This window comes from Anaerosolibacter sp. (assembly GCF_029240175.1).
In the GTDB taxonomy this organism is placed as follows: Bacteria; Bacillota; Clostridia; order Peptostreptococcales; family Thermotaleaceae; genus Anaerosolibacter.
The window spans coordinates 1-57,671 of the sequence record NZ_JARBTM010000005.1; the positions used below are offsets into that span (position 1 = coordinate 1).

Below are 57,671 nucleotides of genomic sequence, written 5' to 3' on the forward strand. Positions count from 1 at the left end.
GTTTTCAAAGTCTAAGAACACATCGGGTTCATCCATAATGATTAAATCTGGACTTTTAAGCATTTCCTTAATGACCTGAATAAGTTTAAATTCCCCACCACTAAGCTCAGTTACCATTTGGTTTTTCTGCTTGGTGAGGTTTGCTAGATATAGTTTCTTATCAATATTGCTTTCGAAATCATTTCCACCAATCGCATCAAATACATCTAAAGCTTGTTGGTACCTTTCTATCAAAGCATCAATATCCGAAGATGTTTCCATTTCAGCACAAATAGATGCTATCTCATTTTGTAGCTTAATAGATTCTTCTCCTATATATTCGAAAACTGTAGTTTCTTTTGTTTTGTCTAGTTGCGGGAACTGACTTACATATCCAATTCTACAATCTGGGTCAATCTTTAATATTCCATCGAACAAATATTTTTCTGGATCCATAATTATATCTACCAGTGTACTTTTTCCACTGCCACTTGATCCTATGAAAGCACAATGCTGTCCATCTTCTAGTGTAAATGAAATCTTATTATATAGATCCTTCTGGGGAAATGAGTAGGACAAATTATCAACTTTTATCATATTATTACCTCGCTATATCACTAAAATCACTAAAAAAGAGCCTATAAGAATAAGCTCTTTAATTTATAATATTCCCATGTAATCAATTATTATTTTGTAAAGACACTTGTTAGAGTTTATCATTGGTAGCATAACACTTTTTACGACTAAGTTCAATCTTATTTGATATTTTTCTGAAAATCAAATTGAGCCTATGTATTGACTGATTATTTTTAGAGGAGTATAATATGGTTGTCTTGACAACTAAAAGGGGTGATAGAAATAGAATTTAAATTAGATGATTCATTAGGATTTATTTTAAATAGAACGAATACAAAATTAAAAAATGAAATGTTTCAACGATTCAAAGAATATGACATTACGCCAGAACAATGGTCTGTACTTAACTGCCTATGGGTACAAGATGGTGCCACTCCAAAAGAGTTGGCAGATAACATCTATAAAGATAAACCAAATACTAACCGCATACTTGAGAAATTGCAAAAGAAAGTATTAATCATTCGAAAACCCCATCCTGTAGATAAAAGAGCTTTTCAAATCTTTTTGACTGATCGTGGCTGGGCATTGAGGGAGGAATTAATTCCTATAGTTATGAAATTACTAGAGGAAGCAACAATAGGAATAGAAAGAAATAAAGTCACAGAAATGAAAAAAATGTTAAATCAAATATTTGATAATCTTAAATAGTATTTTTATCATTGTGGTTGTTTTGACAACTAAATGATAAAATTGAAAGTTATATGATATGCCATATCGCAATAAGAAAAGGAGTGTTAATATGAAAAGTAGAATTGCTGATTCTATCAAGCTGAAAAGTCAGCCGGTTGCCGTATTTCGTTCAAACTCCAAACCCGAGAATGGCTTACACTTTCAAGAAGGAAAATGGGGTTGCGTTATTTCAATGTTAGATGCTGCAGCCAAAGGGCGCGTGGCAGTATTTGATGATAAGACCACCAATTGTCCGGGTGGTAAAGTGGGTCTTGGATTCAACCGCTTTCAATTAGGTTTTATCGAATACTTTTTATCTACTGGTGTTCCCTGCGGTAAGGAAGGAGAATTTTACAAGAAGAATCCTGAGTTAGCAGCGAAATTTGTATCTGAATTACCAGAAGTTACATCTCCAAGGTATATTATTTTTAAACCGCTATCGGAATTGACTGAAGATGAAATACCAGAAATCATCATCTTTCTAGCCAATGCAGACCAACTTTCTGCATTGATGTGGTTCGCCAATTATGACAAATCAACCCAAAACAACGTTAAGATAGATTTTGGTTCGGGTTGTCAGCAGTCTATACTATATGCTTTATCACAAGCTGAGGGGAAGGATCCGAAGTGTATTATCGGACTAACTGACCCTTCTGCAAGAAAGTTTATCAACAAAGATATCCTTTCATTCAGCATTCCCTATAAACGCTTTTTAGAGTTAGAAGAGCAAGTGGAAGAGAGTTTTTTAACTAAAGAAACATGGTTACAAATTGCTGAAAGGATTTAGTTAAAGAAATGAGTTCCTATTTTATCATGTGTTGGATATAAAATAAGTATTAAATCAATCAAGAAGAAGTGAATTAATAGGAGGGCTATGATGAAATTCTGTTGGAGTACGTTAAGCGTAAAGAATATGGAGGAATCACTGAAATTTTATGAAGAGATAGTAGGACTTAAAGTGGATAGAAGATTTATGGCTGGACCAGAAGTTGAAATTGTATTTTTAGGTGACGGAGAAACAAAGGTTGAATTAATATGTAATAAAAATGAAAAAGAAGTAAGCATCGGAAAAGATATTTCATGGGGTTTCGAAGTTAAATCTGTTGATGAGATGATTAGGAGAGTTAAAGAAAAAGGGATAGCCATCGAAGGCGGGCCTTTCCAACCCAATCCACATGTAAAGTTTTTCTATATATTGGATCCAAATGGATTAAAAGTTCAGTTTGTAGAAAATATGTAGGATATTTTAATAACTGTAAAATTCCTATGATAGTCATCTATGATAGGCATAAATACGGGCCCGGATAGGATTATTTACCTACCGGCTTTTATTGTTTCATAAATACCTTTCGACCCACTGTGTGACAGGGAATGGCGCTACTCTGTCGCTTTACTTTTTTTTATACGGATAGTATGGTATGATAAAAAATGTGTAATAAAAGATCAGCGAAAAGCTTGGTCCGAGAAATCTCATATATATCAGAAATCAGAAGGAAAAAATACGTGACAGAGGAGGGTTCTTTGTCACATTTATGTTTCTAAGATTATATATGCCAACTGCAATACACCACACATGAAGAGACAGTTTGTCTTTTTAAGCGAAAATAATCAGTGAAATCAAGGCTTTTGGCCTATAGTATTGTTGAATTTATTGTATGCTTTAAGGCTATGGAAGCTAAATGAATAAATTATTAGTATAATTAGGAAGTGAAGATAAATGAAAACAAGACAAAAAACAATATTTCTCAAAATAATGGTCTTTTTTATGCTTATCATTTCCTTTTTTCTTCCCTCAATTAAATCATTCATAAACCAAACGATGAATAGAGAATTCATGGAAAGGGTTGTCAAATATGCCCTTCCAGCAAATATAAAGATAGTTCAACTAAAATACAGGAACGAAGGAAACAGTAGTTCCACATCAGTATCAGCAGGTGCCAGTGGAGTAATTATCCGTAAGGAAAGTAATAAGTACTATGCGCTTACAGCCAAGCATGTGGTTACAGAAAATGATGATATTGATAAAACTCAAATTGTTGTTATGGGGTATGATGATCTAGACTTTAAAGATTATCTAAGCAGAGGAGGAGCATTTCAGGGAATAGTCAATTATTATCAGCAATTTCCAGAAGCTGTAATCGAATACTCAAATGATAAATATGATTTAGCCTTAATTAGTTTTATTGCTGATGAAGTCTATACAGTTCTACCGGTTGCAGATGAAATACCTGAGTATGGAGATATAGTTGCATCTATGAGTAATCCATACCGTAAAAGAAATATAGTTACAGCTGGAAAAATAAGCAGCAGAAAACCAAGACCCTTTGGTGATGAAGCAGGAAAAATGCAATATCCAATGATTAAGCATACAGCAATATTATCAGAGGGTAGCAGTGGCAGCGCTTTACTGAATGAAAATTTGGAAGTCGTTGGTATAAATTTAGGTGGAAATGAGAATGTATTTCGTAATTTCATTTCAGGAATGGCGATGCCAAGCGACCGAATCCGTGCTTTTTTAGAGGAATGGGAAAATTAAGATGCTAGTATTGCATGAAGATTTGAATTGAGTCTTATGAAGGATTAATTAGAGGAGGTTAGGTTATGAAAATTTCAAAGAAAGATGCATTGATATGGTTTGAATTGTTTTCTATCATGCCTGAGGAAGAGGAAATGAGTACAAAACATGAAGAAATCATTTACGCTACTTTTGCGCAAATAGAGGCAGCGATCGATCATAGAAATGATACGTTAATGTCGGAAATTAGCGGTTTGAAAACCTTGGAGAATAGAACTTTTTTCGTGGGAAATGAAAGCAAATTCCCAAATGGATGTCGTTCTTGTTTGTTGGGCACTGGGTTGAGTGCAATTAGGAAAACGAATAAATGTAACATAGAATGTAAGTTCTGTTATAATTATGGACAACTAGAAGATATTCCGCCAGTTGGTGAAGGTATGTGGGAAATTGGGGGCACTAAATTTTATGAGAAAGATATTGATTTACTTCTTTCCATCCACCAGAAACCCTCTGGCATTTCCTATGTTTATTTAGAGCCATTCATGGAAATTGAAAAATACTATTCGGTGATAAAGAAATTTAGTGATGCGGGGATTCACCAACATCTATATACAAATGGCATTTTAGCTACGGAAGAGACATTAAAAGCATTAGGTGAAGCCGGTCTTAACGAGATACGTTTCAACCTGGGTGCTGCTAAGTGTTCAGACAAAGTTATTAAAAATATTGGCATAGCGAAAAAATATATTAAAAATGTAGGTATTGAAACACCAATGACTCCTGAGTTTTTCGAAGCTTTTTTAAAGAAAAAGCAAGGGATCTTCGAGACAAAACTCGATTTTATCAATTGTGCAGAATTACATTTAAATGAGAATAACATAGACAATTATTATGGGGAAAACATGTATATTTCTAGACATGGCTATATATCTCCGATTTGGAGTAGGGAATTAACACTGAAATTCATGAAAATAGCTGTTGAAGAAAACTGGGATTTAGCAGTTCATGATTGTTCAAACTATACAAAATTTGCCAGAGGTTTAAATTTGAGCAGCAAAGCGGGGATGTGGTTCGGAGCTAGTAATTATGCTTGTGAGTTTTCTAGGATTCCATACGAAGTATTTTTACCAATTCTGCGTGATGACAATTTCAAATTTTTAAGTGAAGAAGAATTACCTGAAGACTACAAACCCGCAGAGATGAATTATTAATTACAGTGGGAATGAAATTAGGTTCTTAACGATTTTATCAAGTATCGAGCAAAATAATTCAGAGACAAGGAGAGGAGAGCCTAACATGGAAAACGTATCAAATGCAAATAAATTGGAATCAATAAAATCCTTCCAATCATCAATCAGTAAATCCGAAAATGCCTTGGCTCAGATGACTCATAAAGGTGCAAATACTACCTTGTTAGAGAAACGACTCAAGGCTCTTTATATTGGCTTAGCCATGTTAGAATACGTTTGGAATCAAAGACTCCACAATTATACCCGGGAAGAATTAGTTGAAGCTCGCCATGTTCTTACTGGTTTACTCCCATCCATTGAGGCTGTTTATGCTAAATCAAAGGCAGGAAGTCCTCAAAGAACGCTTTTAGAAAGAAGAATTAAAGCGTTGGAACTAGCTGTTCAAGCGATCGACGATATTTTCAATGAATAACGTATCTAAACAGATAGAGTATTTCAGAAACTCTCATAGGGTAACCTTATTATATTGATGTTGTAGTATGTATGTGGGTTTTTAAGATTAAGACAGATTGGAGAGATAATCATGGGAAATACCGATATCTTTGAAATGATGGCTAATAGATATGATACTATTGAAAGAATCCAAATTGCTAAGTTGACATCAGATGCCATTCGTGAATATTTAGTCGACGCAAATAATAAGAATGCTATTGATTTTGGGTGTGGAACTGGTCTTGTTGGATTGAACTTATTAAATGAGTTCAATTCTATGCTTTTTCTGGATACCTCGCAAAATATGATTGATAAAATAAAACAAAAAATTACCCACTTAAATATTCCAGATGTAGATACATTATGCTTTGATCTCGAAAAAGAAAGTCTATCGGATTTACATGCTGACTATATTTTTATGGCTCAGGTTTTACTCCACATTAATGATGTAGAGTTAGTTTTATCAAGGCTATATGATGTTCTAAGTACAGGAGGACATTTACTAATCGTAGATTTTAATAAAAATGAAGAAATCGTCTCAGAGATGGTTCATAACGGATTTGAACAAGAAAAGCTTATCGATCTCTTGAACAAAATAGGGTATAAAGAAATTCAATCCAAAACTTTTTATACTGGAAGTAAAATATTCATGGGTCATGACGCTTCTTTATTTATACTTGATTCTCAAAAATAAACTTCAAGACAGATACTTTTAGCGCTGTTGCTATAATTAAGGTGCCAACTACTGCAATTTCGTACAGATTTACAATATGCTAAGAAGAACATACCATCCGTGTTGAGGTAGTTGTGAGAAAAGAGAAAATGAAGTGTGTTTTTGTTCCCTCAAACAGATTAGTTTGGGGGAACTTTGTTTAAGGGCTCAAGCACTGGTCAATATTAAGATGATTTGCTGTAAATAAAAATTATGTTGATAATATTTTTATAATCTACTACCCTTTTAGTATAGCGTTAACAGGGGGAGATGATTTGTATATACAATTTATATGATATGTTTTTTAAACGCAAGTCGTTCAGACGTTTTGATGATACGCTGACGCTTTCTTTAGAGGAATTGCAAAATATTGAACAGCACCTTAATGAGGTTGTTCCATTATTGCATAATATAAAAATTGAGTATAGGCTTGTTAAACGTGAAGAAACAACATGTAAGCGTGGTGAATACTGTCTTTTGGTGTATAGTGAACAAAAAGAAAATTACCTAATAAATGTGGGATATATTCTGGAGCAACTGGATCTCTGGATGGCATTCCATAATATTGGTGCGTGCTGGTATGGCATGGGGAAACCTGATAAGTTAAAGTGTAATGAACTTGACTATGTGATTATGCTGGCTTTCGGGAAAAGTCTGCTGGAAGAATTTAGGAAAGACTACACAAAGGCAAAACGTAAGGATTTAGAGGCAATTTGGAGCGGTGAATACTTACCGAATGTCACAAATGTTGTCAGATTTGCTCCGAGTGCCTGCAATTCTCAGCCTTGGCGTGTAGTTCGCGAGAATAAATATATCCGAATTTTTCGCTCAACAGAAGTACGTTCGATTATACCTAAGGCAAAGCTTCCATTCTATAATTCCATTGATATGGGAGTATTCCTTTGTTTTATGGAAATTGCTTTGAGGCACAGTCAATATGAATTCAAGAGGATGCTCTATGAGAATCAAAAGTCCGATGCAGAGCAAATAAAAATTGCGGAATATACAATGTATTAAGCTTATGTACTTTGGTGTTATATGGTGAGAATCCTTTATTAGCTCTAGACGAAACCCTCAGAAATATTCGAGTGATGGATCGCATTTTAGCGCAGATATATCATTAAACCAGAAAAGATCATGATTATTTAAATAATCGTGATCTTTTCTTGAATGTTTCCTTCTTTGAAAATTAATGCTCTCTACTTTAATTATAACATGTAAAAAAATGTAAATCTAGACTATTTGTTTTCATTCACTATTGCTATAATGAAAAAGCCATTCATACGATTTGTTGGAGAGGTATATAGAATATTTCAAAAAGGTACATTATAGGTAGGCTAGTACAATATCCCAGTAAATCGCGTTAGCCCGAAGAATATCGATAAAATGATCACAGGAGGTAAACATATGAGTTCATATGTGATTGGTTTTCAGGATGTTGATAAAACAAAACTCATGATTGTTGGTGGGAAAGGCGCGAACCTGGGAGAACTTTCCAGGATTGAAGGAATACGCGTACCAGATGGCTTTTGTATTTCCACTGAAGTTTTTAAAAGAGTCATTGGGGAAACGTCGTCGCTTAACGAATTACTTGACCAGTTATCGATTCTAAAGGTGGAAGACCGGGATAAAATCAGTGAAATTAGCAGTAAAATTCGTAGGATTATCGAAGAGATAGCCATTCCTGAAGACATTCAAGAAGAGATCACTCTCATTATCTCCAGACTTGGAGAAGAAGATGCCTATGCAGTACGATCCAGTGCAACGGCAGAGGATTTACCGACGGCCTCCTTTGCAGGACAGCAGGATACGTATTTGAACATTATTGGAAAGAAGGCAATCCTAGAGCACATCAGTAAGTGTTGGGCATCGCTGTTTACCGAGAGGGCAGTAATTTACCGTCTTCAAAACGGCTTTGATCACCGTAAAGTCCACCTGTCTGTGGTTATTCAGAAGATGGTCTTCCCCCAGGCGTCAGGGATTTTGTTTACTGTCGATCCAGTCACTTCTAATAGGAAGGTGTTATCCATTGATGCCAGCTTTGGCCTTGGTGAGGCCTTGGTCTCCGGCCTGGTGAATGCGGATATCTATAAAGTGCGTAGTGGCAAGGTTATCGACAAGAAGATATCCACCAAGAAGCTAGGCTTATATGCCTTAAAAGAAGGCGGTACGAAAGAAAAGGAGATTGAGCCTGAGCAGCAGAATAGGCAAACGCTGACGGATGAGCAGATTTTGCAGCTTGCACACATGGGCAGAAAGATCGAAGAACACTTCGGCTGCCCCCAGGACATCGAATGGTGTTTGGCTGATGATATATTCTACATTGTCCAAAGTCGGCCAATTACAACTTTATACCCCATCCCTGAAGCGAATGATAAAGAAAACCATGTCTATCTATCTGTTGGCCATCAACAAATGATGACCGACCCCTTGAAACCATTGGGGATGTCATTCATGCAGTTAATATCTTTTGGTCGCTGGTTTAAAGCTGGTGGAAGGTTGTTTATTGATGTGGCACAAATGCTGGCTTCACCAGACGGCAGAAAAATGTTATTAAATAACATGAAACAACTCGAACCGCTCACACAAGACGCAATTATGACCATCATAGAGCGAGATTTTATAAAATGTTTACCAAATGATAAGAAAGAGCAGAGTTCCGGTAATAGCGATAAAGTTAAGCCGACTGCAGATCCTCAAGCACAAATCGAAAACAATCCGTCAATCGTTTCTGATTTGATTAGAAAAAGTCAAACCTCCATACAAGCGTTGAAACAAAACATCCAAGGGAAATCAGGAACAGATTTAATTGATTTTATACTAGAAGATATCCAGGAGTTAAAGAGGATCTTATTTGACCCACAAAGTACAGCTGTATTTACGGCTGCCATAAATGCTTCACTTTGGATCAATGAAAAAATGAACGAGTGGTTGGGTGAGAAGAACGCAGCAGACATACTTTCTCAATCTGTACCAAACAATATCACATCGGAAATGGGTCTGGCGTTAATGGATGTGGCAGATGTGATTCGTCCTTACCCAGAAGTCATTGATTATTTACAAAATGTAAAAGATGATAACTTTTTAGATGAACTGGTTAAGTTTGATGGTGGGCAGAAAATCCGAAATGCTATCTATGTTTATCTTAACAAATACGGAATGCGATGTAGCGGAGAAATCGATATTACCAGAACTCGTTGGAGCGAAAAACCAACGATACTTATCCCCATGATTCTCAATAACATCAAAAGCTTTGAGCCTAATGCCAGCCAGCGGAAATTTGAGCAAGGGCTACAGGAAGCTTTGAAAAAAGAACAAGAGTTATTAGATCGATTGAAGCAATTACCGGAGGGTGAACATAAAGCCAAAGAAACAAAACGAATGATCGACCGAATCCGAAATTTCATTGGCTATCGCGAATATCCCAAATACGGCATGGTTAGTCGCTACTTTGTTTATAAGCAGGCTTTACTGAAAGAAGCCGATCGACTCGTACAGACAAATGTTATTCATGAAAAAGAAGATATATATTACCTCACTTTTGAAGAACTTCAGGAAGTCATAGCCACAAATAAACTGGATTTTGATATCATCTGCAAGGGAAAAGAAGAGTACAAATTATTTGAAAAACTAACGCCTCCACGTGTGATCACCTCTGATGGTGAAATCATTGCAGGCGAGTACAAACGAGAAAATCTTCCAGCGGGCGCTATGGCAGGTCTGCCTGTTTCTTCAGGCGTTATAGAGGGAAGAGCACGCGTCATCTTAAACATGGAAGATGCTGATCTAGAAGATGGAGATATATTAGTCACTGCCTTTACGGACCCCAGCTGGACACCATTGTTTGTATCCATAAAAGGACTGGTCACCGAAGTTGGCGGACTGATGACCCATGGAGCAGTTATCGCACGGGAGTATGGCTTACCAGCAGTTGTCGGAGTGGAGAATGCTACCAAGCTGATCAAAGATGGGCAACGAATTCGTGTGCATGGCACAGAAGGGTATATAGAAATTTTATAATGGAGAAGATGTTGTCTTGCTCCTGGGGAGCTAAATAAAAGATGAAAGCTAGGAAGGCGGTCCAATCAGGGTCGCTTTTTCAGAAGGAAAAAAGTAATTACATGAGTCAATTTCAGTTTGTGTTTCAAAGATCATATACATGCTAACTGAAAAACACCATGCATGTGGAGATGGTTGTTGAGATCGTGAAGAGTAGATAATAAAGAATACACTACATTCCCTCAGACTGATCTGGTTTGAGTGAATTTTGTTTTATGGATATTTATGGTACAATTTGATCAGAGAAATTAAGTGAGGGGAAATGATTTATGAAATCCTTGATGGTTTCATTTAAAAGTATGAACTGATAAGAAATATTTTAAAAGCCGAAAGGAGTGAATATCCATGACAGGACCAGATAAGAAAAAACTATATCCAAATGAAAACATTAAAACGGTTTGCTATATAAGTAATTTGCCTAAACGGCCCAATGTAGAGATTGGAGAATATACTTATTATAGTGATAATAAAAAGTCTCCTGAGAAATTTTATGATCATATTGAGCATCATTATGAGTTTCTAGGAGATAAGCTAATAATAGGTAAATTTTGCGCAATTGCAGAGGGCGTTAAATTCATTATGAACGGAGCAAATCATAGGATGGAGGGCATAACAACCTATCCCTTTAATATTTTTGGCGGCGGTTGGGAAAAGGCTACGCCTACAGTAGAACAACTGCCATTTAAAGGGGATACTGTGATTGGCAACGATGTCTGGATAGGTCAAAATGTAACCATTATGCCGGGTGTTAAAATTGGTGACGGTGCGATTATTGCTGCTAACGCAACTGTAGTAAAAGATGTTGAACCATATGCAATATATGGCGGGAATCCAGCAAAACTTGTCAAGAAACGGTTTAACGATGAAAAAATTGAATTATTGTTAGAGCTTAAATGGTGGGATTGGGACGAAGAGAAGATATTTAATAATCTTGAAATGCTAACATCAAGGGATGGGTTAGATCATCTGCTATAACGTATAATCCTTGAATAAACTAAAAGTTGGCGAGAACTATATAGATCTCATTTATAGGAAACACCCTCTAAACCCAAAAGGGGACTATCGGGGGTAGGCTATCATTTTTTTGCGAAGTAGTATCATCTTTTTATAAAAACACATGTTGAGGTAGTTGCCTTGATAGAGAAAGAGTTGAGCAGTATGATGATTAGAAACATCTGATAAAATCGCTGTATTCACTCCAAATCTATCACTTGAAAGAAGGATAAACTTATATATGAAATAGAAATAATATAAGTGATTCAATAAAAAGTCATGAAACCCGGCACATGGGATATTAGTATTTCCTAGTAGGCATGTGCATGTTAACCGCAATATACCATGCATGTAGAGTTTGATGTTGACAAAGAGCGAAATAGATGAAAATTTAGAATAAATTTGAAAGGTAGGGATCGTATGTCATTTAAAAACCCGGATAAATTAAAGAAAGAGAAGAATAAAACTAAGAAATTTATTAAGAAAGCAAAGATTACCACAGAAAAAGTTGTGGCAAAGAAGAACAATGAAAAACAATCATAAAATGTCCCCGAAGCACCTTTAATTTAGCGTGCTATGTTTTATGCAAAAATTAAACAATTATGCTTAATGAATAGAAATCCTATATAATTCATAATTGAATAGATTTAAGATATTTCGATTGAAGCATGTTTTACGTTCCCCGGACTACTGTCTGAGGGAACTTTTTATTTGAAGTTGTTGTACTCTAAGAAAGAATTAAAGCAAATATGCAGAAGAAGAAGGAGTCGTATATATTGATATGGAAATACTTACAAGATAAATTTCCTGTAAAAAAGAGATAAATGTGAAATGAAATGCTGGATATAATTTTTTAAGTGTACAGAAAAATGTCCATATCGAATTTGATCTGAAGATTATTTATATAATGTTATGATAAGGGAGAATATAATGGTTTATTTAAATGTTTTTACATTCCCAAATGAGGACATGGAATTTGACTTTTTCATGAAGATAAAAAGAACGTGCTATGACTCGTTTTATCCATTTAAGATATTATCAAGAAATGGTTTTGAAAGAATTGATTTTGAGCCAGTTACGATTTTCTATGGAGGAAATGGTTCGGGAAAGTCAACGGCATTAAATGTGATCGCAGAAAAAATAGGAATCCATCGCGATTCGATCTATAATAAATCAAACTTCTATTCAGATTATGTAAATATGTGTGAGATGCAGTTTGAAGCTGAGATTCCTGAAAATAGCAGAATTATTACTAGTGATGATGTATTTGACTATATGTTGAATATCCGTAACCTCAATGAAGGCATTGATCAAAAACGGGAGGCTCTGTTTGAAGAATATCTGGATGTGAAATATTCTCACTTTCAGTTGAAATCTATAGCAGATTACGAGCAGCTTAAAAGAGTAAATACTGCTAGAAGTAAAACCCAGTCCCGTTTTGTGAGAAATGAATTGATGGATAATGTGCGAGAATATTCCAATGGAGAAAGTGCATTTCTGTATTTTACTGAAAAAATTGGTGAAAATGGATTGTATATATTGGATGAGCCTGAAAATAGTCTTTCTCCAAAACGGCAGATGGAATTAATGAAATTTATTGAGGATTCTGTCCGATTTTTTGGCTGTCAATTTATTATATCTACACATTCCCCATTTCTGCTTGCCATGGGTGGCGCGAAAATATATGATCTTGATGAAAATCCAGTTCATGTGAAACAGTGGACAGAATTGGAAAATGTCCGTACATATCATGAATTTTTCAAAAGATACGAAAATCAGTTTTGATGTGATGAAGCGTAAAAACCAAAAGTATCAAATGGATTAGATTAGAAAAATGTTATCAGATAGGGAACCGGTGCAAAAATTTCATCGTCTAACTACCATAATAGCTAATGAATTATTTTATTAGAGGAGGAAAAGACATGAAATCAAAATTTGCAAAGGCTGCATCAGTATGTGCAATAGTAGCCATTACAGGCCTATCTACAGTGGGTGCAACTACAGTATACAATAACGTAAGTGCTACCTTGAGGCCGGATATCACGGTGAAGTATAACAATGAAGCGATTGAGTTAAAGGACTCCAATGATGGGTTAATTACGCCAATAATCATAAATGGCAGAACCTACCTACCCATAAGAGCAATAGCAAATCTAACAGGATTAAATATTAATTGGGACAATGAAAGCCAAACAATACTTATTGATAATATAATTGAAGAAAAGGAAGAAATAGGCGTAAGGGGTGTAGTCAAAAATCTGGTTAAGGGTAAGGATGGTGTAACCTTCTTGGTTGAAGGAAAGTTGGAGGAGGACACTATGCTGGATATTGCTTATGTTACCGTCAATATGCAAACAAAAGTAATGAAGGATGGTGTGGAAATAACCAAGGACTTTGCCTATGGGGAAATTAAAGAAGGGGATATTTTAGAGGCAGTCTTTACGGGTCCTATTGCAAAATCCTATCCAGCTCAAGCTGTGGCAAAGAAGATCAATATATTATCCGCGAAAATAAATTCCCCTGTCATCAATGCAAAAGTAAAGGCTCCCGATGTTGTAGGTAAAATAATGGAGATTGAGGAAGGGGGAAAACGTATATTGGTAGATTCTAAGGACACTACCGTGAATGGTCTGATTTGGATAACCATAAATAATGAAACCAACTTCTTTGAAGACATCTCAGAGAATGTAGCCATTGGTTATAGAAATGTAAGTAGAAAATTTGAGGTAGGAAATCTTGTAGAGATAATAACAGACGGAGGGATTATGGAATCGTATCCTATGCAGGCAACCGCTGGTGCAGTGGCGGTAAATGAAAAAAGATAATCGGTTCTAGCAATAGCTGGTGGGATCGGTCCTTGTATATTGTTAGGCAAAGAGAAACGAAATGAGAATAATTTAATCTATATTATGAATTCCCTCAGCCCCCATAGGTCTGAGGGAATTTTATGAAATTTGAAGATTTAAAGATAAAAATCCTAGAGACGAAATCAAATGGGATAGATATCTTAGCTATTTTGATAAAAAGAATTCTGTATGTAAATGGAGGTATTAAGTTATAATGAATATGAACAGCTCTTATTGATGGATTGGATGTAGCGCAAATCATCAAGTTATCCGATGGCTAACAACTCTAAGACTCCAGTTTCTACAAAAGGGAGATAAGAGTTGTACAGCCCCTGGATAACTCGACTTGGCGTTCAGGTGAAGTTACAAACTCCATCTGAACTGAGTCTTAGTTGATTATGAGATTGTTGTAAATGCTTATGAGAAACGGGGAAGATCATAAAATGACAAGAGATATTAAGAAAGCCCTAGGGATGTTTGTTATAACAGTAATTTTGGGTGGCATAGTGTATTACTTTGCATTGCCTTCATTTAGCTTTGAGTCAGTGGGATTTTGGATTTATTTAATAATATTGCTCTCATTATTTGAAGTATCCCTAGTTATAGCCAGTGTAACGAAGGCCAATAAAAATGAACACAAAGCAGGGGTAGTCGCAAAGGCTGGGGGAATAGCCATAGCTTTATTTGTATTGACTTTTATTATCTCCAGTTTTGCAAGCGGCAGGTTATTTAACCCATCGGATTATGCTAATTTGATAAAGGAGGACATAAAAGAAGCAGACTTTTCAACTTATCAGGGAACATTGAACAATGTTCCATTGCTTGATAAAGGTTCAGCTGTCCAGATCAGTAACAGGAAACTGGGTAGTCTAGTAGATGTAGTGTCCCAGTTTGAATTAGGGGAAAATGAGCAGATAACCTTAAACGGAAAATCTGTACGTATATCGCCGCTATATTATGGAAGCTTCTTTAAATGGAATAACAACAAAAATGAAGGAACGCCGGGATATATCAAAATTGATATGATGACCCAGGAAGCAGAGCTGGTGAGACTGGAAAAAGGAATAAAATACAGCCCCAGTGAGTTCTTTGGAAGAGACTTGAAAAGGTATTTAAGAATGAAGTATCCTTTCGCTTTGTTTAGTTCATTTAATTTTGAAGCAGATGAGGACGGAGCGCCATTTTGGATAGTGCCCGTTGAAAAGCATACAATAGGCCTATTTGGCGGCGTTGATGTGGATTATGTTCTAGTAGTAGATGCTGTGACAGGTGACATAAAGAAATATTCTGTTGGAGAGTTACCTGAATGGGTAGATAACGTCTATAATTCGGATTTGATCACTTCACAATATGATGATTATGGAAGTCTGCAAAACGGTTACTGGAACTCTGTGTTTGGACAAAAAGGAGTGAAGGTAACCACTGAGGGTTATAACTATATTCCCCAAGGCAATGACAATTGGATATATACCGGTGTAACTTCTGTGGGTCGAGACGAAAGTAACATAGGTTTCATTCTCTCCAATAAGAGAACCAAGGAAACGATTTATTTTCCAGTTTCAGGAGCGGAAGAATATTCTTCTATGAGCAGTGCAGAAGGGGTGGTCCAGCATTTAGGTTATGAAGCAACATTTCCATTATTATTAAATGTGGAAGGACAGCCTACCTATATCATGGCATTAAAAGATGCCGGCGGTCTGGTTAAGATGTATGGTATGGTTAACGTTGAAAAATATCAGATTGTTGCAACCGGGGAAACTATCCAAGTTACCCAGCAGAAATATAGGGAGCTCTTAAAAAATAATCGTATGACAGTAACAGAAACCGAAACAGAGCACATTTCAGGTGTAATAGAGCACATCAAAACTGCTGCTATAGACGGAACTACCTATTACTATATAAAGCTGGTAGCTGATGACGCATATTATGTGCTAAGTGTGAAAGATAATCAGCTGATTGTTTTAAAAGAAGTTGGTGATGGAATCGCCTTAGATGCCGATAAGAAAAGTACTGGGAAAATCAGAAATGCATTATTGGCAGAATAAGTGAATGTAAAAATCTTTAACCCAAAAGTCATGGTAAACGTATTTGCCATGACTTTTGGGTTTATTAGCATCAAAGTCAATGCCCATAGTTTTAATACGCAATTGGTTGTTGAAACGGTTATATCCTATCAATACTGGGATAAAAGATTATCCTATATGTTTCACAATGTTAGTTTATTTTAGTGTGCATCTTTAGCATGGAGAAGAAGAAATTCAGCCAATAGATATGTTCCCTCCAACTAATGCTAATGAAACTCTACCAAAAGGTCAACCTATTATTCTTAGGACAGAAGGTTTCCTTGTAATTATTTTAGAATATGCTATACTTATTAGGATTATCAACTATATATAAGTAGGAGAATTAAAGAATATGAAAAATCAATCGTTTTACACACAGCTTAGCAAAGATCAAAAATACGTTTTAAATTGTTGCTTTTTCGTGTTTGCAGTCAATGGTTTATACGCTATGATTTTAGGGTCACTACTCCCTTTAATCAGTATGGAATATGGTTTAAGCAATACAGTAAGTGGAGGATTGATTTCTGCCCACCAAGTAGGTAACTTAATTTCTGGATTTATTGCAGGGGTGTTGCCTCTATATTTAGGCAGAAAAAAATCAATTATATTTTTATGTAGCTTTGTTGTCATGGGATTTTTGATCATGATTTTAACAGGTAATCCAGTCCTATTGATTTTAGGATTTTTATTTACAGGATTAAGTAGGGGGAGTATTTCTAATTTTAATAACACCATGGTAAATGAGGTGTCTAATAGTAGTCCAGCAGCCCTTAATGTTTTGCATAGTATTTTTGCGGTGGGTGCTTTAACCTCTCCATTTTTAGTTATTGTATCTACAAATATTTCAGGGGAACTGGGGTGGAAAATAGCTGCCAGCGTTATTATTGTTCTTGCTATTATTTCTATGCTTCTTTTTTCAAGGATGAAAATAGATAACACTGGGAAAAAGATAGAGAAAAAGAAAAAGTCTTATGAATTTTTGAAGAACAGGAGTTTTTGTATTAGTGCTGGGATTATGTTTTTTTATTTGTGTGCGGAAGCAACTATTAACGGATGGATGGTTAAATATTTCATTGACTCAAATATCATGACCATAGAATATGCTCAAATGCTTGCTTCCTTATTGTGGTTAGTTATTCTTGCTGGTAGATTAACCTGCGCATTTTGGGGAGATAAAGTATCAAAGAAAGTACTGCTGTTAACAACTAGCTGTGGAACTGCTGCTTTTTATCTATTGTTACTTTCTACACATAACTTAAAGATTATTACCATTGCTATAATGGGATTAGGATTTTCTATGGCAGGTATTTATCCTACAACAATTTCTACAGTTGGGGATATCATTAAGGAGTATCCTATGGCGATGGGTGTCTTGCTAATGTTAGGAGGAATTGGTGCTATTATCATGCCAATTATAACGGGTGCATTATCGGATGCTTTTGGTATTTTAGCTGGTATGGGTGCTATTGTAGGCGCTATTGTTTTAATGATCATATGTGTGGTTTTAAGCGTGACAAGGAAAAAAGAGCATGTCAACTGCTTTGAAAAATTATAGGTCAACTATGAAAAAGGAGCTTAAACCAGCGTTGATTTAAGCTCCTTTTCAATACGGCAAAACAATAATTTATGATTCATAATGATTGGATTTGTGAGTGGGTTTCTTTTTCCCTATTTTGATAAGGGCACTAAACCCGATGATACTGGCAAATAGAGAGATTCCTATGCCATATAAACCTAGGATTCCAATCATTGCCATAGTCTTGTCCTTTGCTAGAATACACACAGTGCCGACAATGCCTATAAGCAAGATTCCTATTAAGAAGAGCTTAGGATTTAAAAATTTTTCAACGGCATTGTACATCAGGATGAGAGCCACAATAAATAAAAGATCTATATTTAACAGTAGCTTGATGCCAGGTAAGAAAAAAATGAAGCGATTGGATATACCTAATGCATATTTACCATATTCCATGAGTCCAGCTATATTTAATAAAAAAAAAGCAGAGAGACCTGCAAAGCCCATATAATTTACAAAAACGTGGCTGTTTGTTGATAGCTGAAAAAGTTTTCTCATATGTATTTCCTCCTCAAGATCAAATAAGATTACGTCATATGGCATAATCCATATGCATTTGAATCATATATGAATGTTAATATATATTATCTTGTCCATAAAAATATGACAAGAAATAAAAGGCATGATAGAATTGCAGAAATGGTTATGTTTTCAACATGTTTTCGTATGCTAACTACAACACACCATGCACGTTGAGACGGTTTTGAGGATAGAGAGGAAAAAGGTTGGGACAAAGGGTTAGAAGATTTTATCACTATCATGATAATATTTTAAAGTAGTACATATGAATGGAATATGACATTGGTTGATTTTAAAATTATTTGAGGGGATTAAGGGGCAGGTAAAAATGAAAACTTTGTTTGATCTAAGAAAGAAACAAGATGGTGAAATGATCGAGGCCATCCAAAAGCTTTATGATGAACCTTTGAACGTTGTTAGATTAGGAGATCAATCCATAACTGCATGCATTGGCTGTTGGAACTGTTGGATTAAGACCCCTGGCAGATGTGTAATGAAGGATCGAATGGCTGAATTCTATCCTGACTATGTAAACAGTGATACTGTAATTTTGCTAATGAATACAGCCCAAGGCTTTATCAGCCATCAAGCCAAAGCTTTTTTGGACAGGACTATTCCCCACTACCATCCATATATAGAAATTGTAGATGGAGAATGTCATCATGTTGCTAGATATCAGTGCTATCCTGATATGGTATTTTACTATGATACTGAAGGTTTAACAAATCAAGAAGAACAGGTTATTGAGGACTATTTGTATCGTACTGCCTACCATTTTCAGTCTAAAGCTTACCGAATTGTAAAAGATGGCAGTCATCGATTGCACCCCTTGGAATCAAGGAAGGCTAAATGCAATGTTGTAACCTTTGCATCAATTGAACCCATGGAAACACTCGTGATTTACAACGGTTCTCCTAGAAGAAGAGGCAGCAATTCGACACTCATTCTGAAAAAAGCTGTTGAAGCCCTTTGCGATAGAGTTGAGATTCGTGATTTGAAGGAAGAAGATAAATGGGATGAGTGGGCAGAGAATTTCAAAAGCGACAAACATGTTATGTTCTTCATGCCCCTGTATGTCCATGCAATGCCTTCTCACGTCATGGGATTTATCGAGAAACTTCAAGCCTCCAAAGGGAGTATAAGCTTTTTTGTACAATCTGGCTTTCCTGAAAGTAGTCAATCTCACTATCTTGAGGCATACCTTGAACAACTGGCTCTCAGATTGGGAAGAACATATATTGGTACGGCCATTAAGGGCGGGGTGGAAGGTTTGCAGATGAGACCGGCTAAGGCTCAGGAAAAAATTATGGAACCATTGGTTAAGGCCATTGAGAGCTTAGTTTATGAAGGGAAATTCAACCCAACAAATATTTCCCAATTAGCCAGACCAATTCGATTGGGAACGGGCATGAAAATCCTCTTCAAGGTACTTACCAAGATTGGCCTAATAAACTTTTTCTGGAATCAACAACTTAAAGAAAATAATGCATATGAAAAACGTTTTGATCGCCCGTACGTATCTTTAACTTATGAAAACAATGATACGAGATCATTCCATTGCAATGTTAACCAGTGAATGTATTACTATTTCAGATCCTCTCAGTCAAGAACTTGCTAATCATACTTCTTTTCCTTTCTATAGTATCCTTTTAGGTACTATAATACAAAATAGTGCGTACTTGTTATATGTAAACTTATTTTTTATAATAATACCATGCATGATGGAAGATCCCAATTAGGAGGTAAGTATAAATGAATGCGATATTAAACAGAAAAAGTATAAGAAAGTTTAAGGATATAAAGATAAGTGATGAGATCGTAGAAGAATTGTTAAGAGCAGGTATGGCAGCACCTTCTGCTGGAAATGAACAACCTTGGGAATTTATCGTGTTAAGAGATAAAGAGATTATGAAAAAAATCACGGAAGTACATCCCTATTCAAAAATGCTATTAAATGCAGATGTTGCGATTGTAGTTTGTGGAGATGAAGCAAAAGAAGTATATAAAGGATATTGGGTACAGGATTGCTCCGCCGCTACTGAAAATATATTAATAGAAGTCGAAGATAAAGGTTTAGGCGCCGTATGGCTTGGGGTTTACCCAATGGAAGACAGAGTGGAGGCAATAAAACATCTTTTAAATTTACCTGCTAGTGTAATCCCATTATCCATAATACCTGTGGGATACCCAGATGAGCAAAGGAGACCAGTAGATAGATTTAATAAAACAAGAATACATTATGATAGATGGTAGTAAGAGTATGGTCTAGAATTTGGTTTGAAATTTTTGAATTATTATAAATCTAGATAGAGAATGGGTATTAAAAAAGTTGCCTAGATAAATGTTGACATCAACGCATTTTGGTGAGTAATCTGATAAATAGATTGCTATAGCCTATTAAATATGTTATTCTACTAACTACACTCTTATATCTTTTGATATGAGGGTTTTTTATTTGTATAACTTGGGAAAGATAGATTCTAATAATAGGGAGTAGAATAAGTGAATAGTGAGGCAAAATGAAATATATTTTAGATGGAGGTAAAGATGAATATAAGTAAAAGAGTGAATGACCAAATAAACTATAGCAATAGGAAAAAATCAGGTTCAGATTTTGTGAACAAAGACTTAAGAAGAAGTAATTGCTACAACTGTGATTTTTCAAATTCTAACTTTAATCATACAAGTTTTAGAGGTGCACAGTTTAAATCGTGTAACTTTTTTGAATGTACATTTGAATCTGCAGAATTTGTTGCAACTAACCTTAAAAATAGCAAATTTAAGCAAGCTAAATTTGAAAATACAGTATTTGATTCAGCAAATTTAGAGGGTGTGGACTTTGAAGGGGCAGAATTTAAAAACGTTATATTCGTATCTACAGATACAAGTAAAGCTATAAATCTGGAGTTATCAAATAAGGAAATTAAAGTATTTAATGAAATGCCGAGATTAGAAATAAGTGAAAGACTTGAGAGTGCAGCTAAAGCGGCTATGAAAAATGAGTATATTAAATTTGCAAGAGTATTGGATACCAAAAAAGGTGAGATTAGTCCTATTAGTATGATGATATTATTAGCACATTTTGATGAAGAAACTTTAATCAAAGGGTTAGGTATTCTAAAGAGTAAAGTGGATAAAGATTTTGGAACATTAAGTTATATGATTCAAGTATTAAAATCATATCAAGCAAACGGTCTTATTTAAAGAAATTTTGAGGTTTTAAGTAAATCCCTATAGGTCTAGGGGTGTTTACAGAATAAAAGAGGCAAAAATGTGCTGTATGAGGTATGGAAGCACATATAGCATTCTAACCACAGCGCACTTGCACTTGGAGAGAGCCGTGAGGATAGAAGGAAGATATTTCTAAAAATGTATAAAAAGATTATTTTTAAGCCTAAAGGAGTAAATATCTTTGTAAAACCCCTATAGGCTTAATTTTTTTATAAAAATACCAGTAGCCGACAAAACTTTTTAAACTTCCATTTCTATAGTATACATGCACATAAGATATTCGTAATCGGCAGCAGGATTTTCTACGAATATGCTTAAAGAGTAATGAAAATTTATTTTGGCGTAGAGATGCTGTTGACAAGATTAGACAATGTTTATACTATGGATTTGTTAATATGTAAGTGATACCAAAATGATAAGATGTTTGGCGATGAAGACTAATTCTGTATAAACTGAAATCGGTTAAAAAGCTTGAAATTAGGGGGGGCATATGTATTATAGAATAATTCGCAAAGACATTTTAAAGAGTAAAGTGATAACGCTGACAACAATGATATTTATCGCTGCCGCGGCTATGCTTGTCTCGCTCGCGGCGATACTCGTCGTAAATCTTTCGGGTGCTATAGATACGCTTATGACGCAGGCGAAAACTCCGCATTTTATGCAGATGCATTCGGGTGAAATTGATACTGGACGGCTTACGGCTTTTGCAGAGGAGTATGGCAATGTCGATGAATTTCAGGTTCTTGAATTTCTCAACGTTGACGGAGCGCAGATTATATTTGAAGAAAGATCGCTTGCGGATAATGTTCAGGATAACGGGTTATCCAAGCAGGGTGAAAAATTCGATTATCTTCTTGACCTTGATGGAAACGTCATAAACGTATCAGACGGCGAGATTTACGTTCCGATATGCTATATGAGGGACAACACTGCAAAGGTTGGTGGTAAGGCAGTGATATGTGGCAAGGAATTTACTGTTGCGGGATTTCTACGGGATTCTCAGATGAACTCTATGCTCTCCTCCTCAAAGAGATTTCTTGTTAGTGAAAATGATTACATGGAAATAAAAGGCCTCGGAAGTACGGAGTATCTGATTGAGTTCAGATTAAAGGATTTGTCGGCACTCGGCGCATTTGAAACCGCGTACACCTCCGCAGGACTTGAAACGAATGGACCGACGATTACATATCCGCTTTTCAAAATGATTAACGCAATTTCTGACGGGCTGATGATTGCGGTTATACTTCTTGTAAGCGCCCTTGTCGTCGCAATCGCATTTATGTGCATACGTTTTACGCTCCTTGCAAAAATCGAAGACGACTATCGGGAAATAGGCGTTATGAAAGCAATAGGGCTGCGTGTTACCGACATAAAGAAGATTTATCTTGCGAAATACGCTGCGATTGCGATGGTAGGCTGTATCCTCGGATTTGCACTTTCGTTTGTGCTTAGAGGCATACTTCTTGAAAATATACGGCTTTATATGGGTGAAAGCGAAAATTCTTCTTTTGCCTTGCTTTTCGGAATAATCGGCATACTGCTTGTATTCCTTGCAATCATTGCCTATGTAAATGGAGTGCTGAAACGCTTTAGGAAAATATCCGCCGCAGAAGCAATACGCTTTGGCACTTCACAGGAAAAATCTGCGGGCGCAAAGCATTTTTGCCTGAGCAGAAATCGGCTGTTTGACACGAATATTTTTCTTGGCGTCAAAGATGTTCTCGCAAGGAAAAGTATTTACGTTACAATGCTTGCAGTGCTCGTGATTTCGGCATTTATTATTATTGTTCCCCAGAACCTGTACACCACTATTTCCTCAAAAAGCTTCATCACATATATGGGGATAGGAAGCAGCGATATGCGCATTGACATTCAGCAGACCGACAATATTTCTGAAAAATCCGTTGAAATTCTAAAGACGATGAAAGGCGACACTACCATTTCAAAGTATGCCGTGCTTACAACAAAAACATTCAAAGCAAAGACGGAGGACGGCTTGGAGGAAAGTATAAAAATTGAGCTTGGCGATCATTCGATATTTCCTTTAGAATATTCCGAGGGCAGAGCACCTGTCGCAGAAGACGAAATTGCGCTTTCTGTTATAAACGCCAATGAACTGGACAAAAAGGTTGGTGATGTCATTCCGCTGGTGATTGAGGGTAAGGAAAAAAAACTCACGGTTTGCGGAGTTTATTCTGACATTACCAATGGCGGCAAAACCGCGAAGGCTGTTTTCAACGACAATTCGGCAGATATTATGTGGTCCGTTATCTACGCGGAGTTGATGGATAAATCTCTTGTCGGCAGAACGGCTTCGGAATATGCGAATAGGTTTCATTTTGCAAAAATCTCGGGAATTGATGATTATATTTCACAGACATTCGGTCCAACAATAAGTTCTATCAGAAAGGCCTCGTTTGCCGCAATTGCCGTTGCGCTGATTATAACGTTACTGGTTACACTGTTGTTTATGAAAATGCTTGTCGCAAAGGACAGGTATTCCATTGCCGTAATGAAAGCGTTCGGTTTTACAAACTCGGATATTACGGCGCAGTATGTTTCACGTTCCGTATTCGTTCTGATTGTGGGAATTGTTCTTGGCACGCTTCTGGCAAACACTCTCGGGGAGATACTTGCGGGCATTCTTATCTCCTCGTTTGGAGCGTCGTCGTTTAAGTTTGCGGTCAATCCACTTTCGGCGTATCTTCTTAGTCCTTTAATGATGGTATGCTCGGTACTTATTGCAACAACTATCGGCACATCGGGCGTTGGACAAATAAAAATATCCGAAAATATAAAGGAGTAGATCATGAAGAAGATTATTATCGGTGAGAACATAGTAAAATCATTTGGTGAGGGCGATGAAAAGCGTAACGTACTCGATGTTGTTTCCGTTGAAATAAACGAGGGCGAGTTCGTTTCGGTTATGGGTCCTTCGGGCTCGGGAAAATCGACGCTGATGTTTGCCCTGAGCGGAATGGACGGCATTGACGACGGAAAGGTTGTTTTTGACGGCAGGGATTTATCAGCACTCAGGGAAAATGAGCTTGCAGACATACGCAGAACAGAAATGGGATTTGTTTTCCAGCAGCCGACTTTACTAAAGAATTTGAATATCCTTGATAACATCATTATTCCGTCAATGCGTGACAACAGAAAAAACGCCGCAGAGATTACAGAAAAAGCAAGAGCGCTTATGAAAAAGGTGAGCATTGAGGAACTGGAAAAGCGTGATATTACACAGGTTTCTGGAGGACAGCTTCAGCGCGCGGGAATATGCCGCGCACTTATGAGCAATCCGAAAATTATTTTCGGTGACGAGCCGACAGGCGCGCTTAACTCAAAATCTGCCCAGGAGATTATGAACATCTTTTCCGAGATCAACGCGAACGGTACTGCGGTTATGCTTGTAACTCACGATGCAACGGTGGCGGCGCGGACGGAGCGGATTATGTTTATGCGCGACGGAAAAATCGTGAGTGAAATGCGGCTTCCCAAATTTATCGGCACAGATATTAACGACAGGATGGAAAAAGTCACGGCGAAAATGCGGGAAATAGGAATATAATTTGTTGTTTCACTATCACGATTTTTACTGATGGCAAAATTTTAAAAATAGATGAAGGTTGGATTGCACTGGTAAATAATATTCCCAATCTAAAGATTTCATTAAGTGATATAATAAGAGATGTTAGATTCAAGGATGGCAATTTATAAAATGCTATCCTTTCTTCGTAATGGGATATGATTCAGTGAAGAGTAGAAGAGAAGGATATTGAGCAAGATACCATAAGAAAATAAAAATACAGTGGAGGTATGAAATGATTACAGCTTACATGGTGGGAATTTCAGGGTATTATGAGGGAGAGGATATAGAGATTAGATACCGTATCTATGACAATGAAGAGCTGGTGTGCGAAAAATCTATGTTGAAGGAATATAAGAAACCGGCGATTGTAAATTTATTTTCATTAATAACGTTATTAAATGAATTAGAAAAATATTCGGATAGGGAGATCGTCATCGTGGTGAATGATGCGGCTTTAATTGAACAAATCAGAGGAACCTCAACATCGAAGAATAAAGATGTTTTAAAAACAGCAAGTATAGCTAGGGAGCGAATTAAAGAATTTAGAAAACCTATTGTTATCAAAGATATTAGTAATGATAAAGTAGAACTGGCTAAATGGAATGACATATTGAAGCCTTAAGGCATTATAAGAGGCATCTGCTGAGGCAGGTGCCTTTTACAATACCAGAATTGTAAAGGTTAGATGTAATATTTAATCCAAAACTGTTATATTTAACTCAAGGATGATGGAAGTATATCAACATATTACTTTAACAGAGCATAGAAATAAATAACCTTTGGTGATTATCAAGATGAACCAAAGGTATATATAATTTAAATCCATGAAATATGGAGTACTAAGGAGGATAATACTATGCAGAATATAATTCCACATTTATGGTTTGACAAAGAAGCAGTAGAAGCTGCTGAATGGTATGTCAGTTTGTTTCAGAATTCCAGCATCATTGACATTACAACGATTCCAGATACCCCATCAGGTGATACAGTACTTGTTGATTTTCAGCTTGCCAATCTTAGATTTTCAGCAATCAGCGCAGGTCCGTATTTTTCATTCAACCCATCGGTTTCTTTAATGGTAAGTTGTAGTACGAAAGAAGAGGTGGATAGATTACATGATAATCTGTCTGCTAATGGAACAGAACTCATGCCTTTAGGTGATTATCCGTTTAGTAAACGGTATGCGTGGGTACAAGACAGATATGGTCTTAGTTGGCAGATCATGCTGGTTGAAAATATGGAAGAACATCCAAGAATAAGACCGACATTACTATTTACGGGAGACGTATGTGGTAAAGCGGAAGATGCGATTGATTATTATGTTTCAGTTTTTAAGGAAGCAAATAAAGGCTTCATCAACTATTATGAAGCAGGAGAAGCAATGGATGCGAGGGCAAAAATAAACTATGGAGAGGCAAATATCCGAGGAACTCAAATGATCGTTATGGATCATGGCTTTGGTGGCGATTTTACTTTTAATGAAGCATTCTCTTTTATGGTACTTTGCGAAAATCAGGAAGAAATAGATTATTTTTGGGATAAGCTTTCCTTTGTTCCAGAGGCTGAGCAGTGTGGATGGGTCAAAGATCAATTTGGATTATCTTGGCAGATTACGCCTGCTAATATGAACGATATTCTCATGAAGGGGACAAAAGAAGAAGTAAAACGTGTCACAGAGGCATTTCTGAAAATGAAGAAGTTTGATCTGGCTGCCCTTGAAAAGGCGCGGTTAGGATAGATGCTTTAATAGATTAATATAGAAATAGCATTATAATTTAGTGTGCAAGAATCCTAGGGTTCTTGCATTTTTCAACTTATGCAACAGTATTTCTGATTGTCTTTTTGTTTTTTGAACTATAAACTAAAGGAAATAAGTAACATCTGTAGAAAATTATCAGAGTGAGAAGTCAAAGTGAGATTGATGAAGAAGAAATTATGTTAATCAGATTACGATTGTGTGCATCATTGAGAATAATCATTTCGCTAGAAAGTGCATGAAAAATTTATATAAAGATTGGGGATAGTAAAGAATGTATCAAAGCTTAGAAGAATGTATTCTTGATTTAGAGAAAACTGGTCAATTGGTTAGGATACATGAAGAGGTCGATCCTTATCTTGAAATGGCAGCTATACATATGAGAGTTAATGCAGCAGGAGGTCCTGCACTCTTATTTGAAAATGTTAAAGGTTCAAAATTTCGAGCGGTATCTAATTTATTTGGTAATATAGAGAGAAGTAAATTTATTTTTAGGCATACCCTAGATGCGACAAAGGACGTGATTGCTTTACGCAATAACCCAATGGGTGTATTGAACAATCCGATTAGACACTTGAGCACAGGATGGGCTGCTTCAAAGTCACTTCCTTTTAAAAAAGCGAGCAATAAATTGACTGGCTTCAAGGAAATACAAATTTCAGATCTTCCCCTTATTCACCATTGGCCAGATGATGGAGGAGCATTTATCACTTTGCCTCAAGTGTACACTGAAGACCCTGAAAAACCTGGGATTATGAATAGCAATCTTGGAATGTACCGTGTTCAGCTTAGCGGTAACGAGTACAAATTAAATAAAGAAGCTGGTTTGCACTATCAAATTCACAGGGGAATAGGTGTTCACCAAGAGAAAGCAAACAAGCTTGGGGTTCCGTTAAAAGTGAGTATTTTTATTGGAGGTCCTCCTGCGCATACGCTAGCTGCAATCATGCCATTACCTGAAGGGTTAAGTGAAATGACATTTGCAGGTTTGCTTGCTGGTCGTAATTTTCGTTATTGTTATGTGGATGGTTATTGTATTAGTCTAGATGCAGATTTTGTGATTACAGGTGAGGTCCATCCAGGTGAAACAAAGCCAGAGGGCCCTTTTGGCGACCATATTGGATATTACAGTCTTATTCATGATTTTCCTCTATTTAGGGTACATAAAGTGTTTGCTAAGTCCAATGGAATATGGCCGTTTACTGTTGTTGGGCGGCCCCCACAAGAAGATACTGCCTTCGGTGACCTCATTCATGAGTTAACAGGTAATGCTGTAAAACAAGAAATTCCAGGGGTAAAAGAAGTCCATGCTATAGATGCAGCAGGCGTTCATCCGCTGCTATTTGCAATTGGAAGTGAACGGTACACACCGTATCAAAAAGTTAAACAACCAGCTGAACTCCTCACTATTGCAAATCGAATTTTAGGAACAGGACAGGTAAGTCTAGCAAAATATTTATTTATTACAGCCGAAGAGATGCAACCATTAGACACCCATAAAGAAATAGAGTTCTTAACGTATATCCTTGAACGAATTGACCTTCATCGTGATATTCATTTTCAAACAAATACAACGATCGATACCCTTGATTATTCGGGAACTGGCTTAAATACAGGCAGTAAAGTGGTAATTGCAGCCTACGGGGATCAAAAAAGAAACTTGTGTCAAGAAGTCCCTGTTCAGTTGAAGGATTTATTCGAATTTAAAAATCCATTATTAGTGATGCCGGGGATTGTAGCCATCGAAGGACCAGCATTTTCAAGTTACCAACAAGCACATAAACAATTAAATGAGCTATGCACAGCTATTCAGGCAAGAGGCACAATGCCAACATGTCCAATGATTATACTATGTGATGATAGCTCGTTTATAAGTGGCTCCCTCCAAAACTTTTTCTGGGCCACATTTACGAGAAGTAATCCTTCCCATGATATTTATGGCGTGAATAGTTATTATGAAAACAAACATTGGGCTTGCGACAATATGATTATCGATGCCCGTACAAAACCACACCATGCACCACCGCTCATTCCTGAACCAGCAGTTGAGAAGAACATTGAGCGTCTATTTGAAAAGGGAGGGAGCTTAAGCAAAGTAAAAATAACAAAGCCATGATAAGGAATGATTCTTTATCATGGCTTTGTTATACTTGATAAGGATTAAAATTTTACGCTACATACACACCGGTACCATCTTTTATATGATCATAAACCCACTTAGCATCATCTACGCTTAATCGAACACAACCATGGGAAAGAGATTCACCTAGGCGTGAATCAATAATTTTTTCCCCCTTAGCATCAAATAAAATGGAATGAAAATAATAATTTCCAAAAAACCTTACTTTGTATTTTGCTTTTACATCTCCACTATAGGAAGTGAGCCATGGTGCTCTGCCATCAATTTGAAAATTTCCTTTAACAGTGGGTGTAGAAGCCTTTCCATCTGTACAGGCCATCTCTTTTATAAGATTCCAATTTTTGTTTTCGCCTTCAAAAACATAGACAAAGTTCTTATCTGTATCCACCCACATGAAATGCTTGGTTTTACTATCAAAATCTGTTTCATTTATAACTTTTTCTAGTCTTTCTGTTTCAGAAACAGTTTTTTCATATATAATAATTTCTTCTGAATACTCACTGACGTATTTATCAAATTTGTCCCTCACATATACACGGCCCTTATAGACCCCAGGCTCATTCGGTGTATAGTTAATACTATTATTTTCACTGAGTAATCCATCATATGCTACAGTTGAATCCTTGAATATATACCAATGATAAACTAAATTCGCTCCTTCCGCTGAAACGGAAAAGGTCAGGGGTGTACCAACGGGCTGTTCACCATTTTTATCTACCGAAACAGAATGAATTGTTATTGGCTGAATAATATCTATTTTTTCTGATAACTTACTTACAGTATAGCCATTGGAATCTTTAACAGTTACAAGAACTTGGTATGTTCCAAATTCATTCATTGAAAAATCGAAAAAGTTTTCTTTGCTATAATCCTTTTTATAGATTTCATCAAAGTCTTTAAATAACATCCATTTATAGTCTAAATTTTCATGTTTAGAAATAGCCGTAAATCTGACGACTGTTCCTATCATCTCAATAGTACGCTTATCAAATGTTATTGAATCTATTTTTAGGGAGGCTGTATTTGTAACTTCTATATCCTCATTCGTATTCTTAGGTTTAATTTCCTCAATTGTTGATGGACTGTTATCTTCTCCATGTACTTCATTAACCGATAAAACTTGTACTTGAAGCAGCACCAAAATAAAAATTAGTACATAATAAAACAGTTTGTTCCTTTTACTAAGCATAGTCCCCCTCCATAGTCTGATAATTTACCTACAAAGAAAATATATGTGTTTACTATTGGGGGTATGAATGAATTAATTTTCAACTATACGATGATTCATACCAAATAGTGACTTAGGATGGGAGTGGGTTTTGATATACTAAGCTATTACCTTTTTTGGCTGGTGAATATACTATTATATTATGCCATAGCATATAATCTAATAAACCATTCGAAAGGGAATTACAATGATTAAGATTGCTTTGATAGGTTGTGGGAAATGGGGTAAGAACTATCTGAAAACCCTAATTTCAATGGAAGAATGTGAGTTAAAGTGGGTCTGTGATCTTGATCCAAGAAAACTAAAGGAAGCTGGCCTGGATTATCCTCAAATTCAATATACTGAAAATAAAGAGGATATATTAAATGACAGTACAGTACAAGGGGTAGTTATTGCCACCACACCTGAGAGTCACTACATACTAGCTAAGGAATTCATCAACAAAGGAAAAGCAGTGCTTGTAGAAAAACCCGTGACAATAAATCTGAAAGACAGTATGGAGTTAATAAATCTAGCTGCTGCCCAAAGTACCATATTGATGGCCGGGTACACATTGATGTATCACCCAGCAGTTAGAAAGATAAAAATGATATTAAAAGAAAATGATAGCATAGATGATGTATGCTATTTAAACATGTCCAGAACCAATGCTTTGTCCCAGGTCTCTGGGGTAGATGTTCTTTATGATCTGGCAGTTCATGATATATATCTTTCACACCATCTAGTGGGAGAAGAGCCTATTTGGGTAATTGCACAGGGTGGAAGTTACCTTGGAAGTTCCAATAACAATGTTATTTATATTCTCCTTGGTTTTCCAAGTGGTAAAGTCGCTTCAATTTTTGCAAGCTTCATCCACAGTGAAAAAACGAGAAAAATTGCATTAATTACATCAAAGGGAAAATTGGTTTTTGATGATGTACAGCCAGCGGACAAAAAAGTTCAGTTTTTCACCAATGGGGATAACTGTCATGTTTTAGTAGATGAAGGAGATTCAGAGCCCTTAAAGCTTGAGTGTCACCACTTTATTGAATGTATCAGTGAGAATAAGGAACCCCATAGTGGTAAAGAATATATTTATTTTGTGGAAAAGGTTACGGATTGCATTACACAATCACTTGCAAAAGGGGGAGAAAAAGTCATTATCCATTGATGGAATAATAGTCAATCAGAATGGCGAGGGGTATATATTATAGTAAGGGTAAGCGTGATAAGAATGATGTTGGTAGTCAAGAGATATATGGAAGTCTATGAAAATGAATGGAATGATTTTGTTGCTTCTTCTGTGAATGGGACCTTCATGCAGGAGAGAAAGTTTTTGAATTACCATCCTGTGGATAGGTTTACGGACCATTCATTAGTTTTTATGGAAAATAAGCGGATTATTGCTGTTCTTCCTGCAGCTCAAATACAGAAGGAAGATGGAAAACTTGTATTGATATCTCATCCGGGCGCATCCCACGGAGGACTCATTATTCAACCCAGCCTCGGTACTAAAAAATGTCTGGAGCTGGTTGAGGCTTTCATTGAATACTGTAAAAATTCTAGTTTTGAATATATACGACTAAAACCAGTTCCGAGGATTTACCATAGGGAGTTGGCGGATCAACTAGACTTTGCATTAAGATTTACGGGATTTTACATAGAATATACGGAATTGGCTACGGTCCTTGCACTGAATAAAGGGCAGGAACCTTTTTTAAAGCGTGTAATGGGCGCTGCGACTTTTCGAAACTATAAGAAGGCGTTAAAAAGTGGATTATCTGTTGCTGAGGAAGCAGATATCAATGATTATTGGCCTATATTAGAAAAAAAGCTTGAACAGAACCATCATACAAAGCCCACCCACTCACTTGGGGAAATCAAACACCTAAAAAGCCTTTATCCTGATAAAATTAAACTCTTTGCAGCCTATACAGGGGAAATACAAACAGCGGGGGTTTTGGTGTTTTTACTAAACGAAAGAGTAATGAACTGTTTTTATATCGCCCACGACGACAATTATCAGCACATGCGTCCGCTGAATCTGATATTTGGTCATCTCATGGAGTGGGGACGAAAGAACGGTTTTTTTTATTTGGATTGGGGTATTTCCACTGAACAAAAAGGAAGCAGGGTTAATGCCGAGTTATTCCGATTCAAAGAAGGTTTCGGAGGACATGGGGTATTACGAGAGAGTTATGTATATGTTCTATAAAACAAACAATCATTACTTAAGTTATCAACCAATAACATATCTCCAATCTGTCTATAGTAGACATGATATTTAACTGTGGGGTGGATCACACACGAAATCTGCTGTTAAAAGGGAGGAAAATATGCGTAGAATACTGTTTTTTGCCCGCAGTTCCAAATATACCCTCGGTCTTCCACAGGGGTTTAGAGAATTAGGTTGTCCTGTTTATGTTCTAAGGGATTTAGATAAAAATTCTATAAAGGAAGCAGTTGATTACTTTAGGCCGGATCTTTTAATAACAACAGGGTGGGCGTATCGCCGACATAAACGGAAATATATAGATCAGCTCGTTGAGAAAGTGGCTAAGTATAGGATAAAACATGTATATTGGGCAACCGAGGACCCACGATGGACTGAAGCGTGTTCTTTTCAATGTATTGAAATTTTCAAGCCAGATGGAGTTTTAACGATACATCCCGAAAGCATAGGCAAATACCAGAGATTAGGAATCCCTGCAGGACACCTAGATTTTGGATGTAATCCTGAATTTAACAAACTGGAGCCCCTTAGCAGTCATTATGCTTATGATGTGGCATTGGTGGGAAATGGGGGAAAAGAGTGGAATTCATACAGAAAAGACAGTGTTCAAATATTGCTGAAGCCTTTGGTCGAAAGAGGATATAACATAGCAATTTGGGGTAAGCGATGGGAACGCTTTAACGAGGAATTGATGGGATTTAAGATACCAAGGCATATGATTAAGGGTGAGCTGCCCTACGAGGAAACAAACAAGGTTTACAATTCAGCCAAGATCATAATAGGTCTGCAAAATGACCAAGAAATGTTAACCTCACGGACTTTTGAAGTGCTAGGTTCAGGCGGTTTTTTACTGACAGTACCTACCCAGGCGGTCAATAACTTGTTTATCCATAAGGTTCATCTAGTATCTTCATCTTACCCTGAAGATACAGTCAACCTTGCTAATTATTATCTGAAAGATGGCTTTGCACGGCAAGTGGTGGCACAGAATGGCCAAAGGGAGGTTTATGTAAATCACACATATAAAGAACGAGCTAAACAAATTTTAAAATTCGTATACCTTGGTTGACAGAATATTGAATACAAAATGTTGCAACTAGAAAGGAAATGAAATGCATAATCAGAAAACGATACAACAACATGTTTCCTTAACGGGTATTAGTATAACCGGGGAAGCAGATGCAAGGGTTACGTTTTGTCCTGCCCCTCCGAATACGGGTATTGTATTTATCCGTAATGACTTGCCACACCGCCCAAAAGTGAAATGCTTATTGAAAAAGGCAAAAGTTGAATACCGATGGACTTCTCTGGTCCATGGAAATGTCCGCATTGAACATACTGAGCACGCATTGGCGGCCATATCAGGATTGGATTTGGATAATTTGTTTATTGAGCTGGAGCAGCCTAGTTTGCCTGTAATGCCTGACTACAGCAGTAAAGATTTCGCGCAGGCCCTAATAAACGCAGGGGTAGTGCAGCAACCCTTTGATCAGGAGAAGATTAAGATACATAAACCTATTATTGTTTTTAAACGGGGAAGGTTTGGTGATGTGAAAAATGAAAAGCTGCTCATTGTTCTTCCTTACGATGGCTTTAAATTAACATATATGCTTGATTATCCTAATCTGCCCCAGATTTCGCAAGCGGCTGAAATAAATATTACTCCCGACACTTTCATTAAGGAATTGGCTGCTGCCCGTTCTTTTATCATTGAATCGGAAGCTGAAGAAGTTGTAAAATTGACAGGAAAAGCCAGTTCAAATGTTTTGATCGTTAAATCTGGATCTGAACATGGAGAATGGCTTTGGCCAAATGAACTTGCCCGGCATAAAGCATTGGATCTTCTTGGGGATCTCAGCTTGCTTGGAAAAAGAATTATAGGCCATGTGATAGGTATTCGATCTGGACATCAATTAAATCTTGAGCTATGCAAAAAAATTTATAAGGAGTGTAAAAATGATTCCTTTGGTGAAACCCATGCTTGGTATAGAGGAACAAATGCTGGTGAATGAAGTTCTTTTAAGTGGAAAGCTAGCCCAGGGAGAATATGTAGAAAAGTTTGAACAAGATTTTGCCTTATACCAAGGATCTAATTATTGTGTTGCAATCTCTTCTGGAACCGCTGCTCTCCATGCAGCATTGTTGGCATCAGGCATTCAGTCAGGTGAAAAAGTCATAACCACACCGTTTTCATTTATAGCCACAGCAAATGCAATCCTTTATGCACAAGGAGAGCCTGTCTTTAGCGACATAGCGCTGGCAAACTATAATATGTCTCCTCATATCTTACTGGATACGATAAAAAATCATCCCGACACAAAAGCAATCATTGTTGTTCATCTTTACGGTCAACCAGCACCTATGAAAGAAATTATGGAAATTGCTAACAAATATAACTTGATCGTTATAGAAGATTGTGCACAAGCCCATGGGGCTTCAATCAATGGAAAGAAAGTTGGAACTTTCGGGCACTTAGGTGTTTTTAGCTTTTATCCTACAAAAAATATGACCTGCGGCGAGGGTGGCATGCTTACGACTCAGGACAAAGAGATGGCTAAGAAAGTCAGAAGCCTGATAAATCATGGTCAGGCAGCTAAATATCACCATGATTTACTCGGGTATAATTATAGGATGACGAATATTCATGCAGCAATAGGCATAGAGCAACTACGTAAGCTGCCCAGATTTAATGATAGGCGTAAAGAAATTGCGGGACGGTATTCTAGAGACATAACAAATCCTGCGTTTACTAAGCCAATCTGTTTGACAGGGTTTGAACATGTATATCATCAGTACACCCTAGGGGTGAACAACCGAAATCATTTTATAGAATACCTTGAAGTACATGGAATTGGATATGGCATTCATTATCCCAAAGCTATTCCCGACCAGCCCCTATATCAACAAAGAGATAATTTGGGGTCATTCACAAATGCCTGTAAGGCTGCAGAAAGGGTAGTGTCAATACCAGTTCGCCCAGGACTGACAGAGCAGGAGGTTGACTACATCATCACGACCTTACAAAATTATAGAGAAAATGGATAGTCCTATAAGGGTACTCGTTATGAGTGCTGGTTCCGTATACGGGATTGGTATCATCAGAACACTTTCTTTTCCACTTGATCCGCTTAAACAAATTAGAAATGATATGCTATGATTGGGAATGATCTATATATTGAAGAAAAATGTATGGATCATCCCATACCTGATAAAATAAAAATTACTACAGGAAGTGATTCCAGTAGTAATTTCCAAATCAAGGGTATTTTGTCCAATGGAATTTATATAAGCCAATATATATTCTTAAACTTTAAAGCAAATAACTTTTTGCTATTAGCGACCGTGCTCTTGTTCAGCAGCTTCCGCAGCTGCTTTCGTTTCATGAACTGTACCTCGTGGATGCTGTGGCGGCGCATAAATAGAGTATAATTTGATTGGTTTATTCCCTGTATTGATCAAGTTGTGCCATTTACCAGCAGGTATGATGAAGGCAAAATCATCATAGACTTTTTCTTGAAAATCTAGCTTATCTTTTCTATCACCCATTTTAACAACTCCCTGACCGTCTTCGATACGTATAAATTGATCAAGGTGAGGATGAATCTCCAAACCAATATCTTCACCAACATTAATACTCATCAAGGTAAGCTGCAAATGGGTTCCTGTCCATAAAGCGGTACGGAAAGTGTTATTTTGTTTAGTGACCTCCTCGATATTTACTACAAAGGGTTCTGGTCCATAATCTCTAAATTTAGTATAGGGTTGAGGAAAGTCTGAGTTATACATGGGTGTGTTAACCCAGTAAGGATATGGATTATAAACATTATGCATATTGTATGGCTGATGCATTGGTGTATTTACATAATAGGGGCAGGAATATGGGTTATACATAGGATACATATTATTCACGCCTTTCATCTTCTTTTAGAATTAACATATGCCCTATGGCTTGGCAATGTGCTTCGATTTTTAGGAATGGCATATCCCTGGGATAAATAAAAACTATAGTATGATTTTTAATAAGATAGGCACTGTAATTAGAGAAAGTAATGTGGTTACAGATACAACAACAGCAGCGTATTCCTTTTCTTTTTCAAAGTTTTCTGCTAGTATAGCAGTCATGGCAGAGGCGGGCATAGCAGTCATAATAATTACTGTATTTATAGCCTTTGAGGTATCTTTTGCTAACAATGATAGTAGGTACATTACAGCAGGTATAATGATTAATTTAGTTGTTAATCCATAGTAAATTGTCCAATCACTTAGATACTTTTTTATTTTTGTATTTGAAAGTATGACACCAATAATAATCATAGATAATGGGCCAGTAATATTTCCGATACTTCTTATACTGGATAATATTGCACCAGAAAATTGAATATCAAAAATCATGATTAGTATACCAATACACACTGCTAAAATAGATGGATTTAGAAGAATCTTTCTTAGTTCTGCCTTTAATTCATCCTTTTCAAGCTTCCCTTTAAATAGTATAATTCCGTATGTCCACAGAAATATTACGAAAAACATATTAAATATAGATCCGTATACAACACCCTCTGTACCATATATTGAATTCAGTATTGGAAATCCAACATAACCTGTATTCATAAACACATTGGCAAAATGCAATATTGTTTTTTTATCATTTTTTATGGGTAATAAGATCAAGTATGAAAAAATGATCATTATTATATAAGCGATCATTGAATAGTAAAATGTTTTTATTACATTAGATTTAATTGTATTGTCATATGTGTAAATAAAAGAAGAAAGAATCATAAAAGGCAATGCAATCTGAATGAGTATATCTATCAATCCTTTATTTATTTTTTCAGTAATAATATTTTTCTTACTGGCATAGATGCCTACAAGGATGACGATAAATAAAGAAATAACACTTTCTAAAATAACTGACAGTTCCAAGAGAATGCCCCCCTTTTGTTTAGGTATTAATCATTTTATGCAGTAAGTTTTATTGTGTTACGAGAACAATATCTTGTATCTGTATGTTGGCTCTAAGGTTTATATAGGATTTTTTATATAGACAAGGTTTTAGGAAGAGGTATATTGGCATACTAAGGTTAAGTTTTTCATAATTATTCTTAGGGGGTGATGGTGAATTGAAACTTAGAATAAGGAATTGGCATATTGTTGGGACTGTGTTTATTATATTGTTTGGCACAATACTTCATTTCGTGTATGAATGGTCAAATAATAATACCTTTGTTGGAATTTTTGGTGCAGTGAACGAAAGTACATGGGAGCATCTAAAATTACTGTTCTGGCCGGCACTTTTCTTTTCAATTTTTGAATACTTGTTGATTGGAAAATATTTTAATAACTACATCACGGCAAAGGCTATTTCCCTATATGTAGGTTTATTATTGATTATTTCTTTATTCTATACCTATACAGGTATTCTAGGAAGACACTATTTAGCGGTGGATATAGCAATATTTATAATTAGCGTAATGATCAGTCAAAATATTGGATATCGTATTACAACAAGCAATGATAAAGTTAGCAGAATTGGAAACATTATTTCTTTGATAGCAATAATAATTCTCATCATTGCATTTGGTTTGTTTACATTTAATCCGCCACAAATACCACTTTTTAAAGACCCATCCAGTGGAGATTATGGTATATGAGGGAGCGTAATCATAATCTACGATTCAATTAAAAATTGAGTAAGGAATACAGTTGAAGATATATTCCTTGACATCCATTATTTTCAAGTTTTATAATTTGAATGAGATTATAATTGCACCATGATGAATCTATGCTTATGAGTACTCTTGTATTGTTTTTAATGCAAATAATTGTTTTGCACGAACCCTGTATTTATGGTGATATTTATGACCTTTCCGAAGCTGTGTAGTTAGGAAAGGTTTTTGTTTGTCCTATTAGTGTATTAATTAACGAGAGGAGAGTCAAACACTATGATTAACGATTTATTCATAAGCAGTCCCACTGAAACCGATTTAAAGTCAGCCTATCAGGTTTTTGAAACATCTATCCCTGATGCCTTTGAAAAAGAGGGGCTTGGAAGCTTAAAAGAGGATATTCACAGAGAAATCATGCATAAAAAACATTTACTAGATGCTTCCATTGCCTTGCCGCGTTCTGATATATATTTCCTCATTGCCAAACTTGATGGAACTGTTGTGGGTACAATCTCCTTTGGGCCATGTGGTGAGGACATCAAAAAATGCACAGAAAGTCAGCTCCAAAGCATTGGGGAACTAGGCAGTCTTTATATATTGCCTCATTATCAGAACCAAGGTGTGGGATCGGCATTAATCAATGCCATGGTGGCCCATCTATCCAGCCAAGGCATTGAACAGTTCTGTTTAGACAGCGGATATAAGCGTGCGCAGAAAAGATGGGTTAGGAAATTTGGGGTGCCCTATAAAATAGTAGAAGATTATTGGGGGCCAGAGTCCAGTCACATGATTTGGCTTTGTAAGGTAGCTGATTTTATAGCAGAATAAAAGGTAGGCCCGTTAAGGTAGCATACAACTAAAGCAATAAGCTAGAATAACTAAATTCAAATGAGGGTGATATAATGGCATATGAAATTGAATTAATAAGAAAAGAACAGCTTGAAGTAGCAAAATGGACGGGGGGAACTACAACGCAACTGGCTATTTTCCCAAAGGGTGCAGTATATAGTGAACGCAATTTCAAATGGCGCTTAAGTTCGGCAAAGGTGGAGGTTGATGAATCAGTTTTTACATCACTTCCCAATATTCATAGAATTATTATGATTATTGAAGGCGAGCTGATACTAGAGCATGAGGGTCATCATAAAAGCAATTTGAAGCCATTCGATCAGGATCATTTTCATGGGAGCTGGAAAACAAAAAGTTTTGGGAAAGTGACAGATTTTAACTTGATGATGACAGAAGGATGTGAAGGCGAATTAGAAGCTGTACATCTTGAAAAATCACAAAGTAAGAGCATTTCTCTTGATAAGTATAAGGGGTTTTTAGAAAATGCTCAGGCCATATATTGTGTGAATGGACAAGTAAAGATAGAGATTTCGACTGATGATATGATTATACTATATCCAGGAGATATTCTATTGGCAACGTATAAGGATGCTATGACTGATCTTAACTTGAAAATTTCTAATGAAGGAGAAAGCAAGGCGGATTTGATTAGAGCTAGTATACGTTATTAATACTTTTTATACTGATAGTATTTAATGAAAGAGGATGATCATATGAATGGAACGATACGAGATAATATAAAGCAAGGTGTAAGAGTGAGAGTTGTGCAAAAACAAGACCAGCGGTCTGGAAAATTAACAGAGGGTGTGGTTCAAAGAATTCTTACAAACGCATCAAGTCATCCCCATGGGATCAAAGTGATGCTAGAGAGTGGTATTGTAGGTAGAGTGAAAGAAGTATTATAAATTGTCATAATCAGGTCCTAAAAATTGGTATAAAAAGCAATAACTAAATGAAAATCATAGAAGGGTCTATGATTTTTATTTTATATAAAAGAAGAAACTAGTATATAGATAGAAAAGAAAAGAAAAGGAGAAAAAGAGACACCATGACGAAGGAACATGAAATTATTGAAACAGGATGGAATTTAGATAATAGTTATGCTCGTCTGCCTCAAACATTTTTTTCCAGCGTCAAGCCGACGCCAGTATCCTCTCCGAAGTTGGTCATGCTCAATCACCCTTTGGCAACATCCTTAGGATTGAGCAGTCAGGCCCTGCTAAGCAATGACGGTGCAGCGGTGTTTGGCGGCAATCGGATTCCCGAAGGCGCTTCGCCCCTTGCTCAAGCTTATGCTGGCCATCAATTTGGACACTTTACCATGCTAGGAGACGGTCGGGCCATTTTGCTTGGTGAACAGATCACGCCTGTAGGTGAAAGATTTGATATTCAGCTCAAGGGTTCAGGTAGAACACCATATTCCCGCCGAGGTGATGGTAGAGCAGCACTTGGGCCGATGCTCCGGGAATACATCATCAGCGAAGCAATGTATGCCCTTGGTATTCCTACCACCCGTAGTTTGGCAGTGGTAAAAACTGGAGAGGATGTTGTCCGAGAAACAATCCTTCCAGGTGCAATTTTAGCCCGTGTGGCTGCCAGCCATCTTCGTGTTGGTACCTTTCAATACGCTGCAAAATGGGGTACTATTGAGGACCTCCAGGTTTTGGCTGACTATACACTTAAGCGCCATTTTCCAGACGTGTATGCTGGGGAGAAGAAATACCTGTCACTACTTCAGGAAGTAATCAAACGACAGGCCGTGCTGATTGCCAAATGGCAGCTGGTTGGCTTTGTTCATGGGGTGATGAATACCGATAACATGACCATTAGTGGAGAAACCATTGATTATGGCCCTTGTGCCTTCATGAATACGTATGACCCTGCAACGGTGTTCAGCTCTATTGATACCCATGGACGCTATGCCTATGGAAATCAGCCCAGTATTGCTGCATGGAATCTCGCAAGATTTGCTGAAACCCTATTGCCGCTGCTTCATGACGATCAAGAAGAGGCTATCAAAATAGCCCAAGGTGCAATCTCAGATTTCACTGAATTGTACCATACCCATTGGCTCACAGGAATGAGAGCAAAGCTAGGACTATTTAATGAAGAGATAGAGGATGAGTCCCTTATTGAAGGTCTCCTCAATATAATGCAAAAACATCGTGCGGACTATACCAATACCTTCCGCGCATTAACCTTTGGTAAACTGAACGATATGGCTCTGTTTGACACTACAGAATTTGAACAGTGGCATGAGCTTTGGCAGGCGAGGCTAGGCAGGCAGGAGGAACCGGAAGCATCCTCACATCAGTTGATGCGGAATTCAAACCCCGCGGTAATCCCTCGTAACCATCGGGTAGAAGTGGCACTGGAAGCCGCGGTGAAAAATGGAGACTACAGCGTGATGGAACGGCTTGTTGATGTTCTTTCAAGACCTTACGCCCATTCTCCTGAGCAGGATGATTACGCCGCACTTCCTGAGCCATCAACTCGTCCATACAGAACCTTTTGTGGTACCTAAAATAGAAACATATTCAAGGTTTAAGTATTTCTTAATACTGTAATAAACCCATCAAGTATCTGATGACTTATTTTGAATCCTTTACTTTGATAGAATTTTAATGCAGGATCATTACCATTGGACACAAATATAAACAAATCAGTGATTGCGTTAAATGAGTTTAGCCAATCCATGGATTTATCGAACAAAACTGTACCAATGCCAGCATTGCGATAATTGTCTTTTATATAAAACTGGGAAAGACAACCAACATCATCACTTTGAACAGAATCAAAGTCAAAGAAGTCAACAGGGTCAAGGGTAGCAAATCCACCAGAATAAGTATTCTTGGGACAAATATTGCTATAGGCATATCCGATAATTTCATGGGCATCTTTAGCAATGATAATAAAGTTGGCCTTAGCACTTTGGAAGGAAGGAATCATTCTGGTTTCAAAGCACATGTTATCAAACCACTCGGGATGGACTAGGGCTTTGGATTTTTGATATTCCATTAATTCATTGCATAAATCCTTAACACAAATAATGCTATCTGGAGTAATTACTTCATAATGTATGCTCATATTCATCTTCCTTTCGAGAAAAAATTGAAAAGCATATTTGATTAATCAATCTTCTTTGATATGATTATATCAGTTAAAATATTTATAACAAGTATGCAGTTTTTTCTGCTTAAGGAAGTAAAAACTGAGTATTGGAGTGATAGGATGAATAACCAAGGATTGTATAAAAGTCACCTTGACGGCTGTCCGTTAACCTTTGCATTAAATCTGATCGGTGGTAAGTGGAGATTGCCTATCATTTGGGCATTAAATAAAAATGGCACCATGCGGTATAATGAACTACAAAAGAGTATTGAAGGAATTACTAACATGATGCTGACACAAACCCTGAGAGACTTGGAATTGTCTAATATTATAGATAGAAAACAGTTTATGGAAGTACCTCCGAGGGTGGAGTATTCTCTGACTGACAACGGAGAAAATCTAATACCAGCTCTTAAAGCGTTAGCTACTTGGGGAGATCGGATGAAGGGTAATGATAATTCAAATTAGTATAGCATAAAAATTATATGAGATTGGTGATTGCCAATCTTTTTTCTTTTTTCTTGTCTTTTTTGTCTTTTTCCTCAATTGCATATGGAAAATATATATGAATAAATGTAAAATATAATTTACACAAAGAAGAATATATGATACTATTAATCTAAACACAAGGTTAATCTAAACACAATAGAGAGGATTGTAGGTGAGAGATTGGGTAAAAATTTAAAACTAAAGTCAGCTCGGGCTGCAAAAGACATGTCACAAAAAGATATCGCTGATGCAGTAGGTGTTACTAGACAAACCATTAATGCCATAGAGAGCGGAGATTATAATCCAACTATCAATTTATGTATTGCCATATGTAAAGTACTGGACAAAACACTTAATGATATTTTTTGGGAGGATGATCGGAATGAGTAAAAAAGGTTTAGATGAAATGCAGCTCCAAAGAAAAAATAAAGTTGGAAATCAATCATTCCTAATCTTAATGTATTTACTTATGCTAGACGCTGGACTTTATGGTTTTGGTTTTCGGTGGGTGAGTTATCCTGCGAATATAATGATTATTTTAAACATTTGTTCAGCTGTTTACGTTGTTCGTTTAATTAAAGGGAATGCCTATGTAGGCCCATCATATGAAAAAGAAAAGCCTATTTTGAGGGTTGTTATTAATAGTGTGGTTGCAATTTTATTTGCCACAGCTATCATATTATTTTTAAAAAATACTCGTTTCAATAATGTTAATCAGATCGATAGCATGGCAGCACCGATTTTATTTATAACTTCAATCACTGCCATCATCATCGTGACATTAACGGGTATTATCAGAAAAATACAAAATAAAGATGATAAAGAATAACGTGAACATTGTTAGATGATGTTTTGTCTGGTATAAATTTTTAACATGACATGATGCTGTCATATATATTTAATATAATAGATAGGGGATATGTAATAAGAATGATGGAGAAATGTATTAATACATCACTTTGAATGATTTGGAGGAGTGAGAATGGATATTATAAGTGTTAATAACAGCAATATCGATACTGAACACATTTGCTGTGCGATCACTGACAAAAAAGGGGAAAATTGTGTTTCTTCAAAAAAAGCTTGGATGAAAGAACAGTTTGAAGATGGACTTGTCTTTAAAAAGCTTGATGCTCGAGGAAAGGTCTTTATAGAATACATGCCTGCTGAAAATGCTTGGAGTCCAATAATAGCTGACGGCTATATGTTTATAAACTGTTTTTGGGTTTCGGGGCAATTTAAAGGGCAGGGTTATTCAACTAAACTGCTAGATGCGTGTATTAGTGATGCAAAGATTCAAAATAAGAAAGGTCTTGTTATCGTTTCCTCAAAAAAGAAAATGCCGTTTTTATCCGATCCTAAACACTTAAGACATAAAGGTTTTGAAGTATGCGATACAGCAGAACCCTATTTTGAACTGCTCTATCTACCCTTTGAAAAAAATGTAGAAAAGCCTTCTTTCAAAGAATGCTGTAAGAAAGGGAAGATTGAAAAAGGCGGCATGGTCTTATATTATTCGAATCAATGTCCCCATACAGAAAAATACGCACCCTTGATTGCAGATATTGCCAAGTCTAGAGGTGTTAATCTCGAGTTGATTAAGTACCAGACGAAGGAACAGGCACAACATGCGCCAACACCATTTACAACCTATGGTTTCTTTTGTGATGGTAAGTTTGTGACAAATGAAATATTCTCTGACAATAAATTTGTTAAATTTCTTGATGGGAAAGGTTATAAAGTATGAGGTTTGTTCCAGCAAAAACTATGATCTCTGGATATGCCAGCAATAATACATGGTTTGGCAACAATTATAATATGAACATTTACAAAGGCTGCAGTCATGGCTGTATTTATTGTGATAGCCGCAGTGAATGTTATCGGGTGGAAAATTTTGATGAGGTAAGGGCAAAAGAAGATGCACTTGCAATAATTGCCCGTGAGCTTAAAGCCAAACGCAAAACCGGTGTGATTGGGACTGGTGCAATGAGTGATCCATATAATCCATTTGAAAAAGAGTTCGAACTGACAAGAGGTGCGTTGAAGCTCATTAACCATTACCAGTTTGGGGTTTCTATCGCAACGAAAAGTGACTTGATTTCAAGGGATATTGATATTCTAAAAGCAATATCGGTACACTCACCTGTGCTTATAAAGATGACGGTCACAGCTGCAGACGATATATTATGCAAAAAAATTGAGCCCAATGTAGCTGCTTCATCAGCCCGATTTGCTACTATCAAAAAACTATCAGAAGCAGGTATTTTTTCAGGTGTATTGCTAATGCCAGTATTGCCATTTATCGAAGATACAGTGGAAAACATTAGCAACATTATTAAGCTTGCCCATGAAAATGGAGCAAGATTTATTTACCCCGCTTTCGGAGTCACGTTGAGACAGAATCAGAGAGCGTGGTTTTATAGCAGATTGGATGAGGGGTTCCCGGGTCTTAAACAAAAGTACATAAGGCAGTTCGGAAACATATATGACTGTCGTTCACCTAAAGCAAAGGAGCTTTGGCAGTTATTTCAAAAGGAATGTGACTACTACGGAATACTCTATAGAATGAAAGATATTATCAATGGGTACAAACAGGGATATGGAAGTAATCAGCTGTCCATATTTGATATAGTGAATGATGATCTATAATCTGATGGACTTACGGTGCACATACATAAAAATCTGCTAGAACTCTTATAAACATGGTATACTTGTAAAAAAGACATACGAAAGGAGAAACCATGGTAGAAAACAAGATTACGGTTAAATCAATTGACGAATATATATTGCAATTTCCTCCTGAGGTTCAGGAGATACTAAAAGCGTTAAGAAAAGTTATTAAAGACGCTGCACCTGATGCAGAAGAAAAGATCAGTTGGCAAATGCCTACTTTTGTGCTGCATGGAAATCTAGTGCATTTTGCTGCCCACAAGAATCACATAGGATTTTATCCAGCCCCTAGTGGAATAGATGCTTTTAAAGAAGAATTGTCCGAATACAAGGGAGCAAAAGGATCAGTTCAGTTTCCTATCAAAAAGCCACTCCCCTATGAATTGATAAGCAAGATCGTGAAGTTTAGAGTTGCCGAGAATACAAAATTCGCTGAGGATAAATTAAACAAAAAAAGCAATCTTATGACTAATAATTCTTAGAATAAGTACGAAGGATATAGCAATAGACTAATGATGGGTTCAATCATTTTGTAATTGGGAGATTTTTTGAAAATATGATCATGAAAAAAGTAGTACAACCGAAATACTATAGTAAGTTTCAGTGTGATCCAATCAAATGCAATGAATCTTGCTGTGAACGGTGGAAAATAATCATCGATAGAAGCACCTATCAGAAATACATTGAGAGTGAACAAGAAATCATTAAAGAGATTGTACAATCGGGGCTTTCTATAAATGAGACATCTATCAATGATGAAGATTTTGCAGCTATTAATCTAAATAATGAGATGATGTGTCCATTTCTGAACCAGGATAACCTTTGTGAAGTATTCATCCACATGGGAGAAGACAGTTTATCGAAAACATGCAAGAGTTACCCTAGAGCTATTACCTTGGTAAATGATGTAGTAGAACGTGGACTGGAAATGTCTTGTTCAGTTGCAGCGGAACTGGCTTTGCTCAATGAGAATGGGATCGAATTCGAACATATAATGGATACTGTAGAATCGAGGGATTTTTATATCGTTTCACCTACCATTGAGGATTTGAAACAAATAGAAATAGCCAAGGAAATCAGAACAACGGTCATTGATCTTTTGCAGACTCGAACAATGGAATTAAGTAAAAGAGTAGTTGCTGTGGGTTATTTCTTAAATCAAGTCATAGATGGTATTGATTTTTCAGTTCATGATCACGAAGAAGTCCGATCTAGAATGAATAAAGCAAGAACGCTCATTGATCCGGGACAATTCAAAACTGGGAAAAATAATGAACAGCACCATGAAAGGAGGCAGTTTGAACATTTAAATATCCTGCTTTCCATGAAATTTAAAGAAGGCGACAGCATAAGGTTTTTTTCAAAACGATACATAGAGTGCTTGATGCAAGTCCTTGATGTCTTTGGAAAAGTGAAAGAGAAGGAACTAGAAAAACAGTATAGGAGAAGTTATGAAAAATATCTAAAACCCTATTTAGATGAAAAATCCTATATTTTAGAGAACTTTCTTGTTAATTATGTTTTTATCTACGGAATCGAACTATTCAAATTGAATAATATTTGGACTTCATACATGAAGTTATGTGTGGTTTACGGTTTATTCAAATTCAATTTGGTTGGACTAGCCGCCTATCATAAAGGGATGAATGATGACTTGGCACTAAAGCTGATCCAATCATTGTCAAAAACGATTATTACCGATAGAACATATTTGGACTCTGTGATTAAATATTTAGAAAAAGTAAAACTAGTGGAGCTTACGCAGGTAATAACGCTTGTAGAAGATTGATACTTGGCAAAAGGGTGATAGAATTCCCTTAAAAATAGGAAACACTAAGAAAAAGTATTATACAAGGGAAATGTGAAAGGATGTTAATATGAATACAATAACCTCTGAATCATTGAATCAATGCTTAGAATACTGCGAGAGTACCCAATTAGCTGCAACCAATTATGGAAGCTTTATTCGAGCTTTGGTGTATACGATGAAAGCAGAACTACCTGTTGAGATTATGGATAATGAAAGCAAAACCATTATCAAAGTTCAGCTAAAATTCTTCTCAATTGCATGTCCAGAGGGACAAGAGGGAAGCGCTGATAGCTTACAAATCGAATATGCCGTAATAGGAGATGAGGCATTAAAGACCCTGAACTTTGAAAAGCTAAGGCGGCTAGATATCGTTCAAGATATAAAAAGCAGTCCCCGTACCTTCTATAGATATTATATCAATCAAAGTAAAAAAACAAGGTATAGATTCACCTTTAACAGAAGAATTACTAAAGGCCAATAATATACTCTCCACTATAACGATATAAAAAATCAGAAGACCAGTTGGTCTTCTGATTTTTTATGAAAGCATTTTTGTAAAATTATCTAAAGAGATTGATATGTTCTCAAGTTCACTGGATAAAGATTGAACCATCTGGGTTTGATTCTTTGAGGAGACAGTATAAGATTGAATATTTTCTGAGATATTCACGATAATGTTTTGCATGGTTTTTAGGATGTCATCTATCTGATTAACTGAAGTAGCAGTACTTTCTGCCAATTTTCTAACTTCGTTGGCGACAACATCAAATCCCTTTCCCTCATTTCCTAATCTGGCCGCTTCGATGGAAGCATTGATACCTAATATTTTTGTTTGCTTGGAAATTTTTTGAATCAGGTCGATGATCTGATTTGTTTTCATTACATTGTTCTTTGCCTCAAATACCTTCCCACTTAAATCTTCTACAGTTTTTTCCTGTTTCTTTGAAGATGATGATATTTCCTCTAAAGCTGCTGAAGATTCTTGAAGACTATTATTAATTGTACTGGCCATGATATTGATGTTATCCATGAACACCTTTCTCTCATATTCAGAAACGATTACGTGACTGGCGATCATGGCTATTGGCTTCATTAGCTGAGGATCTCCGCTAATTCCTATAGCACCAATACGTGCATTTTTTGAATGAATGCCTACACTAAATCCAGGTCGTGTACCGCTCATTGTTCTTGCCATTTCTTCAGTTATAGCGATATGGTCAACCTTGCCTGCCATGATATCCTTAGCACCGGTGTGAATAGTTCCGAGTCTTTCTGGCTGGGTAGTAGCAATAATTTTCCCGCCTTCGCCAAAAATATGTGCATTTTGATTGGTTTCCTTATAGATTAATTCAACTAATTCTTGCGCGAACTTCGTATCAATGATAGACAATGCAAACCCTCCCCCAAAACATGATAAGAAAAAATTATTTAAGATAACTTAAGGAAGAATTCGACGTGAAATTTAAATTTCCTTTAAATTCTGATAATTATACATTTAAGGGAGTTTCGTATTGACCAATATATGAAACCTATTGCTTTATAAATCAATTAAGCGTATTATTTAGAAAAATAGGATAATAATCTTTTGGGGATACAAAAAGTAAAGATGTAAGACTTATATAAATCATAATAATGCCATCTTGAAAGGAAGTGTAGCTATGAGTAAAGAAAATAATCATCATTTTGAAAGACCTATAATGGAGGTTGTTAGAAACAGGTATTCCGTGAGAACCTACAAAGCAGAAAAACTGTCTGATAAGATGAAAAGCCAGTTAGATCAATATGCTGCAGACATTAAAGGTCCTTTTGGGCCTAAAGTGCGGTTGGAATTGATTAGCAGCACAGACATTCTAGAAAAAGCTGACGGAAAGATCGGTACTTATGGAGTGATCAAGGGTGCCCAGGATTATATTGCGGCTATTGTAGAAAATGGAGAAAAGGATCTAGAACAATTAGGATATGTGTTGGAAAATCTGATCTTATATGCAGCCTCTATAGGACTAGGCACTTGCTGGCTGGGAGGAACCTTTAAGAAAAGTGAATTTGTAAGACTCGTATCTTTGAAGGACAATGAGATAATGCCCATTGTTACACCTATAGGGTATCCAGGGGATAAAAAAAGTGTAGTGGAATCCTTCATGCGTTTTGCCGCAGGATCTAACCAGCGGAAACCGTGGAAAGAATTATTCTTTAATGAGCGTTTCAGTGTACCTTTGGAGGAGAAGAACCTACAGGACTATGCATCAGCCTTAGAAGCTGTAAGGCTGGCCCCGTCTGCTTCCAATAAGCAGCCATGGAGAATTTTGAAAAAAGGAAGAACCTATCATTTCTACTTAAAGACGAATAAGGGATATGGGGAAAAGCTAGGGTATAATATCCAGAGGATTGATATGGGTATTGCCATGTGTCACTTCCAGATGGTTCTACAAGAATCAGGTATAAAGGGAAGCTGGCGGGTAGAAAATCCCCAAGTAGATACCGCTGGATTAGAGAATCTTGCGTACACAGTAAGTTGGCAAGAAACCATTGCGTAAGGAGAAGAATTTGAAAACATTAAGAAAGGAGCAATATCAATGCTACGTGAACTAATAATCAAAAATAGGACGTATAGAAGGTTTTATGAAGATGTTAAAATAGAAAGGGAAACGTTAGAAGAACTAATTGATTTGGCTAGATTATCATCAACGGGAGGAAATCTACAGTCTTTAAAATACATAGTCTCCTACACTGAAGAAAAAAATAGTTTAATATTTCCTCATCTTAAATGGGCCGGATATTTAAAAGATTGGGATGGGCCAATAGAAGGGGAAAGGCCAGCCGGTTATATTGTCATCCTATTGGATAAAGGTATTTCAAAAAATTGCTTCTGGGATCATGGAATCGCCTGCCAAAGTATCCTTTTAGGTGCTGCTGAAAAGGGCTTGGGAGGCTGTATGTTTGGTGCCGTAGATAGAGAAGGACTTAACAAGGCTTTAGAGATTCCAGAACAATATGAGTTGCTTTTGGTAATCGCTTTAGGAAAACCTAAAGAAGAAGTTGAACTTGTGGATTTAAAAAATTCTCAGGATGTTAAATACTGGAGAGATGAGAATCAAGTACATCATGTACCAAAAAGGAAGCTGGAAGACTTAATATTAGATATATAAGACCCCCTTTACTTCATAGTCTTTCAATGGTATTATAGTAAGAAAATTTAGAAAAGGGTGGTAATGGAGAAATGATACCTACTAGAGAACAGGCTTTTGATTTGTTGAAAGAATACAATCAAAACGAAAGCTTAATAAGACATGCTTTAGCAGTTGAGGCTGTAATGGTCCACTTTGCAGAATTATTGAATCAAGAGAATAAGGAAAAATGGAGAATTGTGGGATTGGTACATGATCTAGATTATGAACAATATCCAGAGCAGCATTGCATAAAGGTAAGAGAGATTTTGGAGGAGAACCATTGGCCAGAGGACTATATTCATGCTGTTGAGAGTCATGGTTGGGGGCTATGCGTAGATGTTGAACCTGTGGAAACCATGGAAAAGGTATTATATACAATCGATGAGCTAACTGGGCTGATTGCTGCTACTGCTGTCATGAGACCCAGCAAGAGTATTCTAGATATGGAAGTAAAATCTGTGAAAAAGAAATGGAAGACAAAAGGCTTTGCAGCAGGGGTCAACCGTGAGGTTATTGAAAAAGGTGCAGAAATACTAGGTATGGAATTAGAGATGGTTATTGGAGAAACGATCAAAGGGATGCAACAGGCCGCTGAGGAAATTGGTTTGAAAGGCGATTTATAAAGACTAGAAAAGTGGGCCAATACCATCTATGGAAGTTGTTAAATTATATAAACCTTTGGATTAAAATGATATTTTAGTCCGAAGGTTTATTTTCTAGAAAAAACCATCCTATAGATGTATAATTATTATAGGTATAGTACTTTTATATAATTAATGGCTTTAAAAGACTAGGTGTACCTATTACATCTACAGGGGGACTGCAAGTATGTCAATATTTTTACACATTCTAAGCTACAATGTCGTGCCAATTTTTACAATGATTATACTGGGGTTTGTGTTGGGGAAAAAATTTGATTTGAACATATTCACTTTGAGTAAATTGAATTTTTACTTATTTGTGCCTGGATTTATATTTTATAATCTGTATACGAGCAATCTAAATGCCAGCATGCTGAAAGTCGTATTATTTTGTGTTTTATATATGACAACCAACGATTTATTATCAAGAATCATTGCTAAGATTCGAAAATACGATATAGGCATGACAAATGCTTTTAAGAATTCTATCATGTTTAACAATACTGGTAATATCGGTCTATCTCTTGTTACCCTTATTTTTGGAAGTGCACCCTATATTATCAATGGAGAAAAGCCATTTCTAAGTGAAGCCCTTGGGGCTCAGATCATTATCTTGGTATTTATGAATGTTACGATGAATACCATAGGTTTCTATAATGCAGGAAGCGCAACAATGAAAGCCAAGGATTCAATAAAAAAGATCTTTTCTATGCCATCGGTGTATGTTATACCGCTAGCGCTATTGCTTAGATACTTGAGTCTTGACATAACGTCAACTCCCCTATGGCCTGCCATCGGGTACTTAAAAGATGGACTAGTAGCCATGGCATTATTAACGTTAGGGGTGCAGCTTTCAAAGACAAACTTTGATTTTGGAAATAAGGATGTGCATATGTCGGTGTTTACACGGCTCATCATAGGGCCAATACTTGCATTAGGATTCATATATTTACTCGATTTTTCAAGGGTGACTGCACAAACCTTATTGATTTCCTATTCTGTACCTACAGCTGTAAATACGGCATTGATTGCCGTTGAGTGCGACAATTACAAAGATTTTGCATCTCAAGTAGTGGTGGTTTCAACGGTGTTTAGTGCGATTACACTTACTTTGGCGATTTTCATGGCTAGAATCATATTTCCGGTTTAAGCTTTTGAATAATAAATACAAGTAAAACATTCATGAATAGGATGTTCATAAGTGTCTTTTATCGATAATTTTGAAAGTTCCCTCAGGCGGCTGTTTTGAGGGAACTTTTTTTCTAAAAATATTTGACCTTATTGAAAAATTAAAAGCTATAAAAAAATATAACTTGACAGGTGTTTAAATATTCTGTAAAGTATTTAACTAAAATACAAAGTGTGGAATTACTTATAGGAGAGAAAGAATATGCAGCAATTTCAAGAAATCGCCATTATTGGAATGGGCTTGATCGGTGGTTCTTTGGCCTTAGCGCTAAAGAAATCAGGTTATAGTGGGACAATAATCGGCTGCGATGCATCAATGGAGTCTTTGCAACATGCAATGAATATAGGGGTGGTTGATAGAATCTATCAACAGCCGAAGGATGCCGTTATGAATGCTGATCTAGTCATCCTGGCTGTACCCGTTGGATGCTATGTCCAATTATTTGAAGAAATAGCACTCTATCTTTCTCCACATGTTGTCGTTACAGATGTAGGAAGTGTGAAAGGTCATGTGAAGAAGGTTGCCGAGAAGTATCTTCCCAATCATATACAGTTTTTGGGAGGTCATCCCATGGCAGGATCGGAAAAAGGTGGCATCAAGGCTGCTACACCTTTTCTCTTTGAAAATGCATACTACTTTTTAGCTCCAAATGGTAATACTGAAAGGGGCACCATTGAAAGGGTGGAGAATTTGGTGAAGAGAATTGGAGCCTTTCCTGTGGTTGTTGAAGCCCATGAACATGATAAAATTGTAGCACAAATTAGCCATGTTCCACATTTGGCAGCAGTATTGGTTGCCAATCTTTTAGAAAAAAGAAATAGTATTTCCTATATCCCATTTGTAGGCGGAGGTTTTAGAGATACGACCAGGATTGCTGCAGGAAATCCAAGGATGTGGAAGGATATATTCTTTTATAATAAAGACGCGATTGTGGAAGGGATTGAATCCCTAGAGGGAATGCTTCAAGATTTTAAAAGAAAATTATTAAACGCAGAAGGCGTAGCTATATTAGAAGAACTTGAAAAAGCCAAGAAAATTCGGGACAGCATTCCCCATACTGGAAGGGATTATATACCACCAATCTACGATCTTATTATCGACGTGGAAGACCGACCTGGCGTATTGAGAGAACTCACCCAAGTGATAGGGAATCATGATATTAATATAAAAGAAATTGAAATACTTCATGCTCGGGAGGGAGAGCTGGGAGCTGTACGTATTGGCTTTGCTTCCATGATGGAGCAAGAGAAGGCATTAAGGGTGTTAGAAATAGGAGGTTTCCCGCTAACCTACCGTAAAGGAGAGAATGAAGATGTTTACAACCCACAAAATTCATAAAATAGAAGGAAAAATAACAGTTCCTGGAGACAAGTCCATCTCCCATAGGGCAGTGATGTTATCTAGTATTAGCAAAGGTAAGGGCCGAATTAAGGGATTTTTGAGGGGAGAAGATTGTCTTAGCACCATAGCCTGTTTTCGAGGACTAGGTATTGAGGTTGAAGATAAAGGTGAGGAAATTGTAGTTCATGGAAAAGGCCTATACGGTCTTGAAGAGCCTCAAGATATATTGGATGCAGGAAATTCCGGTACGACCATGCGGCTTCTTTCAGGTATATTGGCAGGACAAGAATTCCTATCCATTATGACAGGAGATAGCTCCCTTAGAAGGAGACCTATGGCAAGGATCGCTGTGCCTTTACGTCAAATGGGTGCAAGCATAGAAGGTCGGAACAATGGAAATCTCGCACCTTTGGTGATTAGAGGAGGTAATTTGAAGGGGATTGATTATGCCTCCCCTGTGTCCAGTGCCCAGATAAAGTCTGCGATTCTTTTGGCAGGGCTTTATAGTGAAGGAGATACGACCGTGAGAGAAGAGATTGTTTCCCGGGATCATACGGAAAACATGTTAAAATCATTAGGAGCCAATATTCACGTAGAAAATGGAATCGTCACTGTAAGAAAGTCTGAGCTCTATGCCCAGGACATACAAGTGCCGGGAGATATATCATCAGCTGCCTTTTTTATGGCAGCAGCCGCCGCTCTACCTGGGTCTCATTTGATCATCGAAAAGGTAGGCTTGAACCCTACTCGGACGGGAATGATTGATGTCTTAAGGGATATGGGAGCAGATATAGAAATTGATAATCTATTTGTCAGCGGTGGAGAGGAAATCGGAGATATTATGGTTAGGGGTAGAAATCTGAAGTCTGCTAGCTTAACCAAGGAGATTATCCCAAGACTAATCGACGAGATTCCTGTGATTGCAGTAATTGCTGCGGTGGCTGAGGGGAAAACCATCATCACTGGCGCTGAAGAATTAAAGGTGAAGGAGTCCAATCGTATTACATCCATGGTAACAGAGATGAAAAAACTGGGGATTCAAGTGAGAGAGCTGCCAGATGGCATGGAAATCGAAGGACCAAATGAAATCAGGGGAGGAAGGGTTGAGAGTTATGGAGATCATCGCATTGCCATGGCTATGGCAGTTGCAGGACTTTTTGCCAATGAACCTGTAGAAATTGAAAACAGCGAATGTATAGCTGTGTCCTTTCCGGACTTTGAGAAGAAGCTAAAGGCGATTACAAAATAGGAAGAAGGGATCAGATGATGTTGGGGTATTTAGGACCGGAGGGTTCCTATAGTCATACTGCTGCAAGGCAATATGCCCGTGATGGTATATTAGTAGGGATGAAAAACTTTAAACAGATTATCACCGCCGTGGAGGAAGGCACGATAGAGGAAGGCATTTTACCCATTGAGAACTCTACGGAAGGTGCAGTTACCCAGGTGATGGATCACTTGATGGACACGAGTAATTCAAAGATTAACGGGGAACTTATTCTGCATGTAAGGCATAATCTTTTAAGTACTGGTGAAAATGTTGAGGAACTTCGATATGTATTGTCACATCCCCAGGCTTTGGAGCAATGCCGCGAGTTTTTCGAGAATCATTACCCCCATATTCAGCTGACCTCATGTGAAAGTACTTCTTATGCGTGCAAAATAGCAAGGGAAAAGGGATTGGGATATGGTGCCATAGCCAATAACTTAGCAGCAAAAAACCATGGTTTAAAAATACTCCATAAAGATATTCAGGACAACGTCAACAATCAGACGCGATTCGTTGTCATAGGCAGAGAAAATGCTGCTGCAACGGGAATGGATAAGACTTCTATTGCATTCTCCTTTCATGAGGATTTTCCCGGCAGTTTGTATCGTGTGTTGAAGGAATTTGCAGAGGAAAAAATTAACCTCACCCGGATCGAATCCCGACCAGCCAAAACAGAACTGGGGAAATATATTTTTTACGTTGACTTTGAGGGGCATCAAGAAGACGCAAAATCGAAGATCGTATTAAAAAATATAGAAAATATAACCAATAAATTAAAGATTTTTGGATCCTATCCTATGGGAAGGGTTTATTAAGGAGTGATGAAGGTATGTTCCGATTGCTTTCCGCAGGGGAATCCCATGGCAAAGGATTGGTAGGTGTCTTGGAGGGATTTCCGTCCAATGTAAAGATTGACATAGAAGAGATTAATAAGGATTTGGCCAGGAGACAAAAAGGCTATGGCAGAGGCGGAAGAATGAAGATTGAAAAAGATCAGGTTAGTATCCTTTCAGGTATAAGAGGGGGAATGACCTTGGGGAGTCCTATTTCTTTTCTCATCGAAAATAAAGATTATGAAAACTGGGAGTCGTTTATGAATCCTGTCGCGGTGGACGAAGAAACAAGAAAGGTCACAGCACCTAGGCCAGGCCATGCGGATTTAACAGGGGCGATAAAGTATGGGTTTAAAGATATTCGAAATGTATTGGAAAGAAGCAGTGCAAGGGAGACAGCAGTGCGGGTGGCAATCGGAAGTCTTGCACGGCAGTTGTTAGAACCCTTTGGCATACAGGTTGTCAGTCATGTGACTGCCATTGGAGAAACATCTCTCCCTGATAAGGTTGAGGATATAGGAAAAATCAGGATGGCAGAGGCTTCAGAGGTAAGATGTTGTGATGCTGCCGTGGAATCAGCGATGATTGAGGAAATAAAAGGCGCAAAGGAAGAAGGAAATTCTTTAGGTGGTATTTTCGAAATTCATATTACGGGTGTACCAGTAGGCCTTGGCAGCTATGTCCAATGGGATAGAAAATTGGATGCAAAGCTGGCTCAAGCCCTTATGGGTATTCAAGGCATTAAAGGCGTGGAGATTGGCTATGGCTTTGAAAATGCTCAGAGAAAAGGTTCCTTGGTACATGACGAAATCTTCTATGAAGAAAACAGGGGTTATTTTAGAGGCAGTAATCACGCGGGTGGGATAGAAGGGGGCATGTCCAATGGAGAAAATATCATCATCCGATGTGCGATGAAGCCCATTCCCACCTTATATACCCCTCTTCGAACGGTAGATATTGAAACACTGGAAACGGTTTTGGCAACAGTAGAAAGAAGTGATACCTGCGCAGTACCTGCAGCTTCTATCGTTGGGGAAATGGTGTCAATCACTGTGATTGCTCAGGAATTTCTCAGAAAATATGGTTCGGATTCTTTTGATGAGATTATGAAGCGATGGAATAATGATGCTAGATGAGAGATTCTTATATTGTCATAAATTATCGGTATGGATGTATTAGACTCCAAAAAGTTTTTAACAGTAACAAAATATTGACTTGACACATATAGAATTATTACATAAAATATTTGTTAATATTCTAAAAACTTAAAAAGGTGATTATTGATGTTAGAAAAAACCACAAGAGGCTATGAAAACTATATCTTTTATTTTAACTTTTACTGGGGCTTTTACTTTTACAGCGCTGGTTATTTTGCATGGAAATTTAATAGATATAGCAGGCTCTTTCTAAGAGATGATTTTCAATATAGATTAGCATTGGCTTAAGGTCAAGAAATACGAATACTTTTCTATACAAAAAAAGGAGATTCTTAGATGAATCTCCTTTTTGATTTCGTAAAAACCAATAAAAAAGAGGAGGTATTATGTTGATAATAAGTAGAAGGCTGCAGTCTAAAAAGCTTATTCCAAATAATATTGTTTTAACAGGATTCATGGGTACTGGGAAATCTACGATAGGAAAAGATCTGGCAAAAAAGCTTGAAATGGAGTATGTGGACACCGATGCTTTCATTGAGAATCGGGTGAATATGACAATCAAAGATATATTTGAAAAGTATGGAGAAGACTATTTTAGAAGTACGGAGAAGCTGATCATTGAGGAAGTAAGCCATTTGAAAAATAAAATTATCATCTGTGGTGGGGGTGTAGTGCTCAATAAAGATAATGTAATGAACCTAAGAAAGAATGGAACCATCATATTGCTTAAAGCACAGCCTATGACTATCTATGAAAGGTTAAAGCAAGATTACTCAAGGCCTATATTGGTATTAGATGGAAAAATATGTTTGGAGAAAGTAGAGGCACTATTGAAGCAAAGGGAAGAAGCGTATAGGAGCGCCGCCCATGTATTTATTCAAACGGATGGCAGGCAAGTAGATGAAATCAGCCAACAGATCATTGCCCTGTTATACGAGGTTAAAAACTAGCATTCGCTTTTGGAAATGTTACAGTTTCAATTAAATACTGCGCAATCTTCAAGATGGTCTTTTATACTACGAGAGAGTATGAGATAATGGGAGAAAAGTCAGAAAAATCACATGGGG

General features: G+C 36.8%; 57 protein-coding genes. 50 read left to right on the top strand and 7 right to left on the bottom strand.

From position 1 onward, the window contains the following. The coding region (locus K0R93_RS03970) for an ATP-binding cassette domain-containing protein (protein WP_300297904.1) at positions 1 to 576 on the bottom strand (576 nt) is incomplete at its 3' end. A 252-nt stretch (positions 577 to 828) separates the two neighbouring features. Here K0R93_RS03970 and K0R93_RS03975 point away from each other — a divergent pair. The 15 genes from K0R93_RS03975 to K0R93_RS04045 all read left to right on the top strand — a co-directional run bounded on the left by K0R93_RS03975 (position 829) and on the right by K0R93_RS04045 (position 17,709). Beyond that, positions 829 to 1,263 (top strand): MarR family winged helix-turn-helix transcriptional regulator, encoded by a 435-nt coding sequence (locus tag K0R93_RS03975; protein WP_330685012.1) that lies wholly within the window; start codon positions 829 to 831, stop codon positions 1,261 to 1,263. Positions 1,264 to 1,354: 91 nt separating this feature from the next. Beyond that, positions 1,355 to 2,071: a DUF169 domain-containing protein gene (locus K0R93_RS03980; protein WP_300297906.1), complete on the top strand. Its 717-nt coding sequence runs from the start codon at positions 1,355 to 1,357 to the stop codon at positions 2,069 to 2,071. A 90-nt stretch (positions 2,072 to 2,161) separates the two neighbouring features. Next, complete coding sequence (locus K0R93_RS03985; RefSeq protein WP_300297908.1) at positions 2,162 to 2,524, top strand: VOC family protein; 363 nt, start codon at positions 2,162 to 2,164, stop codon at positions 2,522 to 2,524. Between the two features lie 477 nt (positions 2,525 to 3,001). Next, on the top strand, positions 3,002 to 3,820 hold the full coding sequence (locus K0R93_RS03990; protein WP_300297909.1) for a S1 family peptidase: 819 nt from the start codon (positions 3,002 to 3,004) through the stop codon (positions 3,818 to 3,820). 65 nt (positions 3,821 to 3,885) lie between these two features. Further along, the gene (locus K0R93_RS03995) at positions 3,886 to 5,010 is read left to right on the top strand and encodes a radical SAM protein (RefSeq protein ID WP_300297911.1); all 1,125 of its coding nucleotides are present in this window, start codon (positions 3,886 to 3,888) and stop codon (positions 5,008 to 5,010) included. Between the two features lie 85 nt (positions 5,011 to 5,095). After that, the gene (locus K0R93_RS04000; protein WP_300297912.1) at positions 5,096 to 5,461 is read left to right on the top strand and encodes a hypothetical protein; all 366 of its coding nucleotides are present in this window, start codon (positions 5,096 to 5,098) and stop codon (positions 5,459 to 5,461) included. Between the two features lie 111 nt (positions 5,462 to 5,572). Then, entirely contained in the window at positions 5,573 to 6,175 is a 603-nt protein-coding gene (locus K0R93_RS04005) for a class I SAM-dependent methyltransferase (RefSeq protein WP_300297914.1), read from the top strand. Positions 6,176 to 6,463: 288 nt separating this feature from the next. Further along, the gene (locus tag K0R93_RS04010) at positions 6,464 to 7,210 is read left to right on the top strand and encodes a nitroreductase family protein (protein WP_300297915.1); all 747 of its coding nucleotides are present in this window, start codon (positions 6,464 to 6,466) and stop codon (positions 7,208 to 7,210) included. A gap of 390 nt (positions 7,211 to 7,600) precedes the next feature. After that, on the top strand, positions 7,601 to 10,213 hold the full coding sequence (gene ppsA / locus K0R93_RS04015) for a phosphoenolpyruvate synthase (RefSeq protein ID WP_300297917.1): 2,613 nt from the start codon (positions 7,601 to 7,603) through the stop codon (positions 10,211 to 10,213). Between the two features lie 384 nt (positions 10,214 to 10,597). Further along, positions 10,598 to 11,227 carry a Vat family streptogramin A O-acetyltransferase gene (locus tag K0R93_RS04020; RefSeq protein ID WP_300297918.1) on the top strand — a complete coding sequence of 210 codons (630 nt, stop codon included), beginning with the start codon at positions 10,598 to 10,600 and terminating at the stop codon, positions 11,225 to 11,227. A 438-nt stretch (positions 11,228 to 11,665) separates the two neighbouring features. Continuing rightward, the gene (locus K0R93_RS04025; RefSeq protein WP_300297920.1) at positions 11,666 to 11,788 is read left to right on the top strand and encodes a hypothetical protein; all 123 of its coding nucleotides are present in this window, start codon (positions 11,666 to 11,668) and stop codon (positions 11,786 to 11,788) included. Positions 11,789 to 12,175: 387 nt separating this feature from the next. After that, on the top strand, positions 12,176 to 13,030 hold the full coding sequence (locus K0R93_RS04030; RefSeq protein WP_300297922.1) for an AAA family ATPase: 855 nt from the start codon (positions 12,176 to 12,178) through the stop codon (positions 13,028 to 13,030). Between the two features lie 137 nt (positions 13,031 to 13,167). After that, a complete protein-coding gene (locus K0R93_RS04035) occupies positions 13,168 to 14,070 on the top strand; it encodes a DUF3221 domain-containing protein (protein ID WP_300297924.1) in 903 nt (300 codons plus the stop codon). A gap of 464 nt (positions 14,071 to 14,534) precedes the next feature. Next, complete coding sequence (locus K0R93_RS04040; RefSeq protein WP_300297926.1) at positions 14,535 to 16,136, top strand: CvpA family protein; 1,602 nt, start codon at positions 14,535 to 14,537, stop codon at positions 16,134 to 16,136. 370 nt (positions 16,137 to 16,506) lie between these two features. After that, on the top strand, positions 16,507 to 17,709 hold the full coding sequence (locus K0R93_RS04045; protein ID WP_300297928.1) for an MFS transporter: 1,203 nt from the start codon (positions 16,507 to 16,509) through the stop codon (positions 17,707 to 17,709). A 69-nt stretch (positions 17,710 to 17,778) separates the two neighbouring features. Here the strand turns inward: K0R93_RS04045 and K0R93_RS04050 are convergent, their stop codons facing one another. Next, the gene (locus K0R93_RS04050) at positions 17,779 to 18,228 is read right to left on the bottom strand and encodes a hypothetical protein (protein WP_300297930.1); all 450 of its coding nucleotides are present in this window, start codon (positions 18,226 to 18,228) and stop codon (positions 17,779 to 17,781) included. Positions 18,229 to 18,577: 349 nt separating this feature from the next. Here K0R93_RS04050 and K0R93_RS04055 point away from each other — a divergent pair, with 349 nt between their 5' ends. The 8 genes from K0R93_RS04055 (at position 18,578) to K0R93_RS04090 (ending at position 28,944) form a co-directional block, all read left to right on the top strand. After that, positions 18,578 to 19,825, top strand: coding sequence for a hypothetical protein (locus tag K0R93_RS04055; RefSeq protein ID WP_300297932.1), 1,248 nt, complete (start codon positions 18,578 to 18,580; stop codon positions 19,823 to 19,825). A gap of 176 nt (positions 19,826 to 20,001) precedes the next feature. Next, the gene (locus K0R93_RS04060; RefSeq protein WP_300297934.1) at positions 20,002 to 20,502 is read left to right on the top strand and encodes a nitroreductase family protein; all 501 of its coding nucleotides are present in this window, start codon (positions 20,002 to 20,004) and stop codon (positions 20,500 to 20,502) included. 294 nt (positions 20,503 to 20,796) lie between these two features. After that, complete coding sequence (locus K0R93_RS04065; RefSeq protein WP_300297936.1) at positions 20,797 to 21,453, top strand: pentapeptide repeat-containing protein; 657 nt, start codon at positions 20,797 to 20,799, stop codon at positions 21,451 to 21,453. Positions 21,454 to 21,970: 517 nt separating this feature from the next. After that, entirely contained in the window at positions 21,971 to 24,289 is a 2,319-nt protein-coding gene (locus K0R93_RS04070) for an ABC transporter permease (RefSeq protein WP_300297938.1), read from the top strand. A 3-nt stretch (positions 24,290 to 24,292) separates the two neighbouring features. Next, positions 24,293 to 25,051, top strand: coding sequence for an ABC transporter ATP-binding protein (locus K0R93_RS04075; RefSeq protein WP_300297939.1), 759 nt, complete (start codon positions 24,293 to 24,295; stop codon positions 25,049 to 25,051). 253 nt (positions 25,052 to 25,304) lie between these two features. Beyond that, positions 25,305 to 25,694 (top strand): hypothetical protein, encoded by a 390-nt coding sequence (locus K0R93_RS04080; protein ID WP_300297942.1) that lies wholly within the window; start codon positions 25,305 to 25,307, stop codon positions 25,692 to 25,694. 234 nt (positions 25,695 to 25,928) lie between these two features. Beyond that, positions 25,929 to 26,810, top strand: coding sequence for a VOC family protein (locus K0R93_RS04085; protein WP_300297945.1), 882 nt, complete (start codon positions 25,929 to 25,931; stop codon positions 26,808 to 26,810). A 292-nt stretch (positions 26,811 to 27,102) separates the two neighbouring features. Beyond that, on the top strand, positions 27,103 to 28,944 hold the full coding sequence (locus K0R93_RS04090; RefSeq protein ID WP_300297948.1) for a UbiD family decarboxylase: 1,842 nt from the start codon (positions 27,103 to 27,105) through the stop codon (positions 28,942 to 28,944). 52 nt (positions 28,945 to 28,996) lie between these two features. On the opposite strand, the gene K0R93_RS04095 is transcribed toward K0R93_RS04090, so the two are convergent. Further along, a complete protein-coding gene (locus K0R93_RS04095; protein ID WP_300297950.1) occupies positions 28,997 to 30,157 on the bottom strand; it encodes a L,D-transpeptidase family protein in 1,161 nt (386 codons plus the stop codon). 226 nt (positions 30,158 to 30,383) lie between these two features. Between K0R93_RS04095 and K0R93_RS04100 the strand changes: the two genes are divergently transcribed. From K0R93_RS04100 to K0R93_RS04120, 5 genes are all read left to right on the top strand, one after another. Continuing rightward, on the top strand, positions 30,384 to 31,346 hold the full coding sequence (locus K0R93_RS04100) for a Gfo/Idh/MocA family protein (RefSeq protein WP_300297953.1): 963 nt from the start codon (positions 30,384 to 30,386) through the stop codon (positions 31,344 to 31,346). Positions 31,347 to 31,409: 63 nt separating this feature from the next. Continuing rightward, positions 31,410 to 32,390 carry a GNAT family N-acetyltransferase gene (locus tag K0R93_RS04105; protein ID WP_300297956.1) on the top strand — a complete coding sequence of 327 codons (981 nt, stop codon included), beginning with the start codon at positions 31,410 to 31,412 and terminating at the stop codon, positions 32,388 to 32,390. Positions 32,391 to 32,511: 121 nt separating this feature from the next. After that, positions 32,512 to 33,477 (top strand): CgeB family protein, encoded by a 966-nt coding sequence (locus K0R93_RS04110; RefSeq protein WP_300297959.1) that lies wholly within the window; start codon positions 32,512 to 32,514, stop codon positions 33,475 to 33,477. Positions 33,478 to 33,520: 43 nt separating this feature from the next. Next, complete coding sequence (locus tag K0R93_RS04115; protein WP_300297961.1) at positions 33,521 to 34,420, top strand: UDP-3-O-acyl-N-acetylglucosamine deacetylase; 900 nt, start codon at positions 33,521 to 33,523, stop codon at positions 34,418 to 34,420. Beyond that, positions 34,365 to 35,453 carry a DegT/DnrJ/EryC1/StrS family aminotransferase gene (locus tag K0R93_RS04120; RefSeq protein ID WP_300297964.1) on the top strand — a complete coding sequence of 363 codons (1,089 nt, stop codon included), beginning with the start codon at positions 34,365 to 34,367 and terminating at the stop codon, positions 35,451 to 35,453. The genes K0R93_RS04115 and K0R93_RS04120 overlap by 56 nt, the downstream gene beginning before the upstream one ends. Positions 35,454 to 35,741: 288 nt before the next feature. On the opposite strand, the gene K0R93_RS04125 is transcribed toward K0R93_RS04120, so the two are convergent. Next, a complete protein-coding gene (locus tag K0R93_RS04125; protein ID WP_300297967.1) occupies positions 35,742 to 36,308 on the bottom strand; it encodes a cupin domain-containing protein in 567 nt (188 codons plus the stop codon). A gap of 102 nt (positions 36,309 to 36,410) precedes the next feature. Continuing rightward, complete coding sequence (locus K0R93_RS04130; RefSeq protein WP_300297970.1) at positions 36,411 to 37,334, bottom strand: AEC family transporter; 924 nt, start codon at positions 37,332 to 37,334, stop codon at positions 36,411 to 36,413. 197 nt (positions 37,335 to 37,531) lie between these two features. Here K0R93_RS04130 and K0R93_RS04135 point away from each other — a divergent pair, with 197 nt between their 5' ends. The 5 genes from K0R93_RS04135 to K0R93_RS04155 all read left to right on the top strand — a co-directional run bounded on the left by K0R93_RS04135 (position 37,532) and on the right by K0R93_RS04155 (position 41,450). Next, complete coding sequence (locus K0R93_RS04135; protein ID WP_300297972.1) at positions 37,532 to 38,062, top strand: DUF6512 family protein; 531 nt, start codon at positions 37,532 to 37,534, stop codon at positions 38,060 to 38,062. 291 nt (positions 38,063 to 38,353) lie between these two features. After that, entirely contained in the window at positions 38,354 to 38,905 is a 552-nt protein-coding gene (locus tag K0R93_RS04140; RefSeq protein ID WP_300297975.1) for a GNAT family N-acetyltransferase, read from the top strand. Between the two features lie 74 nt (positions 38,906 to 38,979). Then, a complete protein-coding gene (locus tag K0R93_RS04145) occupies positions 38,980 to 39,597 on the top strand; it encodes a HutD/Ves family protein (protein ID WP_300297978.1) in 618 nt (205 codons plus the stop codon). Positions 39,598 to 39,639: 42 nt separating this feature from the next. Then, entirely contained in the window at positions 39,640 to 39,831 is a 192-nt protein-coding gene (locus tag K0R93_RS04150; RefSeq protein WP_300297980.1) for a YwbE family protein, read from the top strand. Between the two features lie 143 nt (positions 39,832 to 39,974). After that, entirely contained in the window at positions 39,975 to 41,450 is a 1,476-nt protein-coding gene (locus K0R93_RS04155; RefSeq protein WP_300297983.1) for a protein adenylyltransferase SelO, read from the top strand. Between the two features lie 20 nt (positions 41,451 to 41,470). Here K0R93_RS04155 and K0R93_RS04160 read toward each other — a convergent pair whose 3' ends face one another. Further along, positions 41,471 to 42,013: a GNAT family N-acetyltransferase gene (locus K0R93_RS04160; protein ID WP_300297986.1), complete on the bottom strand. Its 543-nt coding sequence runs from the start codon at positions 42,011 to 42,013 to the stop codon at positions 41,471 to 41,473. A 144-nt stretch (positions 42,014 to 42,157) separates the two neighbouring features. On the opposite strand from K0R93_RS04160, the gene K0R93_RS04165 reads away from it, so the two are divergent. The 8 genes from K0R93_RS04165 to K0R93_RS04200 all read left to right on the top strand — a co-directional run bounded on the left by K0R93_RS04165 (position 42,158) and on the right by K0R93_RS04200 (position 47,487). After that, the gene (locus K0R93_RS04165) at positions 42,158 to 42,505 is read left to right on the top strand and encodes a winged helix-turn-helix transcriptional regulator (RefSeq protein ID WP_300297989.1); all 348 of its coding nucleotides are present in this window, start codon (positions 42,158 to 42,160) and stop codon (positions 42,503 to 42,505) included. A 201-nt stretch (positions 42,506 to 42,706) separates the two neighbouring features. Next, complete coding sequence (locus K0R93_RS04170; RefSeq protein WP_300297992.1) at positions 42,707 to 42,916, top strand: helix-turn-helix transcriptional regulator; 210 nt, start codon at positions 42,707 to 42,709, stop codon at positions 42,914 to 42,916. Further along, complete coding sequence (locus K0R93_RS04175) at positions 42,909 to 43,355, top strand: DUF6773 family protein (RefSeq protein ID WP_300297994.1); 447 nt, start codon at positions 42,909 to 42,911, stop codon at positions 43,353 to 43,355. Before K0R93_RS04170 ends, K0R93_RS04175 begins: the two co-directional genes overlap by 8 nt. 153 nt (positions 43,356 to 43,508) lie before the next feature. Next, on the top strand, positions 43,509 to 44,273 hold the full coding sequence (locus K0R93_RS04180) for an N-acetyltransferase (RefSeq protein WP_300297997.1): 765 nt from the start codon (positions 43,509 to 43,511) through the stop codon (positions 44,271 to 44,273). Continuing rightward, a complete protein-coding gene (locus tag K0R93_RS04185; RefSeq protein WP_300298000.1) occupies positions 44,270 to 45,175 on the top strand; it encodes an SPL family radical SAM protein in 906 nt (301 codons plus the stop codon). The genes K0R93_RS04180 and K0R93_RS04185 overlap by 4 nt, the downstream gene beginning before the upstream one ends. A gap of 92 nt (positions 45,176 to 45,267) precedes the next feature. Next, positions 45,268 to 45,678 carry an iron chaperone gene (locus K0R93_RS04190; RefSeq protein ID WP_300298003.1) on the top strand — a complete coding sequence of 137 codons (411 nt, stop codon included), beginning with the start codon at positions 45,268 to 45,270 and terminating at the stop codon, positions 45,676 to 45,678. A 74-nt stretch (positions 45,679 to 45,752) separates the two neighbouring features. Beyond that, positions 45,753 to 46,985, top strand: coding sequence for a flagellin lysine-N-methylase (gene fliB / locus K0R93_RS04195; protein WP_300298005.1), 1,233 nt, complete (start codon positions 45,753 to 45,755; stop codon positions 46,983 to 46,985). Positions 46,986 to 47,073: 88 nt separating this feature from the next. Next, on the top strand, positions 47,074 to 47,487 hold the full coding sequence (locus K0R93_RS04200; RefSeq protein ID WP_300298007.1) for a hypothetical protein: 414 nt from the start codon (positions 47,074 to 47,076) through the stop codon (positions 47,485 to 47,487). Between the two features lie 57 nt (positions 47,488 to 47,544). Here K0R93_RS04200 and K0R93_RS04205 read toward each other — a convergent pair whose 3' ends face one another. Continuing rightward, positions 47,545 to 48,396 (bottom strand): methyl-accepting chemotaxis protein, encoded by an 852-nt coding sequence (locus tag K0R93_RS04205; protein WP_300298010.1) that lies wholly within the window; start codon positions 48,394 to 48,396, stop codon positions 47,545 to 47,547. A 268-nt stretch (positions 48,397 to 48,664) separates the two neighbouring features. On the opposite strand from K0R93_RS04205, the gene K0R93_RS04210 reads away from it, so the two are divergent. The 9 genes from K0R93_RS04210 to K0R93_RS04250 all read left to right on the top strand — a co-directional run bounded on the left by K0R93_RS04210 (position 48,665) and on the right by K0R93_RS04250 (position 57,554). Beyond that, on the top strand, positions 48,665 to 49,540 hold the full coding sequence (locus K0R93_RS04210) for a nitroreductase family protein (RefSeq protein ID WP_300298012.1): 876 nt from the start codon (positions 48,665 to 48,667) through the stop codon (positions 49,538 to 49,540). 39 nt (positions 49,541 to 49,579) lie between these two features. Continuing rightward, a complete protein-coding gene (locus K0R93_RS04215) occupies positions 49,580 to 50,152 on the top strand; it encodes a nitroreductase family protein (RefSeq protein WP_300298015.1) in 573 nt (190 codons plus the stop codon). A 71-nt stretch (positions 50,153 to 50,223) separates the two neighbouring features. Next, positions 50,224 to 50,796 carry an HDIG domain-containing metalloprotein gene (locus tag K0R93_RS04220; protein WP_300298017.1) on the top strand — a complete coding sequence of 191 codons (573 nt, stop codon included), beginning with the start codon at positions 50,224 to 50,226 and terminating at the stop codon, positions 50,794 to 50,796. Positions 50,797 to 51,001: 205 nt separating this feature from the next. Then, positions 51,002 to 51,964 carry an AEC family transporter gene (locus tag K0R93_RS04225; protein ID WP_300298020.1) on the top strand — a complete coding sequence of 321 codons (963 nt, stop codon included), beginning with the start codon at positions 51,002 to 51,004 and terminating at the stop codon, positions 51,962 to 51,964. 240 nt (positions 51,965 to 52,204) lie between these two features. Further along, positions 52,205 to 53,341, top strand: a complete 1,137-nt coding sequence (locus K0R93_RS04230; protein WP_300298023.1) for a prephenate dehydrogenase — start codon at positions 52,205 to 52,207, stop codon at positions 53,339 to 53,341. After that, positions 53,316 to 54,593 (top strand): 3-phosphoshikimate 1-carboxyvinyltransferase, encoded by a 1,278-nt coding sequence (aroA, locus tag K0R93_RS04235; protein ID WP_300298026.1) that lies wholly within the window; start codon positions 53,316 to 53,318, stop codon positions 54,591 to 54,593. The genes K0R93_RS04230 and aroA overlap by 26 nt, the downstream gene beginning before the upstream one ends. Before the next feature lie 14 nt (positions 54,594 to 54,607). Next, complete coding sequence (gene pheA, locus K0R93_RS04240; RefSeq protein WP_300298029.1) at positions 54,608 to 55,429, top strand: prephenate dehydratase; 822 nt, start codon at positions 54,608 to 54,610, stop codon at positions 55,427 to 55,429. A gap of 14 nt (positions 55,430 to 55,443) precedes the next feature. Next, positions 55,444 to 56,583, top strand: a complete 1,140-nt coding sequence (aroC, locus tag K0R93_RS04245) for a chorismate synthase (protein ID WP_300298032.1) — start codon at positions 55,444 to 55,446, stop codon at positions 56,581 to 56,583. Between the two features lie 410 nt (positions 56,584 to 56,993). Further along, positions 56,994 to 57,554: a shikimate kinase gene (locus tag K0R93_RS04250; RefSeq protein ID WP_300298034.1), complete on the top strand. Its 561-nt coding sequence runs from the start codon at positions 56,994 to 56,996 to the stop codon at positions 57,552 to 57,554. The last annotated feature ends 117 nt before the right edge of the window (positions 57,555 to 57,671 follow it).

What these genes read in the sequence shown, in the direction of transcription:
- K0R93_RS04020 (WP_300297918.1), top strand. Translation starts at nt 10,598, where the DNA reads ATGACAGGACCAGATAAGAAAAAACTATATCCAAATGAAAACATTAAA.
- K0R93_RS03985 (WP_300297908.1), top strand. Translation starts at nt 2,162, where the DNA reads ATGAAATTCTGTTGGAGTACGTTAAGCGTAAAGAATATGGAGGAATCA.
- aroA (WP_300298026.1), top strand. Translation starts at nt 53,316, where the DNA reads ATGTTTACAACCCACAAAATTCATAAAATAGAAGGAAAAATAACAGTT.
- K0R93_RS04110 (WP_300297959.1), top strand. Translation starts at nt 32,512, where the DNA reads ATGCGTAGAATACTGTTTTTTGCCCGCAGTTCCAAATATACCCTCGGT.
- K0R93_RS04125 (WP_300297967.1), bottom strand. Translation starts at nt 36,308, where the DNA reads ATGTATCCTATGTATAACCCATATTCCTGCCCCTATTATGTAAATACA.
- K0R93_RS04040 (WP_300297926.1), top strand. Translation starts at nt 14,535, where the DNA reads ATGACAAGAGATATTAAGAAAGCCCTAGGGATGTTTGTTATAACAGTA.
- K0R93_RS04100 (WP_300297953.1), top strand. Translation starts at nt 30,384, where the DNA reads ATGATTAAGATTGCTTTGATAGGTTGTGGGAAATGGGGTAAGAACTAT.
- K0R93_RS04025 (WP_300297920.1), top strand. Translation starts at nt 11,666, where the DNA reads ATGTCATTTAAAAACCCGGATAAATTAAAGAAAGAGAAGAATAAAACT.
- K0R93_RS04215 (WP_300298015.1), top strand. Translation starts at nt 49,580, where the DNA reads ATGCTACGTGAACTAATAATCAAAAATAGGACGTATAGAAGGTTTTAT.
- K0R93_RS04005 (WP_300297914.1), top strand. Translation starts at nt 5,573, where the DNA reads ATGGGAAATACCGATATCTTTGAAATGATGGCTAATAGATATGATACT.
- K0R93_RS04190 (WP_300298003.1), top strand. Translation starts at nt 45,268, where the DNA reads ATGGTAGAAAACAAGATTACGGTTAAATCAATTGACGAATATATATTG.
- K0R93_RS04180 (WP_300297997.1), top strand. Translation starts at nt 43,509, where the DNA reads ATGGATATTATAAGTGTTAATAACAGCAATATCGATACTGAACACATT.
- K0R93_RS04080 (WP_300297942.1), top strand. Translation starts at nt 25,305, where the DNA reads ATGATTACAGCTTACATGGTGGGAATTTCAGGGTATTATGAGGGAGAG.
- K0R93_RS04155 (WP_300297983.1), top strand. Translation starts at nt 39,975, where the DNA reads ATGACGAAGGAACATGAAATTATTGAAACAGGATGGAATTTAGATAAT.
- K0R93_RS03995 (WP_300297911.1), top strand. Translation starts at nt 3,886, where the DNA reads ATGAAAATTTCAAAGAAAGATGCATTGATATGGTTTGAATTGTTTTCT.
- K0R93_RS04120 (WP_300297964.1), top strand. Translation starts at nt 34,365, where the DNA reads ATGATTCCTTTGGTGAAACCCATGCTTGGTATAGAGGAACAAATGCTG.
- K0R93_RS04045 (WP_300297928.1), top strand. Translation starts at nt 16,507, where the DNA reads ATGAAAAATCAATCGTTTTACACACAGCTTAGCAAAGATCAAAAATAC.
- K0R93_RS04035 (WP_300297924.1), top strand. Translation starts at nt 13,168, where the DNA reads ATGAAATCAAAATTTGCAAAGGCTGCATCAGTATGTGCAATAGTAGCC.
- K0R93_RS04050 (WP_300297930.1), bottom strand. Translation starts at nt 18,228, where the DNA reads ATGAGAAAACTTTTTCAGCTATCAACAAACAGCCACGTTTTTGTAAAT.
- K0R93_RS04090 (WP_300297948.1), top strand. Translation starts at nt 27,103, where the DNA reads ATGTATCAAAGCTTAGAAGAATGTATTCTTGATTTAGAGAAAACTGGT.
- pheA (WP_300298029.1), top strand. Translation starts at nt 54,608, where the DNA reads ATGATGTTGGGGTATTTAGGACCGGAGGGTTCCTATAGTCATACTGCT.
- K0R93_RS04225 (WP_300298020.1), top strand. Translation starts at nt 51,002, where the DNA reads ATGTCAATATTTTTACACATTCTAAGCTACAATGTCGTGCCAATTTTT.
- K0R93_RS04060 (WP_300297934.1), top strand. Translation starts at nt 20,002, where the DNA reads ATGAATGCGATATTAAACAGAAAAAGTATAAGAAAGTTTAAGGATATA.
- K0R93_RS04210 (WP_300298012.1), top strand. Translation starts at nt 48,665, where the DNA reads ATGAGTAAAGAAAATAATCATCATTTTGAAAGACCTATAATGGAGGTT.
- fliB (WP_300298005.1), top strand. Translation starts at nt 45,753, where the DNA reads ATGATCATGAAAAAAGTAGTACAACCGAAATACTATAGTAAGTTTCAG.
- K0R93_RS04000 (WP_300297912.1), top strand. Translation starts at nt 5,096, where the DNA reads ATGGAAAACGTATCAAATGCAAATAAATTGGAATCAATAAAATCCTTC.
- K0R93_RS04230 (WP_300298023.1), top strand. Translation starts at nt 52,205, where the DNA reads ATGCAGCAATTTCAAGAAATCGCCATTATTGGAATGGGCTTGATCGGT.
- K0R93_RS03990 (WP_300297909.1), top strand. Translation starts at nt 3,002, where the DNA reads ATGAAAACAAGACAAAAAACAATATTTCTCAAAATAATGGTCTTTTTT.
- K0R93_RS04115 (WP_300297961.1), top strand. Translation starts at nt 33,521, where the DNA reads ATGCATAATCAGAAAACGATACAACAACATGTTTCCTTAACGGGTATT.
- K0R93_RS04055 (WP_300297932.1), top strand. Translation starts at nt 18,578, where the DNA reads ATGAAAACTTTGTTTGATCTAAGAAAGAAACAAGATGGTGAAATGATC.
- K0R93_RS04200 (WP_300298007.1), top strand. Translation starts at nt 47,074, where the DNA reads ATGAATACAATAACCTCTGAATCATTGAATCAATGCTTAGAATACTGC.
- K0R93_RS04165 (WP_300297989.1), top strand. Translation starts at nt 42,158, where the DNA reads ATGAATAACCAAGGATTGTATAAAAGTCACCTTGACGGCTGTCCGTTA.
- K0R93_RS04160 (WP_300297986.1), bottom strand. Translation starts at nt 42,013, where the DNA reads ATGAGCATACATTATGAAGTAATTACTCCAGATAGCATTATTTGTGTT.
- K0R93_RS04150 (WP_300297980.1), top strand. Translation starts at nt 39,640, where the DNA reads ATGAATGGAACGATACGAGATAATATAAAGCAAGGTGTAAGAGTGAGA.
- K0R93_RS04105 (WP_300297956.1), top strand. Translation starts at nt 31,410, where the DNA reads ATGATGTTGGTAGTCAAGAGATATATGGAAGTCTATGAAAATGAATGG.
- K0R93_RS04145 (WP_300297978.1), top strand. Translation starts at nt 38,980, where the DNA reads ATGGCATATGAAATTGAATTAATAAGAAAAGAACAGCTTGAAGTAGCA.
- K0R93_RS04220 (WP_300298017.1), top strand. Translation starts at nt 50,224, where the DNA reads ATGATACCTACTAGAGAACAGGCTTTTGATTTGTTGAAAGAATACAAT.
- K0R93_RS04185 (WP_300298000.1), top strand. Translation starts at nt 44,270, where the DNA reads ATGAGGTTTGTTCCAGCAAAAACTATGATCTCTGGATATGCCAGCAAT.
- K0R93_RS04095 (WP_300297950.1), bottom strand. Translation starts at nt 30,157, where the DNA reads ATGCTTAGTAAAAGGAACAAACTGTTTTATTATGTACTAATTTTTATT.
- K0R93_RS04085 (WP_300297945.1), top strand. Translation starts at nt 25,929, where the DNA reads ATGCAGAATATAATTCCACATTTATGGTTTGACAAAGAAGCAGTAGAA.
- K0R93_RS03980 (WP_300297906.1), top strand. Translation starts at nt 1,355, where the DNA reads ATGAAAAGTAGAATTGCTGATTCTATCAAGCTGAAAAGTCAGCCGGTT.
- K0R93_RS04140 (WP_300297975.1), top strand. Translation starts at nt 38,354, where the DNA reads ATGATTAACGATTTATTCATAAGCAGTCCCACTGAAACCGATTTAAAG.
- aroC (WP_300298032.1), top strand. Translation starts at nt 55,444, where the DNA reads ATGTTCCGATTGCTTTCCGCAGGGGAATCCCATGGCAAAGGATTGGTA.
- ppsA (WP_300297917.1), top strand. Translation starts at nt 7,601, where the DNA reads ATGAGTTCATATGTGATTGGTTTTCAGGATGTTGATAAAACAAAACTC.
- K0R93_RS04065 (WP_300297936.1), top strand. Translation starts at nt 20,797, where the DNA reads ATGAATATAAGTAAAAGAGTGAATGACCAAATAAACTATAGCAATAGG.
- K0R93_RS04175 (WP_300297994.1), top strand. Translation starts at nt 42,909, where the DNA reads ATGAGTAAAAAAGGTTTAGATGAAATGCAGCTCCAAAGAAAAAATAAA.
- K0R93_RS04030 (WP_300297922.1), top strand. Translation starts at nt 12,176, where the DNA reads ATGGTTTATTTAAATGTTTTTACATTCCCAAATGAGGACATGGAATTT.
- K0R93_RS04010 (WP_300297915.1), top strand. Translation starts at nt 6,464, where the DNA reads ATGATTTGTATATACAATTTATATGATATGTTTTTTAAACGCAAGTCG.
- K0R93_RS04075 (WP_300297939.1), top strand. Translation starts at nt 24,293, where the DNA reads ATGAAGAAGATTATTATCGGTGAGAACATAGTAAAATCATTTGGTGAG.
- K0R93_RS04070 (WP_300297938.1), top strand. Translation starts at nt 21,971, where the DNA reads ATGTATTATAGAATAATTCGCAAAGACATTTTAAAGAGTAAAGTGATA.